The organism is Roseivirga sp. AWQ4_251, assembly GCF_056158225.1.
This window is the reverse complement of sequence record NZ_JBSWSW010000001.1, coordinates 173,015-227,912: the sequence shown is the minus strand read 5'-3', so window position 1 is coordinate 227,912 and position 54,898 is coordinate 173,015. Positions and strand designations below refer to the sequence as shown.

Below are 54,898 nucleotides of genomic sequence, written 5' to 3'. Positions count from 1 at the left end.
AGAACAAATTATGCAGATCGTATGGGAACACGAGCAGCTTTTTATTAAAGACATTGTGGACGAAATGTCTGAACCAAAACCTGCCTACAATACGGTAGGTACGTTTTTGAAAATTCTGGAAACCAAAGGTTTTGTTACCAGAACCAAAATGGGCAACACATTCGCCTACTCAGCAGCAGTGCCTAAAAAAGCCTATACACGAAATTTCATGAATGGATTTTTGAGCAATTATTTCGAGGGCTCGGCCGAAAAGCTTTTCTCATTTATGGTGCAGGAAAAGAAACTAGATATAGAGCAGGTTGAAGATTTGATGAAAAAACTGAAAGACGATGAGTAGCTATTTATTAGAATCCTCGATTTGTCTTGCCGCATTTTACAGCTTTTATTGGCTGTTCTTGCATCGCGAAAAACTGCTCTCCATTAACCGGTTCTATCTTCTCGGTTCTGTATTGGCATCCATTCTCATTCCATTGCTAAACTTCGAAACCAGCTGGACACTATTCTCTTCCGCTCAAACTGAAGCTGGAATGGGCTTAAATAATGGTGGCGAATTGGCTACAGACACTGCCAATCCTGCAGCTTTTCATTTGCCATTAGGAATGATTTACATTGCTGGGCTTACCATTTCCCTTGCTGTATTAGTCTTCAAGCTTGCTTTGGTAAAAAGAAGGTTGGGTAAAAACTTTTCCTTTCAAAAGAAACATATTGAAATTGTAGAAATAGAAGAAAAAGAGGCCTTTAGCTTTTTAAACACCATCTACATTGGCAAAGAACTAGCCTCAGAAAGAGCTCTTCAAGAACAGATTATAGCACACGAACTTGCTCACATTGACGGCAAACACACCATCGACATCATCCTTTTTGAGCTATTGAAATGTGTGTATTGGTTCAATCCTTTTAGTTACTTCTATATCAAATCCGCACAGCTTCAGCATGAATTCATTGCCGACAATTACGCATTAAACAAGTCTGACGCAAAGACTTACCAAAAGTCATTGTTGCTGTTTACGCTCTCAAAAATCAACCCCAGTTTGATTTCTGGTTTTGGCCAGCACCCTATTCACAAAAGATTAAAAATGATACAAACTATAAACTCAAATATCATGAACAAATTAAAACCCCTATTTGCACTGCCCATTTTGGCGGCTTTATTCATTGCTTTTGCTTGTACCGAAGAAATGGAACCAACAATTAAAGACGAAGTTGAGGAAATTGTTTTCGAAGAAGAAGAGCTTGTGATTGACCTAGATGTAGAAATCGAGTCCATTCAAAGTAAGACCTTTTATATGGCTTCAGATTCTCTTACGGTTTCAGAAAATAAATTTGGTGAGCAGGAAATCATCCTAAGTGGAAACCCACAAGTTATAGAAGTTTATGAAACCCCAATTTCCACTGAGCAAAAGGTGGGGGCGAAAAAGCTTTACGAAATAAAGTTAGATGAAAAATCGGCTGACCATAATGGCAAAGATGTGATTCGCGTGGTTGAAGTCCCTATTTCCCGCTCGAATAACTAACATAAAAAGGCCGTTTTAAAAGTTTTAAATTATTCCCAATTGACTCAGAACAACGTTTACTTTTAAAACGGCTTCTTTTTTAAAATTTATCTTGATGAGCCAGTTCTTTCCTGGCTTCTTTTCTTCTCTCCATTTCCTTACTAATCAAAGTCAACTCTCGCCCACTCTGACCTTTAACTGAAGTATTTTCATTTGCTCTTCTAATTAAATAAGGAATTGTAGCTTTGATTGGACCGTATGGCACATACTTGATTACATTATAACCTTCAGCTGCCAAATTGAACGAAATATGATCGCTCATTCCATATAGCTGGCCAAAGTATACTCTGTGATCGTTTCTTGGCAAACCAAATTCTTCTAAATAATGCGTTACTAAGTAGTTACTCTTCTCATTATGTGACCCAGAGAACAAACCAATATCTGTGATATGCTCAATGCAATATTTGGTGGCCAAATCATAATCTCTGTCAGTCGCTTCTTTGCTAGGCTGAATCGGATCTTGATAACCCATTTCTTCGGCTCTCTCACTTTCTTTTTCCATGTAAGCGCCACGAACCAACTTTGCTCCTAACCTATAACCTTTCTCTTTGGATTCAGCATGCATTTCTTTCAAATGCCCTAGCATAGAATGGCAATACATTTGGAAGGTATAGTAAATCAAGGCCTTTTCAGTATTGTACTTGGCCATCATTTCCTTGGTAAGGTCAGTAATCGGCTTTTGAATCCAGGTTTCTTCGGCATCTATCAAAACTGAAACATCCTTTCGCTTTGCCTCAGCGCAAATCATATCTACACGCTTTCTCACCCTTTCAAAAGCTGCTTCCTCCTTTTCGGTTAAGGTTTTGCCTGCATGAATTTTCGCTAGCAAATCGAAATGTGCGAGTCCCGTTACTTTAAAGGCAGAAAAGCGAATAAACTCATATTCACCAGCCCTTTCAATAGTCCGCATAATTTCTTGAGCAGTGCCATCGAAACCCTCTTCAGTTTTTTCGCCCTCCACAGAATAATCGAAAATTGCTCCGATATTAAAGGCGGCCAATTGATTGGTAGCACGCTGACAACCATCTAAGGTTTCTCCTCCACAAAACAGGTTGAAAATCGTTTTTCTGATCAAACCCTTTACTGGCAAACCCATACTTAAAGAAAGTTTGGTAGCAGTAGTTCCCATTTTTACCAACCATGGATATTTCATGGTAGAAAAGATAAAATGAGCGCTTTTCAAATCCTCATCAGTACGCGCTGCAAAGGCATTTGTCAGATTATCGAAATCAACGAATTTTTTTAACTCCATAGGCTTTTAGAAATTGCGCAAATATAGCAACAAACCAATACTCTCCTACCTTTGTTATGGATGAGCCGTAAAGCTTAAGAATCATGACTTTAAAGCATTCTAAAAAAACTTCCCGTCCGCTGATTATTGCTGGCCCATGTAGCGTTGAAAGCCATGATCAGTTCTTTAAAACTTTGGAAGGGCTTAACCTTTCAAAAATAGATTTTATACGAGGGGGAATTTGGAAACCACGAACCAGACCCGGAACCTTTGAAGGCCGCGGCAAAGAAGCCTTTACTTGGATTGAAAAAGCAGTACGGCACTTCAACATTAAATTTGCCACAGAAGTAGCCACAACCGAACATGTAGAAATAGCCTTAAAGCATAATGTAGGAATGTTGTGGATTGGTGCCAGAACTACTGTAAATCCATTTAATGTTCAGGAATTAGCTGAATCACTTCGAGGTGTAAAGATTCCTGTTTTGGTGAAAAACCCTATCAACCCTGATTTATCTTTATGGAAAGGCGCGCTGGAAAGATTGCAAAAATGTGATGTTGAGAATCTCGGGGTAATCCATCGTGGTTTCCAAACCTTTCAAAAGACCAAATTTAGAAATACTCCTCTTTGGCAAATTCCAATGGAGCTAAAAAGTGAATTCCCTGACCTACCTATGATTTGTGACCCAAGCCATATTGGAGGCAACAGAGAAATGATTGCTGAACTTTCTCAACATGCGCTAGATCTCAATTTTGATGGTTTAATGATTGAAACTCACTTTTCTCCAGCAAATGCCTTAAGTGATGCTCAACAACAGGTTACACCCGAAACTTTCAATCAATTGCTTCAAAATTTGGTTTTGAGAGACGGCAGTTTTCAAGACGAATTGTACATCAATCAGTTAGAAACCATCAGGGAGCAAATTGACCAAGCCGACAGAGAAATTCTAGAAGCCATTGCCAGAAGGCTTAGTTTAGTAGAAAAAATTGGCGAGTATAAAAAAGCCAACAACGTAGCCATATTTCAGATTAGCCGCTGGAAAGAAATTTTGCAAAGCCGACCAGAATGGGCCAAGAGCATGCAATTAGACCCCGAATTTATTCGCGATCTTTACCGACAAATTCACCAACAATCCGTTCGTATTCAAAGCAACGTATTTGATAAAACCCAAGAAAACCAACCCAATGACTGAACTAGGACTTTTAGGCCCAGCAAACACATATCATGACATTGCCCGACAAAAGCATATTCCACATTTAAGCCACACCTTCTTCAGTTCTTTCGATGAAATCTTTAATGCTTTAAATAGAGATAAGATTGAAAAGGCGCTAATAGGTGTAAGCAACAATACTTCAGGGCTTGTAAGCAACAACCTAGAACGAATTAAATCTTCTGGCCTCAACATAATCGAGCAATTTGAACTTCCGATTCACCTTTGCTTGGGCAGCCCAAAACCTACTACCCTAGAAAACTTGCGAAAAATCTATTCGCACCCTATGGCCATTAAAGAAACACAAAAGTACTTCTCCAAATTCAGCCACATCACCTTCATCTCGAGCACAAGTACGGCTGGAGCTATTCAAGAACTAAACAACAATAGAGAAAAGAATGCTGGGGTTATTGCCAGTAAAGAAGCTCTTTTGGGAGGTCAGCTTTTAATCATTGCAGAAAACATTGAAGACCATCCTGACAACTCCACCACATTTCTTCTGGTAGAAAAGAAATAAGCCAACATTCTAATTGACAACAACCCAAGACAAACCCGAAAAACATTCGAGAATTTGCAATCGATTGAAAAACATTTTTCAAAATAATGTTTTGTCTTAATTCTGAGATGTCTATGTTTATGCCATGAACATAGCAAAGGCATACTTTTATTACTTTTTTTACTTTAGAACTCGGATGAGGTCGAGCCTGTGCTATCATTAAAAAATGAAAAAAGACATTTAGTAGCCCGGTTCGACAGAGCCGGGCTTTTTTATTGATTTTACTTTATTATGGACATCATCGACATTAAAGACTGGGGCCTCGGATTATCCGAGCATGTGCTTATCGCAGGCCCTTGCAGCGCAGAAAGTCCTCAGCAGATTGAAGCAATCGCTAAGGGACTAAAAGGAAGCCCGGTAGAACTTTTCAGAGCCGGAATTTGGAAACCCCGTACTCGCCCAGGCTCATTTGAAGGCGTTGGTGCCGAAGCCTTAGAATGGCTTCAGGCAGCCAGAGACATCTTGAATGTTCCTGTTACGGTAGAAGTAGCCAAAACAAAACATGTAGAAGCCGCTCTAAAGGCAGGCGTTGAAGTGCTTTGGATTGGAGCAAGAACCACCGTTAACCCTTTTTCGGTACAAGAAATTTGTGAAGCCCTAAAAGGCACGGACGTTCCCGTAATGGTGAAAAACCCTATCAATCCTGATTTACAACTTTGGTTAGGTGCTTTTGAAAGACTTAACAAAGCTGGAATTAAAAAAGTAGCAGCCATTCACAGAGGTTTTTCTGATCCATACGAAAAGAGATACCGCAACAAACCTGAATGGTCTATGCCAATTCACCTTAAGCGTATGATCCCTGGCATTTCTGTAATCTGCGATCCTAGCCACATTTCAGGAACCCGCGAAATTATTGGTGCAGTAAGTCAAAGAGCGATCAACTTCGGTTTGGATGGTTTGATGATTGAAACACACAATGAGCCAGACAAAGCCTGGAGTGATGCCAAACAGCAAATCACGCCTGACACTTTAAAAATCATTTACGAAAGCCTGATTTTTAGAGAAATTGCCGATGAACATCCTGAAGTTTTGAATGAACTTGAAACTTTCCGTCAGAAAATAGACCTATTGGATTCACAAATTTTAGAGCTTCTAGCGGAAAGGTTTAGGGTGATTGAACAGGTGGGGGAGTATAAGCGCGAGCACAACCTGGCCGTCTATCAACCGAGTCGCTGGCAAGAAGTAATGGAAACAAGAATTAACGAAGGCGTTAAGAAAAACATGACTGAGAAGTTCATGAAAAGCTTTTTATTTGCCATCCATGAGGAATCGGTTAAAAAGCAAGAAGCTCAACTAAAAGAAAACCGTCCTGCTGTTAAAGCATGAGTAAAATCGAAATAGATACCATTGAATCAAGCCTTCCTTCTGCATTGGCTTCCATCGGGTTTTCCAAATTGGCAGTTCTTGTCGATGAGAACACAAAAGCCCATTGTTACCCTATTGTAGAAGGACTGCTTCCTGAACATTTACTGATTGAAATTCAGTCGGGCGAAGAGCATAAAAATCTCAGAACCTGCGAACACATTTGGGAACAGCTTACCAGCCATGCTTTCGATAGAAAGGCTTTGCTCATTAATTTGGGCGGAGGCGTAATTGGCGATATGGGTGGCTTCTGTGCGGTCACTTATAAAAGAGGCATCCGATTCATCAACATACCTACCACCCTTTTGGCAGCAGTAGATGCCAACGTGGGTGGTAAGTTGGGTATCGATTTTATGGGTTTTAAAAACCATCTTGGCTTTTTCCAAGAACCTGAAACAGTACTCATCGACTCTGTTTTTCTCAAAACCTTAAGCCAACGCGAATTAAGATCGGGTTTTGCCGAAGTAATCAAACACGGACTTATTGCCGACTCTGATTACTACGAGCAAATCATCGCTTCTGGACTTGACACCGAACATTGGGAGGCGATCATTGCCCATTCGGTTCAAATCAAAAACGAAGTGGTAAAAGCCGACCCTAAAGAAGCTGGACTTAGGAAAATCTTAAACTTTGGCCATTCTGTAGGCCATGGTATAGAAAGCTATTATCTCAGCACCCAAAACAAGCTACTTCATGGCGAAGCCATCGCAATTGGAATGATCTGTGAAGCGTATTTGTCAAAAAAGATGTTGGGGCTTTCTGAAGAAAATCTTGATGAAATTTCTGGTTCCATTCTCAAGATTTATCCCGAAATTAACATTGCAAAAGAGGATTTCACGGGCATTATCAAACTGATGTACCAAGACAAAAAGAACCGCAACAACCTCCTCAATCACTCTCTACTTCAGGCTGTGGGTAAGGCTACTTACGACATTGCTGTAGACGAGAAAGACGTTATCGACTCCTTATTCTATTTCACCAAACTCAAACAATGACTACCGACCAGCTTCACCTGAAACATATCACCAAGTTAAATCAGGTAACCATTCCGCTTCCCGCTTCGAAAAGCGAGAGCAATCGTGCCTTAATCATCAACGCTTTATCGGGAAACCTTTCGAAAATCGAAAACCTTTCAGCAGCTCGCGACACCCAAACGATGATCCGTTTATTGGCAAGCGAAGATGAAACTTTGGACGTATTGGATGCTGGCACAACAATGCGCTTCTTAACAGCTTTTACCGCTGTAAGCGAAACGGCTCGCACCTTAACAGGAACAGCTAGAATGCAACAAAGGCCTATCAAGATTTTGGGAGATGCGCTAAAAACCTTAGGCGCTAAAGTGAAATATCTGGGAGAAGAGGGATTCCCTCCACTAAAAGTTAAGCCAATCACCGAACAAAAGGCCACTCATATTAAAATGAGAGGAGATGTAAGTAGTCAATTTATTTCGGCCATTCTAATGATTGCGCCAAGACTACCAGAAGGCCTTCAACTTGAATTGAAAGGAAAAATTGGCTCAAGGCCTTACATGCAAATGACGCTAGACATGATGCGCCTTTTTGGAGTGCAAGCCAACTGGACCAACAACACCATTGAAATCCAGCCTCAAGAATACAAAACCTACCCATATGTAGTTGAATCTGATTGGTCAGGAGCAAGCTATTGGTACAGTTTTGTAGCTTTGGCCGAAGAAGCCACCGTGAAACTGAAAGGCTTAAGACAAAAATCACTTCAGGGCGATATTGCTATTGTGCATATGATGAACCAATTGGGCGTTATGAGCACTTTTGAAGAAGATGGCGTTGTGCTTCAGAAAATCCCACACACACAAGAGGTAAATTTCGACTTTACCGATTGCCCAGACCTTGCCCAAACTATTGCGGTGGTTTGTGCAGTTAAAAAGATCAAATGCACCATGACAGGCCTTGAAAGCCTTCGCATTAAAGAAACCAACCGTGTGAAAGCCCTCAAAAAGGAGCTCAAAAAATTCAAGGTGAAATTGAAGGAAGTTGAACCAGAGGTATTTGAAGTACGATCTAAATTTGAAACTTCTTCAGAGCCTATTGAGATTCAAACCTACGAAGATCACCGAATGGCCATGGCTTTTGCTCCGCTCTGCACTCAGCAAGAAATCATCATTAAAGACCCTTCAGTAGTGAATAAATCCTACCCAAGTTTCTGGAAAGATGTAGAAGCTGCAACTGGAGAGAAAGTCATTTAAATTACTTTCTCAGAAATGAACTAAGCTGGTTTTAAAGAAGTTGGGCTTTCTGTAGATTTAAACAATCATGGCAAAGAAAAAACTCAACAACATAACCTTTAAGCATGTCTTCAAAACCATAATGTGGCCGAGAAGAGGATTACTAACTATTGGTTTGTTTTTAATTCTAATAAAGAGTGCTTCAAGTTTTGTTATACCATATGCCAGTAAGTACCTACTGGATGATGCAATCCCAAATCAAAATGTAGAGATGCTTAAAAAGCTAATAGGCTTTTCGGTTCTCTCCATTATTGTGCAAGCAACAACCTCATTCTCACTGACCAGGCTCCTCAGTGTACAGGCCCAAAAAATGATTTCTGAACTTCGAGTTAAAGTTCAAAGGAAAGTTCTTTCACTGCCTATCAATTACTTCGACAGTACTAAATCGGGAACTTTGGTATCAAGAATTATGACCGATGTTGAGGGTGTTCGAAATTTGGTAGGGACAGGCTTAGTCCAAATGATTGGAGGACTACTTACTTCCATAGGGGTAATAGTCGTACTAATTAACATTAGCCCCAAATTGACCGCCATTGTGCTATTGCCAGTATTGGTTTTTGGCATAATTCTAATGCGTGCCTTTGGGTACCTAAGACCAATTTTCAGAAAAAGAGGGCAATTAAATGCTGAGGTTACTGGTCGTTTAACAGAAACACTCAATGGGGTGCGCGTAATAAAGGGCTTCGGAGCAGAAGCTCAAGAAATCAAAGTTTTTGGATCAGGAGTTGATGAGCTTTATCAAAATGTAAAAAAGACATTGACAGCAACTGCCCTAGTAACAAGTTCCGCAACCTTTTTATTAGCAGGTGTAGCAAGCTTAGGCATTCTAGGTATAGGTGGCTATTATGTGATTTCAGGAGATTTGAGTATCGGTGACCTCCTCCAATACATCTTTTTACTTGCCATAATGACTGCCCCAATCGTCCAAATGTCAAATATCGGGAGCCAAATTACCGAAGCCTTTGCGGGCTTAGACAGAACGGAGGAAATCATGAAAACCAAAGCGGAAGATGATGATCCTAAACGGACTGTTGAGTTAAAAGAAACAAACGCAAACATTGAGTTCAATGATGTCACTTTTGCTTACGAAGAAGAAGTAGACGTTCTTAAAAAAGTAAGTTTTAGTGCTCCTTCCGGAAGCGTTACAGCTTTGGTGGGCACATCAGGGTCGGGAAAATCTACCATAGCGGGTCTAGCAGCTTCTTTCCTTAACCCAAAATCAGGAACCATAACCGTAGATGGCATCGACCTTTCTACGGTACTCCTAAAAAGCTACCGCCAAAACCTTGGCGTTGTACTACAAGATGACTTCCTTTTTGAAGGAACAATTCGGGAGAACATTCTTTTTCCTCGCCCAAATAGCAGTGAAGAAAAACTTCAAGAAGCAGTTAAAGCGGCTTATGTAAATGAATTCACCGATCGCTTTGAAAAAGGCCTAGACACCGTAATCGGAGAAAGAGGCGTGAAACTTTCCGGTGGTCAAAGACAGCGAATCGCTATTGCAAGGGCTATTTTGGCCAATCCAAAAATCTTAATTTTAGATGAAGCCACATCGAATCTCGATACAGAAAGCGAAACCTTCATCCAACAAAGTTTGGCCGAATTGATGAAAGGTCGAACCACGTTTGTAATTGCCCACAGACTTAGCACTATCCGCAAAGCCGATCAGATTTTAGTGATAGAACAAGGCGAAATAGCAGAAAGGGGAACTCACGAAGAATTGATAGAGAAAGAAGGCCGCTACTATCAATTATATACTTACCAAGCCAGAATTTAATGAACGACAGAATAAAAATCATTGACGAGAAAGTAATTGCAGACCGTTGGTTCACATTAAAAGACATTACGTTCGATTACACTTGGAACAACGGAAAGGTGCAACGACAATCGAGGGTCGTTTATAAGAAAAGTAATTATGCGGGAATTCTGCTTTACAACTCAGAAAAGCAGACCGTTGTATTAACTCGCCAATTCCGGATGCCTTCATTCCTAAACCAAGCTGAAGATGGCTTCTTAATTGAAGCCTGTGCTGGAATGCTTGAAGAAGACAGTCCTGAGGAATGCGTAAAAAGAGAATCTGAAGAAGAAACTGGCTTTAGAGTTAAGCAAGTGAAAAAGGTGTTTGAGGCCTATACCTCTCCTGGCACATTGAGCGAAATGGCTCATTTATATATCGGAGAATATGATGCCAGCATGAAAGTTTCAGAAGGTGGCGGAACGGACATTGATGAAGATATTGAGGTTATGGAAATCTCATTCGCACAAGCTTTGGAAATGGTTCAAAATGGAGAAATCAAGGATGCAAAAACCATTATGCTTCTTCAATATGCTCAAATCAATAAAATTTTAGGCTGATCACTTCAGCTAGCTTAAAAGAAAACTGGCAAATCTTTCTTTCCCTTTTCTACTGATACACGCTGTGCTAATCAGATAACTCTGCAGCCAAAACTTAAAACAACTCTTGCTTCAATAGGCCGTTATTATCTGCTCCACCAAAACGCGAGCAGATCCTATGGACCCAAAAATCAAAATCGTTAAGAAGGAAGTTCTATCAGATAATTGGTACATCCTTAATAAAATCACCTTCGATTACACAAAATCAGACGGTTCTACGCAAAGGCAAGAAAGAGAAGCTTACGATCGTGGCAATGGAGCTACAATCCTTCTTTACAATAAAGAGCAGGGAACCGTTGTGCTCACCCGACAATTCAGAATGCCAACTTTTATCAATGGCAATGAAAACGGAATGCTAATTGAAGCCTGCGCGGGATTGTTGGAAAAAGATAATGCCGAGGACTGCATTCGTAAAGAGACCGAAGAAGAGACTGGCTATAAAATTAAGGGTGTAAAAAAGGTCTATGAAGCTTACATGTCTCCAGGGTCAGTCACTGAAATTCTATATTTCTTTGTTGCGGCATATGAGAAAGACATGAAAGTAAACGATGGCGGTGGAACTGACGAAGAGGAAGATATTCAGGTTTTAGAAATGCCTTTTAACCAAGCGCTAGAGATGATTCGAAATGGAGAAATCAAAGACGCTAAAACCATTATGCTGCTTCAGTATGCCCAAATCAATCAGCTTTTAGAAAGTTAAGCGCTTTCCACTTCTATATTTTTGATTGTATTCCCGTAAGGCTCTGCTTAGATTGAGCCTTCACAATTCTTATAAATATGAAACGCGCTATATTATTCTTCGCACTGGCTTTGTTTGCCATTTCTGTTCAAGCTCAAGATCCATTGAGATTTGCAGAAGAGGTTTCGAAGTTCAAAAACGATCAAGGTTCAGTAAATTCAAACGAGCTCATTTTATTCACAGGAAGTTCAAGTGTTCGCCTTTGGGTTGATTTCAAAAGCTATTTCCCAAATCACAACGTGCTAAACAGAGGTTTTGGCGGTTCTGAAGCCAGCGATTTGGTTTACTATTTAGATGAACTCGTTTTGAAATATAAACCCGAGCAGGTTTTTATCTATGAAGGAGACAATGACCTCAACAGTGGTAAAAAAGCCAAAGCCATTCTAAAAGACATGAAAGCTTTAGTTGAGAAGATACACACTGCTCTTCCTGAAACTGAAATTGTTTTTATTTCTCCCAAACCCAGCATCGCGAGAGCTTCTCTGAAGAAGAAGTACATTTCGTTCAATAAAAAGCTGAAAACACTGACGTCCAAATGGGAGTTTGTATCGTATGTTGATGTATGGTCGACCATGTTCAACGAAGATGGAAGTTTGAAAGAAGACATTTTCATTGAAGACGGTTTGCATATGAACAAAAAGGGCTACGATTTGTGGATTGAAGAAATTCGTCCTTTGTTGAAGTTCTAACCTTAAACCAATTAGTACTGAAAGGTTGATTTCACAACTTGTTTAGCGTGGTTCAAATGCATTGATCAGCATTAGAAATCATTTTATGAATATATGTTGACTTTTTCATAACAAGTCAACATATTGACTTACGTTTCACCTAAACAATATGAAGAGCCTCAGCCTTTCAGTGCTCGTTTTATATACGAGCCTTGTCGGCTTTTTCGGTGTCCCTGACAGCGAGAAACTGACTTCTCCCAATATTCCATTCACGGAGTTTTCTTCTCCTGTGGATTCTTATTCTGAACACGTTTTTTCAGAAGATTCCACCCATAAAAAAGCTTACAACATTTATTTTGAAAATCGATCTGTGGAGAAAATCCAAGTAGCCATTCGATATAAAGAATACAGCGGCAAATGGATTACAGATGGTTTTGAAACCTTAGAGCCTGGACAAAAGAAATTCATGGGCCGCAGCGATGAGCAAACCTACTTTTTCTACGCCAGTACGAATAAAAGAATCAAAAAAAGAGAATGGAAAGGGAAGTATAAATTTGCCCTAAACGAAAGTTCACGCAATAAAGTGGGCTTCGTGAAACAAGATATTTGGGAGTGTTACGATACAAACTCGTGCAACGCTTTCGCTGTGTTTAAGTAACCTCAAGTATGGGAGATTGCTGGGATCTCCCCTTTTTTCAATGCCTTGAAATATCCAGCCGCTTTTAGTAGCCTGCTACCATACCAGCTAAAAATCTCTCCATCCACCAAACGGATATGCGCTTTTGGCAAAACCTTCTTTATTTCATCAATATGCTTGGCTTTGAAAGGATATGGCTCAGAAGAAAGCAAAACAGCTTCTGGATTGAGCTTCTCCAGTTTCTCCAAAGTTAATTCGGGGTATCTATCTTCTGAAATCACATTTTGAAAACCAGCAAGGTTCATCATTTCATGAATAAAAGTTTGCTGGCCTGCTGCCATATAGGGTTTTCTCCAAATTAGATACACAGCAGATTTGAGTTCCTGCTTCTTCAAGCCTTTAAGCTGAAATTCAATTTCGGATACAATGTCCGTAGCTCTTTCTGAAGCTCCCGTGATCTCCCCTACCGACTTCATCATTTGAAATGCATCTTCCAAAGTGAGGATATCGCTCATCCAAACAGGATACTTTTCGGCTAATGCTTCAATTCCTTCTTGGTAATTCTCTTCCTTATTCCCAATAATCAAATCGGGTTCTAATTCAGAAATAACATCAAGCTTAAATTGCTTTGTTCCGCCAATAATGGCCTTCTCCTTTCTCCAATTTTCCGGGTGAACGCAAAACTTTGTAACTCCAATTACACGGTCTCCCAGACCTAAATCGTACAAAAGTTCTGTTTGGGAAGGTACCAGTGAAACGATTCGTTGAGGCATTTCTGGTACCTCAACGAATCTGCCCATTTGGTCTTGAACAATGCTTTTAGACATTAGGCAACTGGTTTTTGATTATTTTAAGTAGCTGAAATCATGATCAGCATCAAGCTGAATCACAAACTGATACATCAGTTCAATTACTTTTTCGATATCCGATTCATGGGCCGTTTCAACGGTAGTATGCATATACTTTAAAGCCAACGAAATCAAAGCAGAAGGCACTCCTTCGTTTGAATAAGCAAAAGCATCTGTATCGGTTCCTGTAGAGCGAGAGCTTGCATGACGCTGGAATTCAATATTATTCTTCTCAGCAACCTCGATCAGCATTTTCAACACATTATTGTGCACCGCTGGCCCATATGCCAAAACGGGCCCTAAGCCACACTTCTGATCACCTTGCAATTGCTTATCATACATGGGTGAAGCCGTATCGTGGCAAACATCAGTAATAATCGCAACGTCAGGTTTAATTCTGGCTGCAATCATTTCCGCACCGCGCAAACCGATCTCTTCTTGAACCGCATTAACAACATAAAGCCCGAAAGGCAACTTAATGCCATTTTCATGAATTCTTCTGGCCACTTCGGCAATCATGAAACCACCAATTCGATTGTCTAGCGCTCTACCTGTCCAGTATTTGTTATTCAGCTTGAAAACTTCATCATCGAAAGTGATCACGGTTCCAACATGAATCCCCATTTTTAGCACTTCATCTTTAGAAGAAGCCCCAACATCGATAAAGATGTTTTTAAGAGAAGGCGATTTTTCTGACTCCTTATCTCTGACGTGAATAGCTGGCCAACCAAATACTCCTTTTACAACACCTTTTTCAGTATGAATATTTACACGCTTAGAAGGTGCAATTTGATGATCGGAACCACCGTTTCGAACCACGTAGATATAGCCACTATCATCAATGTAATTTACAAACCAGCTAATTTCATCGGCATGCGCTTCGATTACCACCTTGTAAGGCGCGTCTGGGTTTATTACCCCTACGGCCGTTCCGTATTTATCGGTAAAATAACTATCGGTGAATGGCTTTATGTAATCCAACCAAATCTGCTGTCCTGAAGACTCAAAACCGGTTGGAGAAGCGTTATTCAAATATTTGACTAAGAACTCTTGACTTTTTTCGTTCATATATTTCTGTATTAATTCTTGAGCTTAATGACTGGAAAATACTTACAACGGAATATTTCCGTGTTTCTTTTTCGGCAAAGTAGCCACCTTGTTTTCCAACATCCTAAAGGCTCTGATAAGTTTCTTTCTAGTGTCTTGAGGTAAAATTACTTCATCCACATAACCTCTTCTTGCAGCACGGTATGGATTTGCGAATTTCTCGGTGTACTCGTCCACTTTCTCCTGAAGCTTAGCTTCTGGATCTTCTGCATTTTTAATTTCCTTCTTGAAAATAATCTCAGCGGCACCTTTGGCTCCCATAACTGCAATTTCCGCAGAAGGCCAAGCGTAGTTCATGTCTGCTCCAATATGTTTGGAGTTCATTACATCGTAGGCACCTCCATAGGCCTTTCTAGTAATCACCGTAATTCTCGGAACGGTAGCCTCCGAAAAAGCGTAAAGCAATTTAGCTCCATTGGTAATAATGGCATTCCATTCCTGATCAGTACCCGGCAAGAACCCTGGTACATCTTCCAAAACAAGCAATGGCACATTGAAGCTATCGCAAAAACGCACAAAACGAGCACCTTTCACACTCGCATCAATATCTAAAACACCTGCTAAAGAAGCCGGCTGATTTCCTACAATCCCAATGCTTCTACCTCCAATTCTGGCAAAGCCCACAACAATATTCTCAGCATAATTTTTATGAACTTCGAAGAACGAATCTTCATCAACTAAACCATCAATCACCTCGCGCATATCATAAGGTTGATTAGGGTTATCTGGAATGATATCGTTCAATTTAGCTCTAATCTCATCATCAGAAGTGTATTCATACACTGGTGCATCTTCTTCGCAGTTTTGCGGAATGTAAGAGAGAAGCTGCTTGATATCGTTGATACATTGTACCTCATTGGCAGAAGCAAAATGAGTTACTCCACTTTTTGTACTATGCGTGCTGGCTCCACCAAGTTCTTCAGAAGTCACCTCTTCTTGCGTTACTGTTTTCACCACATTAGGCCCAGTCACAAACATGTAAGAAGTGTTTTCTACCATAAAGATGAAGTCGGTAATGGCAGGAGAATAAACCGCTCCTCCAGCACATGGCCCCATAATGGCAGAAATTTGTGGCACCACTCCCGAAGCCAAAGTATTGCGATAGAAGATATCGGCATAACCGCCTAAAGAAACTACACCTTCTTGAATTCTAGCTCCGCCAGAATCGTTCAAACCGATTACTGGAGCGCCATTTTTCATGGCCAAATCCATGATTTTGACGATTTTCTCCGCGTGAGTTTCAGAAAGAGAACCTCCGAAAACGGTGAAATCTTGAGAGTAAACATAAACCAATCTTCCGCTGATGGTTCCGTAGCCTGTCACAACGCCATCTCCTAAATAGATTTCGTTTTCCAAGCCAAAATCTGTAGCTCTATGTTCTACAAACTTGCCTATTTCTTCAAAGCTTCCTTCATCTAAAAGAAGTTCTAGCCTCTCTCTCGCGGTTAACTTTCCTCTTTTGTGTTGAGCCTCTATTCGGGACTTTCCTCCTCCGAGAAGTGCCTCTTCATTCTTCCTATTAAGAAGTTCAATTTTTTCAGCCTTGCTAGAAAGCTTTTGAGAAGTGGAATTTTCAGCCATAGATGTGTGTTTTTATAGTGGTCAAAGATATAGAGGCCTTGACAAAAAAAGAACTGAATACGGGGCTAATACCGCAGGCTCAACTATTTATAATTAGTTAGAATCCTGTATATTCGCCCAAATTACAAAGGAGGCATGAAAGAACGAATTGCTGTAATTGACTTGGGTACCAACACCTTCCACTTATTTATTGTGGAAGCAAACCAAGGCGTTCTTAAAACCCTTTACAAAGAAAAAATCGCGGTAAAAATCGGTAAGAATGGCATTAGCAAAGGTGTGATTTCTGCCGAAGCGAAAAAAAGAGCCATCCATACCTTAGAGATTTTCAAGTCTATTCTCACTCAATTTGAAGTAGAAAAAGTTAAGGGTGTAGCCACAAGCGCTATCCGATCTGCAAAAAATGGAAGAGAATTATTGGACGAAGTTTTTGAAAAAACGGGAATCGAAATTGAGATTATCAGTGGAGATAAGGAAGCTGAATTAATTTTCAACGGTGTAAAAGCAGCCATGAAACTTCCCGAAGCACCTCAATTGGTAATGGATATTGGTGGTGGAAGTGTAGAATTTATCATTGGTAATTCTGAGGAAATTTTATGGAAGCAAAGCTTCGAAATTGGCGCTCAGCGATTATTGGATAAGTTTCACCACATCGACCCTATGCCTACGGAAAACATAAGGGAGATGAACGAATGGTTGAAAACTTCATTAGCTGATCTTTTATCAGCCATTCAAAAATACAAACCTAAAGGCCTAATTGGCTGTTCTGGCACTTTCGATACCCTTACCGAAATATATTTACACGAAAATAATTTAGAAAGAGATCCTTCCGCCTTAGTTCATTTGCTGCCTGCTGACGCTAATCTGGGTATTCACGAAGAACTAATTACGAAAAACAAGCAACAGAGGCTTCAAATACCGGGCATGGTAACCATGCGAGTAGATATGATTGTGGTAGCGAGTTGTTTAATCCAATTTGTATTGCAACACGTAAAAACGAACCATATCACGGCTTGCGCTTATGCCCTAAAAGAAGGTTTACTCTACAGCTCTTTCAAAGAAATACTTATTCCGGAAGAAATTTCTTCCAACTCATAACCTCATCCTTTATGTCAAATTATTCCTATCAGGAGTTATTTCAGTTTGCCAATTCAGTTTTCAAAAAAATGGGCTGCCCAGAAAATGAAGCGGAACAGGCCACCACTACTTTACTTTCTGCCGACTTAAGAGGCATTGACTCTCACGGTGTTGCCAGGCTGGTGGGGTATGTAAGGCTTTGGGAAAAGGGAAGAATCAATGCTACTCCGGAAATAAAAATAGTTCACGAAACCCCGAGCACAGCAGTTATTGATGGCGATGCAGGTTTGGGGTTAGTAGTAGCTCCTTTTGCCATGAAAGTAGCCATGGAAAAAGCTGAGAATGTCGGTACAGGATGGGTTTCAGTTAAAAACTCTAACCATTATGGCATTGCTGGCTTTCATTCCATGATGGCTTTGGAAAAAGATATGATTGGCATTTCAATGACCAACGCCAGCCCTCTGGTTTCTCCTACTTTTTCTAAAGAAAGATTGTTAGGAACAAACCCCATTGCGGTTGCCATTCCAGCGGACAAGGAACCTCCTTTTGTGGGCGATTTTGCCACCACCACTGCAGCTAATGGAAAATTGGAAATTCTTCAAAGAAAAGGAGAGCCAGTACCTTTGGGCTGGGTTCAAAATAAAGAAGGTGAAGAAACCACAGACGCGTTTGGCGTAAAAGAAGGAGGAGCGCTTAGACCTTTAGGCGGAAGTAGAATTCATGGCAGCCACAAAGGCTATATTCTCGGTTCCGTAGTAGACATTTTCTCTGCTGTACTTTCTGGAGCCAATTACGGCCCATGGGCGCCTCCATTTGTAAGCTTTATGGATCCGGTTAGCGATCCTGTTGGTGAAGGTTTGGGGCATTTCTTTGGTGCTATGCGAGTTGATGCTTTCAGGCCAGCTGATGAATTCAAACAGCATATGGACACATGGATTCAACGTTTCAGAAATTCCAATCCTATTGATCAATCCCAACCTGTTTTGATTCCTGGTGACCCAGAAAGGCAAATGGAGAAGGAGAGGATGGAATCCGGAATTCCATTGTTAGCGCCAGTGGTGAAGGATTTGAAAGGCTTGGCAGAAAAGTTTGACTTGAATTTCTAGAGTGTAAACCCGCCCCTAATCACTAACGGACTGTTGTATGGCGACTTAATATCATCATACAACAGATTGTAGAGTACGGTAATGTTTATACCACCTCGTCCAAAAATCGGCTGAAATACACCTGCACCAATAAACAAGCTTGGCACCCATTCTTGATCGGTATAATTATAATCGGGGGCTTGTAACACGTTTACATTCAAAGCTTCAAATTCTAAATGCGCGAAGTAATTTTCAAAAACGTTATGACGAAGAAAAGTCCTGCCTCCGTATACACTGCTGTTTACCTTAAATGTATTTCCCGAAGGATAAAGCTCATATTCACGAGACAAATACATGTAGGTGGCTCCTAACCCCACAGAAAAATCATTGGTAACCATATAACCAGCTAAGGGAGAAACATCGATATAGGTGAAATTTCTAGAAATAGAGAAGGAGAAGTTGCCTCCAAAATACATTCTATCTTTCAAACTCTTCTCGTCAGTACTTTCTGCATTCTGTGAATCCTTCTCTTCATAGTATACCTGAGCGTCAACCATTTGAATTGAAGCGATCAAAAATGCTGTGAGCCATATTTTTTTCATAAACCCTATAACGCAAAAGTCCTCTTTCGAGGACTTAAAATTGAAATTATTTTTCTTGGTTTTATTCTTCTACAATTACGAATAAATCTTCCGAAGGCTTCTTCATCAAATATTTTTCCCTGGCAAACTTTTCAAGCAACTCTTGATTGGTTGTCAACTCTTCCTTATTCTGAAGAACCTCAACTTTCTTTTCGATATAATACTCCTTTTGTTTTTCTAAACTACTGAGTTTAGAAGCGAGCCTAATTTGACTGATAAAATCATTTGAATCGACAAACAGCATCCAAATCAAAAAGAAACAGCCAAAAACGAAGTAGAAGTTTCTAGCAAAACGAGGCACCTTTGGCAAAGCTTTCATATTACAAAAGTAACTCATTTTTCTGCATAAAATCAAAATCAGCCTTTATCCGCATATTTAGAATATCGTTTCACACAAAAAAGGAGAGTCAAATTATCGACTCCCCCTTTCACTCACCTCTACTTTAAACACCAGATATTTTTAGTTGTTTGGCGCACCAGCATCAACCCAAGCAACAATAGTTGCAATTTGGTTACTACTCAAAGCTGTAGAACCAGATGGCGGCATGGTTTGAGCGGCAACCCTAGTTTTGATTGATTGTGCTCTAGCTTGCACATCGGAATATCCAGTAATGGCAAACGGAGCAGAACCACCATTCACATGACAACCGGAAGTTGCACAGCGGGTCTCCATAATGGGCATTACATCATTGGCAAATGAAGGTGTGGTTTGAGCTCCGCCATCTTCTGAAATTGTCAAACTGAGAGTTGCGGTACAGCCTTCGCTATCTTTAGCTGTGATGGTATAATTACCGGCTGCAAGGCTTGAGAACGATCCCGAAGCTTGAAAAGAACCACTGCCTATTTTGAATTGCATTCCACCATTTCCTCCAGAAGCAGTTACCGTTACGCTTCCATCTGACTGTCCATTAGAAGCATTTTGTTGGCTGCTGATGGAAATGGTGATGGTTTTTGCACACGGATCAGGTGTTGGGTCTTCTCCATCTCCACAAGAAGAAATCACAAGAGCCAGGATCAAATTAAAGTAAAGCCATTTTTTCATAAGTATCATGTTTAAGATTAATGCTGAGCACACAAACTCTCATTCCCTTACATCAATACTTACACCTTTTGCAAATGGCTGCGTGGGCATAAAAAAAAGCCCAACTCAAAGAGCTGGGCTTCCATTAAAATATTGTTTCGCTTAATAAGCTTTTCTGAAATTCTTACCAGGAAATTTAGCCACTTCAGCCAATTGTTCTTCAATACGAAGCAATTGGTTGTATTTAGCCATTCTATCCGATCTACTTGCAGAACCAGTTTTAATTTGACCAGTATTTAATGCTACCGCTAAATCAGCGATAGTATTATCTTCAGTTTCACCAGATCTGTGAGACATTACTGCAGTATAGCCATTTCTGTTAGCTAAGCTTACCGCTGCAATAGTTTCTGTTAAAGTACCAATTTGGTTTACTTTAATAAGAATTGAGTTGGCAATACCATTGTCAATTCCTCTTTGAAGACGCGTTACGTTAGTTACGAAAAGGTCATCACCAACAAGCTGAACTTTATCTCCGATCTTCTCAGTCAAAGCTTTCCAGCCTTCCCAATCGTCTTCGAACATTCCGTCTTCGATTGACCAGATTGGATATTTCTCTGCCAAAGAAGCCAAGTAATCAGCCATTTCTACTGGAGTCATTTTTTTACCAGTTGAATCTTTGAAGTAGTAAACTTTTTCGTCTTCTAAGTAGAATTCTGAAGAAGCTACATCAAGGGCATAAACGAAGTCTTCGCCAACCTTATAACCTGCATTTTCAACAGCTTCAGAAATCACTTGAAGTGCCTCATCGTCTGAACCTAAGTTTGGAGCGAAACCACCTTCATCGCCTACGTTTGTTGCCAAACCGCGAGAAGAAAGCACTTTTTTCAAGTGATGGAATACTTCAGCACCCATTCTGATCGCTTCTGAGAATGAAGAAGCACCTACAGGCATGATCATAAATTCTTGGAAGTCGATAGAGTTATCGGCATGAGAACCTCCGTTGATAATGTTCATCATAGGAACAGGAAGTGTATTAGCGCTAACTCCACCAATATATCTATACAAAGGCAAGCCTAGTTCTGCAGCAGCAGCCTTAGCTACCGCTAAAGAAACACCCAAAATAGCGTTTGCACCCAATTTACTCTTATTCTCAGTTCCGTCTAGCTCGATCATAATCTTGTCGATCAAGTTTTGTTCGAAAACTGGGAAACCAATAAGTTCAGCGGCCAGAATATCGTTTACGTTTTCTATGGCTTTGGTTACTCCTTTACCTAGATATTTACTTTTATCTCCATCTCTCAATTCAACGGCCTCGTGTGCACCTGTAGAAGCACCTGACGGCACTGCAGCTCTACCCATTACTCCGTTTTCAGTAATTACATCTACCTCGATGGTAGGGTTTCCTCGTGAATCGAGGATTTGTCTGGCATGAATACTTTCAATTAAACTCATAGGTTTTATGATTTGAATAAGTTGATAAATTGATCGAACAAATAACGCGAATCATGTGGGCCTGGAGAAGACTCTGGATGATATTGTACGGAAAACGTTTTCTTACCCTTTATTTGGATTCCAGCGCAGGTTTCGTCATTCAAATTGATGTGCGTAAGCTCTACCAAATCAGATTTTTCTACCTCTTCTCTACTCACAGAAAAACCATGGTTTTGAGAAGTAACTTCGCTCTTGCCAGACACTAAATTTTTCACAGGGTGATTAAGTCCTCTGTGGCCATTGTGCATTTTAAAAGTTGAAATACCGTTGGCCAAAGCTATAATTTGGTGACCAAGGCAAATTCCGAATAAAGGCTTATCTACCGCAATGATTTCTTTAGCAGTTTGAATCGCATATTCCATTGCTGAAGGATCACCAGGTCCGTTAGACAAAAAGTATCCATCAGGATTCCAAGCTTCCATTTCGGCAAATGAAGTTTTAGCGTTGAAAACCTTTAGGTAAGTACCTCTGCTTGCCAAATGATTCAAGATGCTGGTTTTTACGCCAAGGTCGAGAACAGCAACTTTGTAAGGAGCATTTTCATCTCCAACAAAGTAAGGCTCCTTTGTACTCACAAATGAAGAAAGTTCAAGGCCATTCATCGAAGGTATTTCAGCTAACTTTCTCCCTAATTCCTCATCAGAGATATCTTCTGAACAAATAATTGCGTTCATAGCTCCTTTGCTTCTGATGTGGCGCACCAACAATCGCGTATCTAAATCCGAAATACCTACAATGTTATTTGCATCCAAATAATCTTGAAGTGAGCCATTGGCCGTTTTTCTACTGAAATCTTTAGAGAAATCATTTACTACCAATCCTCTGATTTTTGGTTTGTCAGATTCCTGCTCATCATCTTCTACTCCATAGTTTCCGATGTGCGATGTAGTGTTCACCACAATTTGACCGTAGTATGAAGGATCTGTATAAATCTCTTGATACCCCGTCATTCCGGTATTGAAGCAGATTTCTCCGCCTGCAATTCCAATTTTACCAATGGCGGTTCCCTCAAAACGAGAACCATCTTCTAGCAATAAAACCGCTTTTCCTTTGTTTGTGATATTATAATTTGTCGACATATCTATAGTTTGGCGAGGCTCATTTTCGGTTGAGCCGTACAAAATTACACAAAAAAGGGATTGAACAAATTGCCCAATCCCTTATGCTATATTTCTAAGAAAGTTGAATGTTATCAGTCTTTCTTTTCATCTTCTTTTGCTTCGTCAGCTGAAGCTTCTGGAGCCTCATCTGTTTTTGCTGCAACTTCTTCTTCAGTAGCTTCAACAGTTTCTACAACCTCTGCTTTTGGTGCTTCTTCAACTGCCACTTCAGCCTGAGCTTCTGTAGCTTTCTTACCACCTCTTCTGCTTCTTCTGCTAGAAGATTTCTTAGCAGGAGCAGCTTCTTGAAGCAACAATTCGTTGTAGTCTACCAATTCGATGATACACATATCGGCGTTATCTCCTAGTCTGTTTCCAGTTTTGATAATTCTGGTGTATCCGCCTGGTCTGTCAGCAACCTTCTCAGCAATTTCTCCAAAAAGAGTTGTTACTGATTCCTTATTCTGAAGATAAGAGAACACTATCCTTCTAGAGTGAGTTGTGTCATTCTTAGCTTTAGTAATCAAAGGCTCAACATATTTTCTAAGCTCCTTTGCTTTCGCTACAGTAGTTGATATTCTCTTATGTGCGATCAAAGAAGAAGCCATGTTAGAAAGCATTGCTTTTCTATGCGATGCTGTTCTACTCAAGTGATTAAATTTCTTCCCGTGTCTCATCTTACTTATTCCTCATCAAGTTTATACTTAGATAAGTCCATACCAAAAGTAAGGTTCTTATCTGCTATCAATTGCTCTAATTCAGCCAATGACTTCTTACCAAAGTTTCTGAACTTCATCATGTCAGAAATCTCAAGTTTAGCCAAATCTCCCAAAGTTCTTACATCTGCAGCTTTCAAGCAGTTATAAGCTCTTACAGAAAGATCAAGATCGTTCAATTGAGTTTTCAACAACTTGCGCATGTGAAGCATCTCTTCGTCTACTTGCTCTGGCTCATCCAATGATCCTGTTTCCAAAATCATGTTTTGGTCAGAGAATAGCATGAAGTGTTGAATTAGAATGTGAGCGGCACCCTTCAATGCATTTTCAGGGTGGATTGATCCATCAGTTTGGATATCCAATACCAACATTTCATAGTCAGTCTTCTGCTCAACCCTTGTGTTCTCTACGCTAAATTTAACGTTCTTGATTGGTGTGTAAATAGCGTCAATCGGAATGTAACCGAATACTTGCTCAGAAGGTCTATTTTCTTCAGCAGGAACGTATCCTCTACCTTTATCGATTGAAAGTTCTATTTCAAATTTCACGTCAGTATCCAAGTGGCATACCACTTCTTCAGGATTAAGGATTTCGAAAGCACTGGTGAATTTTCCAATATCACCAGCGGCAAACTTATCCTGACCTTCAATAACTACAGTGATTTTATTATCAACAGTATCTGAAATCTTCTTGAAACGAACCTTTTTAAGGTTAAGAATGATTTCCGCCACGTCTTCAACAACACCCTCAATCGTTGAAAATTCATGCAGTACACCTGGAATTTTAATACCAGTGATGGCATAACCTTCTAATGAAGAAAGAAGGATCCTTCTTAATGCATTACCGATTGTAACCCCGTATCCTTTTTCAAGTGGTTTAAATGTAAACAGACCGTGAAAGTCGTCTGCCTTCTCCATCACCACTTTCTCTGGGATCTGAAATGCGAGTATTGACATATGATTAGATCGTTTTAAGTTATTAAATTGATTATTTAGAGTAAAGCTCGACAATAAGCTGCTCCTTGATATTCTCAGGAATTTCGTCCCTTACTGGAAGGGCGATCAGCTTACCGTTCATATCAGCTTTGTTCCACTCTAACCATGGATACTTTTGAGCTGAATTTGAAGCCAAACTCTCAGTGATAGCTTCTAGCGACTTAGATTTTTCTCTAACGCCTACAACATCACCAGGTTGCAAAGTGTATGATGGAATGTTTACCAATTCACCATTCACTGTTATATGTTTGTGAGAAACAAGTTGTCTAGCTGCTCTACGGGTTGGGGCAATTCCCATTCTGTAAACAGTATTATCTAAACGAGCTTCTAACAATTGAAGCAGGATTTCACCTGTAATACCAGATTTTCTTTGAGCTTTGTCGAAGATGTTAGCGAACTGACGCTCCAATACACCGTAAGTGTATTTAGCTTTTTGCTTCTCCATTAACTGGATTGCATATTCAGATTGCTTTCTTCTTCTACCTCTACCGTGTTGTCCAGGAGGGTAGCTCTTTTTCTGCAATGCCTTACTATGACCAAAAATAGGGTCATTGAATCTTCTCGCAATTTTGGCCTTAGGACCTGTATATCTTGCCATTACTTCTAAAATTCTAAGGATTAAACTCTTCTACGTTTTGGAGGACGACATCCGTTGTGAGGTAGCGGAGTAACATCTTTAATAATGGTTACTTCAATACCCGTGTTCTGGATCGTTCTGATAGCAAACTCTCTACCTGAACCTGGACCTTTAACAAATACCTCAACTTTTCTCAAACCCAAGTCGTAGGCAGTTTGAGCGCAATTTTGAGCAGCCATTTGAGCGGCATAAGGAGTGTTCTTTTTAGAACCTTTGAAACCCATTTTACCAGCAGACGCCCAAGAAATCACCTGACCCTGTTGGTTGGTGATAGAGATGATGATGTTATTGAAAGAAGCCTTGATATGGGCTTGTCCAATAGCATCAACCTGAACTACTCTCTTCTTAGCTTTATCTTTTCTTTTTTGAGCCATTCTTCAAATATTTTCAGACCTGAAGGCCGTTAATTCTTATTACTTAGTTGCTTTTTTCTTGTTAGCAACTGTCTTTCTCTTACCTTTTCGGGTACGTGAGTTGTTCTTAGTGTGCTGACCACGTACAGGAAGACCTTTTCTGTGTCTCAATCCTCTGTAGCAACCGATATCCATCAAACGCTTGATGCTCATCTGTACTTCAGACTTCAATACACCCTCTACTTTGAACTCTTCACTGATGATAGTACGGATAGCTTTTTGCTCTTCATCGTCCAAATCACCAATTTTCTTGTTCACATCGATTCCAGCCTTTCCTAAAATGTAGTTGGCGGAACTACGACCAATTCCGAAAATATAGGTCAAACCAATTTCAGACCTTTTGTGATCCGGAATATCTACTCCTGAAATTCTAGCCATAATTATCCTTGTCTTTGTTTGAATCTAGGATTCTTTTTGTTTATCACGTATAATTTCCCTTTCCTACGGATTACCTTACAATCAGCACTGCGCTTCTTGATAGATGCTTTCACTTTCATGATTCCTTATTTATATCTGTAAGTAATTCTTGCTTTGGTTAGGTCATAAGGAGACATTTCCATCTTTACCTTATCACCTGGCAAAATCCTGATATAGTGCATTCGCATTTTACCAGAGATGTGTGCCGTAACTGTATGCCCATTATCAAGCTCCACTCTAAACATTGCATTTGGCAATGCCTCTAGAATAGTTCCATCTTGCTCAATAGATCCTTGTTTTGCCATACTAAAATTTATATACTTCTTCTATGTATTTATGAGTTGTTAAAACCTCTGTTCTGTCTTTATAAATAGCCACCGTATGCTCAAAGTGTGCAGATGGTTTTCTATCCTTTGTTCTGATAGTCCATCCATCATTTTCTTGCACTATGTTTCTAGCTCCCAAATTAACCATGGGCTCTATGGCTATTACCAAACCTTCTTGAAGTTTCACACCTCTACCACGCTTTCCATAATTTGGAACTTCTGGTGACTCATGTAGATTTCTTCCTAAACCGTGTCCTACAAGTTCTCTAACTACTGTGTAGCCTAGATCTTCCACGTATTTCTGAATAGAAAAACCTACATCGCCCATTCGAGCTCCATGTTTGGCGTGTTCAATACCTACATACAACAACTCTTTCGTTGCTTTAAGAAGTGATAATGTCTCTGGGGAAACTTCTCCTACGGGGTAAGTGTAAGCGGAATCGCTGTGAAAACCTTTGTAGAAGACTCCACAATCTATAGAGATTATATCACCGTCTTTCAATTCATATTCACTCGGAAAACCGTGAACTACATTTTCATTCACAGAAATACAGAGTGTATAAGGAAATCCATTGTAACCTTTAAATGATGCTTTAGCGTTATGATCGAGAATAAACTCTTCTGCGATCTTGTCTAGTGCTTTGGTTGTTACACCAACTTTAACTGCTTTAGCAACTTCTCCATGAGCCCTACCTAATAAATCGGCACTCTCGCGGATACACTGAATTTCCTCTTCAGTTTTGTAATTTATCATATTAAGCAACAGCTACATTCTGAGAGCGGCCACGCATCTTGCCTGACTTCATCATTCCTTCGTAGTGTCGCATCAACAAATAACTTTCTATTTGTTGTAAAGTATCTAAAATAACTCCAACCATAATCAATAGAGATGTTCCGCCATAGAAATAGGCAAACTGATCTCCAACTCCAGCACTTCTTGCAAAAGTAGGAAGTACTGCGATTAGTGCCAAAAATACAGCACCTGGAAGAGTGATTCTATCTAAAACATTTCCAATGAACTCAGAAGTTGGTTTTCCTGGTTTTACACCTGGAATAAATCCACCACTTCTTTTTAAATCATCAGCCATGTTTGATGGGTTAACTGTAATTGCAGTATAGAAGAAGGTAAAAGCAATAATCATAATTGCAAATACCAAATTGTACTGCCAGCTATATGGATTGCTAAACGCTACGGTTACGCTTTGAGCCAAATCAAACTCTTCTCTCCAAATACCACCAATCAAAGTTGGTAAGATCATCAAAGCTTGAGCAAAGATAATTGGCATTACACCTGAAGCATTAACCTTTAAAGGAATAAACTGACGTTGACCTCCATATACTTTTCCTCCAACTACTTGCTTAGCATATTGAACTGGAATTCTTCTTGTGGCTTGTACCAAAGCAACGGTAACCAACACAACAAAGAACAATATGATAATTTCAACTACGCTGAATAGCGCTTTTGCTAAACCATTGTTTTCAACAAACTCATACCAAGCAGCTCCTGGAAGACTAGAAATAATACCGATCATGATCAGCATTGAAATTCCATTTCCAATACCCTTGTCAGTAATTTTCTCACCTAACCACATACAGAACATTGTTCCAGCAGTAAGTAAGATCATTGAACTAACTGTAAAAAGCGTACTGTTAATCATTATGGCCTCTGAAGGAATAGTCACTTTTAAGTAACCGATACTTTGTGCCAAAGTCACCAAAATGGTAAGTACACGTGTAATTTGATTCAATTTCTTTCTACCAGATTCTCCTTCCTTTTGCATTTTTTGGAAGCTAGGAACGGCTACTGTCATCAATTGAATTACAATTGAAGCAGAGATATAAGGCATAATACCTAAACCGAAAACTGATGCTCTGCTGAAAGAACCTCCTAGGAGGGTGTTAAGAATTCCCAAAATTCCCCCATCTGTTTCTACTAATTGAGTAGGATCAACACCTGGAAGAACAACAAAGGAGCCAAGTCTGAAAATGACAAGGAATCCCAGCGTAGCTAGGATTCTATTTCTTAACTCCTCAATAGAGAATATATTCTTTATGGTAGTTATGAATTTTTTCATCGGATTAAAGCTTTGTAACAGTACCGCCTGCTTTTTCAATAGCCGCTACTGCGGATGCAGAAAATTTGTGGGCCGTTACATCAACTTTAGAAGTTAAAGCACCTCTACCTAAGATTTTCACTAAGTCATTCTTCTGAGCCATACCGTTGTCAATCAATACTTGAGTATCAATTACTTCAACGCCAAGCTTTTCAGCTAACTCTTGTACAGCATCAAGGTTAATAGCCTTGTACTCTACTCTGTTAGGATTAGTGAAACCGAACTTAGGTACACGTCTCTGTAAAGGCATCTGTCCACCTTCGAAACCCTCTTTACGAGAGTAACCAGATCTAGACTTAGCTCCTTTATGACCTCTGGTAGAAGTTCCGCCTTTTCCAGAACCAGTTCCTCTACCTATTCTTTTACTATTCTTTGTAGAACCTTCAGCAGGTTTTAAAGTATTCAATTTCATCTTACAGCTCCTTTACAGATACTAAATGATTTACTTTATTGATCATTCCAGCAATAGAAGGAGTAAGTTCTACTTCTACAGTTCTGTTGATCTTACCAAGGCCTAATGCTTGGATAGTTCGCTTTTGTCTTTCAGGTCTGTCGATTGTACTCTTAACCTGTGTAATTTGAACCTTTGCCATTCTTATTACCCGTTAAAAACTTTAGACAATTCAATTCCTCTTTGCTCAGCCACAGTGTAAGCATCTCTCATACTCAATAACGCATCGAAAGTTGCCTTTACTACGTTGTGAGGGTTAGAAGATCCTTTAGACTTAGCAAGTACGTTGTGGATACCAGCGCTTTCAAACACTGCACGCATCGCACCACCAGCAATTACTCCGGTACCTTCAGCTGCAGGTTTCACCAAAACGAAACCACCACCAAATTTACCAAGTGACTCGTGAGGAACTGTACCCTTAAGTACAGGAACTTTCACAAGATTCTTTTTAGCATCATCTATACCTTTAGTAATTGCATCAGTTACCTCATTGGCTTTACCCAAACCGTAACCTACAACACCATTTCCGTCACCAACTACTACGATAGCTGAGAAGCTGAATCTTCTACCACCTTTAACTACTTTAGCCACACGCTTGATTGCAACTACCTTTTCTTTAAGGTCAATCTCGCTTGCTTTTACTGCTTTTATATTCTTTTGTGACATCTTGATTAAAATTTAAGACCGCCTTCTCTAGCTCCGTCTGCCAATGCTTTCACTTTACCATGGTATACATAACCATTTCTATCGAAAACCACTTCGGTTATACCTTCAGCGATTGCTTTTTCAGCCAATTTTTTACCTACCTCTTTAGAAAGGTCGATGTTCGTATTCTTCTTGTCAGATAGTTCTACTGAGGAAGCTGAAACTATTGTATGTCCTTTCAAATCATCAATGATCTGAGCTGAGATACGGGTATTGCTTTTGAAAACCGAAATTCTTGGTCTTTCAGCAGTTCCAGAAATTTTATTTCTGATACCTCTTTTAATTCTAAGTCTACTCTTACTAATAGCCATGATTCCTCTTATTTAGAAGCAGTTTTACCAGCTTTTCTTCTGATTTGCTCACCAACAAACTTAATACCTTTACCTTTGTAAGGCTCAGTTTTTCTAAGTGATCTAATCTTAGCTGCTACCTGACCGATTAATTCTTTGTCAATTCCTTCAAGTGTCACAGTTGGGTTTTTACCTTTCAACATTTCAGCTGTTGCAGTAATTTCTGCAGGAACTGCTAAATAAATGTTGTGAGAATACCCAAGGTTAAGCTCAAGCACGTTGTCAGCAACTGCCGCTTTATAACCTACCCCTACAAGTTCAAGATTCTTCTTGTAACCTTCACTAACCCCCACAACCATGTTGCTGATTAATGAACGATACAAACCGTGTAGTGATTTGTGTCTTTTTTGATCAGTAGGTCTTTCTACTAATACAACACCATCTTCAACGGTCACTTTCATGTCAGGATTTACTGCCTGCTTCAGTTCTCCCTTAGGCCCTTTAACAATAACCACATTATCAGCAGTTACGTCTACAGACACACCTTGAGGAAGATCAACTGGTTTCTTACCAATTCGTGACATTTCTCTCTTATTCTAGTATACGTGACACAAAATTTCACCACCGATATGGAGATTACGTGCCTCCTTGTCGGTCATAATTCCTTTTGATGTAGAAATAATTGCAATACCCAAGCCATTCAAAACTCTTGGCAATTCTTCTGCACCAGCATATTTCCTTAAACCTGGTTTACTAATTCTAACCAGTTTTTCGATTGCTGCTTTTCTTGTAGCTCTGTTGTATTTCAAAGCTATTTTGATATTGCCCTGAGGACCATCTTCTTCGAATCTATAATTCAAGATGTAACCCTTATCGTGCAATACCTTAGTGATTTCCTTCTTCAAGTTAGAAGCAGGAATGTCTACTACTCTGTGATTCGCTTTGATTGCGTTTCGTAGTCGAGTTAAGTAATCTGCTATTGGATCAGTCATTTTTATAAATTTAATGCGACAAGATTAAGTGCCGCGTTTTCCATTCTGGCGATATCACCCAGAAATGGCAGTATCATTTAAAATCAAATACCTTCCGACCTGGAATCGGCCTGCAAAGGTATTGAAAATTTTTAATTAGTAAAAGAAAAAGTAATTACCAGCTTGCTTTTGTTACTCCTGGTATTTTACCGGCAGAAGCCATCTCTCTGAAAGTAACACGAGAAATACCGAATTTTCTCATATAACCTTTAGGACGACCAGTAAGCTTACATCTGTTGTGAAGACGAACTGGAGAAGAATTTCTTGGCAATGCGTCAAGACCTTCCCAATCACCTTCTGCCTTCAAAGCAGCTCTTTTAGCAGCATACTTAGCAACAAGACGTTCTCTTTTTCTTTCTCTAGCTTTTATAGATTCTCTAGCCATAATATCTTATTTTTTAGCAGACGCGAAAGGCATTCCAAATGCTTTCAATAGCTCGTATGCTTCTTCGTCAGAGTTTGCAGTAGTTACAAAAGTGATATCCATACCAGTGATTTTATTCACTTTATCGATAGATATTTCAGGAAAAATAATTTGCTCTTTGATACCCAAAGTATAGTTACCACGGCCATCAAAACCTTTATCCTTCACACCTCTGAAGTCACGTACCCTTGGAAGAGCAATGTTCAAAAGTCTGTCTAAGAATTCGTACATTTTTTCACCACGAAGCGTTACTCTAGCACCGATTGGCATTCCTTCTCTAAGTTTGAAGTTAGAGATAGAATTTTTTGCCTTGGTAGGTACCGCCTTCTGACCAGTGATTGTAGTTAATTCTTCTACTCCTACGTCAACTAATTTTTTATCTGCTACAGCAGCTCCAATACCCTTGTTTACTACAATTTTTGTAACCTTAGGCACTTGCATTACTGAAGTGTACTCGAACTTCTTCTGAAGAGCAGGTACAATATCGTTGATATAACTATCTTTTAATCTCGGATTAGCCATTTCAATTAGTTTGACTTAGTCTTAAAATACCTTTCTAACTTACCCTCGCTGTTCAATTTTCTTCCTGTTCTAGCAAATTCTCCTGAAGCAGGATCCTTTACCATTAGGTTAGAAATATGAATTGAAGCCTCGGTTTTCTCAATGCCACCGTTAGGATTAGAAGCTGAAGGTTTGATGTGTTTAGAAACGATGTTCACACCTTCAACGATTGCTCTTTGCTTAGCAGCAAACACCTCTAGTACTTTACCTTCTTTACCCTTAGAGTTTCCAGAAAGTACCTTTACGGTATCACCTTTTCTTATGTGCAACTTCTGTTGCTTGTTACTCTTTCTTTCCATTGCTTACAATACTTCTGGGGCCAATGAAACAATTTTCATGAATTGCTTTTCACGCAACTCTCTAGCCACAGGACCAAACATACGAGTACCTCTTGGCTCGTCATTGTTGTTCAACAATACTGCAGCGTTATCTTCAAATCTGATATAAGAACCATCTTTTCTTCTAACAGCTTTCTTGGTTCTTACAATTACTGCTTTTGAAACAGTACCTTTTTTCAAATTGCTTGAAGAGTGGGCAGATTTAACGGAGACCACAATTTTATCACCAACAGTAGCAAATTTCTTCTTTGTACCGCCCAATACACGGATACAAAGAACCTCTTTCGCGCCACTGTTATCTGCAACATTCAATCTTGATTCTTGCCTGATCATGATTACTTAGCTCTTTCAATAATTTCAACTAATCTCCAACGCTTATTCTTACTCAGCGGACGAGTCTCCATGATTTTTACAGTATCACCGATACCGCAATCATTATTTTCGTCATGAGCAGAAAATTTGGTAGTTTTCTTAACAAACTTACCATAGATCGGGTGCTTCTCTTTTCGTTGAACAGCAACAGTGATGGTTTTTTCCATTTTATTGCTGGTAACGATCCCGATTCTTTCTTTTCTAAGATTTCTGGTCTCCATGCGTATCTTAATTTGCGAGTTCTTTGGCTCTCAACTCAGTTTTCAATCTTGCGAGTGTTTTTCTTGCCTCTCTGATTTTCATCGGATTCTCGATTGGAGAAATCGCCTGAGCGAATTTCAGTTTACCAAGGTTGTCCTGCTCGGCTTTGATCTTTTCTGCTAATTCCTCAACAGAAAGTCCTTTGATCTCTGAATTTTTCATAACTATCCAACGTAATCTCTACGTACAACAAACTTTGTAGAAATTGGAAGCTTTTGAGCAGCCAATCTCAACGATTCTTTTGCCAATTCTTGGCTAACTCCAGCGGATTCAAAAAGGATTGTTCCTGGCTTGATGGTAGCTACCCAATATGAAGGAGCTCCCTTACCTTTACCCATCCTTACCTCTGCAGGCTTACTTGTAATTGGTTTGTCCGGAAAAATTCTGATCCAAACCTGACCTTCCCTTTTCATAGCTCTGGTCATCGCGATACGAGCAGCCTCAATCTGACGGGCTGTAATCCAACCCGGCTCTAATGCTTTTATACCAAATGTTCCAAAAGCCAAACTGTGACCACGACCCGCAAGTCCCTTCACACGGCCTTTTTGCATTTTTCTAAACTTGGTTCTCTTTGGTTGTAACATCGTTCTAAACTTTTACGAGTGATGTGATTAACGTCTTCTTCCGGCTGGTGCGCCACCTCTGTTGCCACCTTGTCTTCGGTTACGTCCTCCAGAGTTGTTACCTCCTCTTTCTGACTGACCACCTCCTATGTTAGGAGAAAGGTCTCTTTTACCGAATACTTCACCTTTGAAAATCCATACCTTGATACCGATTTTTCCATAAACAGTGTCTGCCTCAGAAATAGCGTAATCAATATCCGCTCTTAGGGTGTGCAAAGGAATTCTACCCTCCTTGTACATTTCAGTTCTAGCCATCTCGGCTCCACCCAAACGTCCAGAACATTTTACTTTGATACCTTGAGCTCCTACTCTCATAGCTGAAGCGATTGCTTGCTTCATTGCTCTTCTGTAAGAAATTCTGGCTGCCAATTGCTGAGCTATTGATTCACCTACTAGTTTGGCATCAAGTTCAGGTCTTTTTATTTCGAAAATATTGATCTGAACATCTTTACCAGTAAGCTTTTTCAGCTCTTCTTTGATTCGATCCACTTCTTGACCACCCTTACCGATTACAACGCCTGGACGGGCAGTGTGAACTGTAATAGTGATTCTTTTGAGGGTTCTTTCAATAATGATTTTGGAAATACCACCTTTTGGAATACGGGCATTAACATACTTTCTGATCTCCTGATCTTCAACCAGTTTATTAGAAAAGTCTTTGCCACCGTACCAGTTGGAATCCCAACCTCTTACGATACCCAATCTGAGACCTACAGGATTTACTTTTTGTCCCATCTGTATTAATTATCAGTTTCGTTAGTAACTACTTCCTCATCAGCGGTAACGCTCGCTTGCTGATTCTTAGAATCAACAATGATGGTTACGTGATTGGATCTTTTTCTTATTCTGTGTGCTCTTCCTTGAGGAGCTGGTCTCAGCCTCTTAAGGATTCTGCCGCCATCAACTCTGATTTCTTTGATATAAAGATCTGCATCTTCTAATCTCTCATCTTCGTTTTTAGCAATCCAGTTTGAAATAGCAGATCTCAAAAGTTTTTCAAGACGTGCTGCACCTTCTTTAGGTTCAAACTTTAGAAGGTTAAGTGCGTTATCTACACGCTGGCCTCTGATTAGGTCAGCTACCATTCTCATTTTACGAGGAGACGTAGGTACGTTATTAAGTTTAGCTACTGCTTCCATTATCTCTTACCTTTATCTTTTTTAGCAATGTGACCACGGAAATTTCTTGTTGGTGCGAATTCACCAAGTTTATGACCTACCATGTTTTCAGTTACAAACACAGGGATAAACTTATTTCCGTTGTGAACAGCGAAGGTGTGCCCAATAAAATCTGGGGCAATCATTGATCTTCTGGACCAAGTCTTAATTACAGACTTTTTGCCAGATTCCTCCATAGCTACTACTTTATTAGCTAATCGGAAGTCGATATAAGGTCCTTTTTTTAGCGAACGTGCCATGTCTTATTTCTTCTTTTTACCAATGATCAAACGATTCGAATACTTCTTAGGAGTTCTGGTTTTTTGACCTTTAGCCTTAATACCATTCCTCGATCTTGGGTGACCTCCGGTAGCTCTACCTTCACCACCACCCATTGGGTGATCAACTGGGTTCATTACTACACCTCTTACTCTTGGTCTTCTACCTAACCATCTGTTTCTACCAGCTTTACCTAGCACTACGTTCATGTGCTCAGCGTTACCAACAGAACCGATAGTAGCGATACAAGCTGAAAGTACGTTTCTCATTTCGCCTGAAGGCAATTTCAAAGTAGCATACTTACCTTCACGTGCTACGATTTGAGCATATGATCCAGCACTTCTCGCCATTGCAGCTCCTTTACCAGGCTTCAACTCGATGTTGTGGATGATAGTACCCATAGGAATCTTAGACAATGGAAGTGCATTTCCTACTTCAGGAGCTACACCTTCGCCTGAGATTACTTGCTGGCCAACTTCCAAACCTTTTGGAGCAATGATATATCTCTTTTCTCCATCAGCGTAATACAACAAGGCAATTCTTGCTGAACGTGTTGGATCGTATTCAACTGATTTTACAGTAGCAGGGATGTCGAACTTCTCTCTTTTGAAGTCAACGATTCTGATTTTTTGTTTGTGACCACCACCTAAGTAGCGCATGGTCATCTTACCCGTATTATTACGACCTCCGGATCTTTTTGAAGGAACGGTCAATGATTTTTCTGGAGTACTTTTCTTAACAGTAACGTCAGCAAAATCAGGAGCCATTCTGAATCTGGTTCCCGGGGTCATTGGTCTAAACTTCTTAACGCCCATTTTTCTTTATTTAAATGCCGCTATAAAAATCAATAATATCTCCTTCAGCAACCGTTACAATTGCCTTCTTGAAAGAGCTGGTACTTCCCTGAACCACGCGCGACTTAGTGTAACGCGATTTGGTTTTACCACTGTATCTCATTGTGTTCACGTCTTCAACCGTAACACCATACATTTGCTCAACAGCCTTCTTGATTTCTACTTTGTTGGCTTTGTTGTCTACAATAAATCCGTACTTGCCTTTTTCGTTCAAGGCTGATACTTTCTCTGTAACTAATGGTTTCTTTAGAATGCTCATCACTATGTTACCTCAGTAAGTTTTCAATTTTTTCAACAGAGCTCTCACTCAAAAGCAAGCTTTCGGCATTCAATACATCGTAAGTATTCAAAGCATCAGCTGTTGTAATTTTAGTGTTGTGCAAGTTTCTACCTGACAAGAACACGTTCTTATCATCACTACCTAACACCAAAAGGGTTTTCTTTCCAGAAAGAGAAAGACTTTCCAATACCTTTTTGTACTCTTTAGTTTTAGGAGCATCAAAAGATAGATCCTCAAGAATTAAAAGGTTGTTTTCTTTCACTTTGTAAGCTAAAGCTGACTTACGAGCCAATACTTTAAGCTTCTTGTTAAGCTTGAAGCTGTAATCTCTTGGCTCAGGACCGAATACTCTACCCCCACCTCTGAAAACAGGAGACTTAATGCTACCAGCTCTTGCGGTACCAGTTCCCTTTTGCTTCTTTATTTTTTTGGTAGAACCAGCAATCTCTGCTCTCTGCTTAGATTTGTGAGTACCCTGTCTTTGATTAGCAAGATATTGTTTCACATCTAAATAGATAGCGTGATCGTTAGGCTCAATACCGAAGATGTCAGCTGAAAGCTCTACTTTCCTTCCAGTGTCTTCACCACTATTTTTTAGTACTGCTATCTCCATCTTCTTATTTCTCTAAAATTACGGTTGAATTTTTTGCACCAGGAATAGAACCACTTACTACGATAAGATTCTTCTCTGCTACAACTTTCATCACACGAAGGTTAATAACGGTAACCCTATCACCACCTGTTCTACCCGCCATACGAGTACCTTTGAACACTCTAGCAGGATAAGAAGCACCACCGATAGAACCAGGAGCTCTCAATCTGTTGTGCTGACCGTGAGTTTGCTGGCCTACACCACCAAATCCGTGTCTTTTTACAACACCTTGGAAACCTTTTCCTTTTGAAGTACCTACGGCATCAACGAAATCACCTTCTTTGAACACATCGCCCACTTTGATTTCATTACCTAAAGCCACTTGGCCTTCAAACTCCTCGCGGAAATTTCGGAACTCAACAACCTCTTTTTTCGGAGTGGTATTCGCTTTAGCGAAGTGACCTTTCAAAGCTTTAGGAGTATTTTTCTCCTTACGCTCTCCGAATGCAAGTTGTACTGCTGTATATCCGTCTGTTTCCTCATTTTTTACTTGCGTTACTACGCAAGGACCAGCCTCTATCACCGTGCATGCGACATTACGTCCATCGGCACTGTAAATGCTAGTCATTCCGATTTTTTTTCCGATTATTCCAGACATCTTTTTAATTCATTTAGAACCCAACAAACACAGGGCTCCCGTGAAACGGACTGCAAAGATAGAGAATTAATTATTCAGAACAAGGGGGAGTCTCAAAAAATCAGTAAGTATTTTCTGAGGATCAGTGAGATAGGAATAGGATCAAATATGGGCAGAAAAAAATAGCGATCAAATAGTTCTAAGAGTTCTTGTAAAGAATATTTCCACTACTGAATCCCTCCTTAAAAAGCTTATCTAGACCTAAGCAAAGGACTTCACCCACAACAACCTCAGAATCAATAGATAAAACCTACAGGCTTTCTGAGACTGCTTAAAATGAAAAAAGGCTTGAGATATCTCAAGCCTTTTAAAGAATATTCTTCAGTTTGAATAAATCAAACCTTGATTTCTACGTCAACTCCACTTGGAAGCTCAAGCTTCATAAGCGCATCAACAGTTTTTGCACTGCTAGAGTAGATATCTACCAATCTCTTGTAAGTGCAAAGCTGGAATTGCTCACGTGCTTTTTTGTTTACGTGTGGAGATTTCAATACTGTAAATTTCTCTTTCACTGTTGGTAACGGAATAGGACCGCTAACGATAGCTCCAGTAGTCTTCACAGCTCTAACGATCTTTTCTGATGACTTATCCACCAAATTGTGATCGTATGACTTCAATTTAATTCTTATCTTCTGTGTCATTATTCTACAATTTACAGATTATTCCCCTTTAGCTTTTTTAATTACGGTATCAGCTATGTTCTGAGGTACGTAGTCGTAGTGAGAGAAGGTCAAAGAAGCCGTTGCACGACCAGATGACATTGTTCTCAAATCAGTAACATAACCAAAGAGCTCAGAAAGTGGAACACTTGCTTTTACTACTGTTGCAGTACCTTTAGTGTCCATACCTTTCATAATACCTCTTCTTCTGTTCAAGTCACCAGTAATTGATCCAGTATACTCATCAGGAGTAACTACATCTACTGACATAATAGGCTCCATCAATTTTGGACCTGCTTGCTTACCAGCAGTTTTGAATCCAATACGAGCAGCCAACTCGAAAGAAAGAGAGTCAAAGTCCACATCGTGGAACGAACCGTGGAATAATCTTACTTTCATGTCTTCAACAGGATAACCTGCCAAAGGACCGTTATTCATTGCTGAAGCAAAACCTTTTTCGATAGCTGGAATGAATTCTTTTGGAATCACACCACCAACGATTTGGTTCACAAATTGAAGACCCTCTCCTTCAAAATCTTCGTCTTTAGGACCAATTTCGAATGAGATATCGGCAAATTTACCTTTACCACCTGACTGCTTCTTGTAAACCTCTTTGTGCTCAATAGACTTAGTAAGCGCTTCTTTGTACGCTACCTGAGGAGCACCTTGGTTAACTTCAACTTTAAATTCTCTTTTCAAACGATCCATGATGATGTCTAGGTGAAGCTCACCCATACCTCTAAGAATAGTCTGTCCAGTTTCTTCATCGGTATTTACCGTCAAAGTAGGATCTTCTTCTACCAATTTAGCGATAGCCATACCCAACTTATCAACGTCTGCTTGAGTTTTAGGCTCAATAGCATAACCAATTACAGGTTCAGGGAATACCATTGATTCAAGAACAATCTTATGTTTCTCGTCACAAAGGGTATCTCCAGTTTTGATATCTTTAAAACCAACCACAGCAGCGATATCTCCAGCATGAAGCTTTTCAATCGCATTTTGCTTGTTCGCGTGCATTTGGAAGATTCTTGAGATACGCTCTTTCTTGTTAGTTCTTGTGTTGAACACATAAGAACCAGAATCAAGCATACCCGAGTATGATCTCACGAAACACAAACGACCTACAAATGGGTCAGTAGCAATTTTAAATGCAAGTGCAGCAAAAGGATCTTCAGGAGATGGTTTTCTCGAGATAGAAGTTTCAGTATCAGGATTAGTTCCAACGATATTGTCTCTATCAAGCGGAGAAGGCAATAGCTCCATTACATAGTTCAGCATAGACTGAACACCTTTGTTTTTGAAAGCAGAACCACAAAGCATTGGAACAAAGTCCAAATTGATGGTTGCTTTTCTCAAAGCTGTAAGGATTTCCTCTTTAGTGATTGAATCTGGATCTTCGAAGAATTTCTCCATCAAAGTATCATCGTACTCAGCAATTGCTTCAAGCAAATACTCTCTGTACTCATTTACTTCATCAACCATGTCAGCAGGAATCTCGATCTCTTCGTAGGTCATTCCTTGATCTTCCTCGTTCCAAACAATTGCTTTGTTTTCAACAAGGTCAACCACTCCTTTGAAGGTATCTTCAGCTCCGATAGGCAACTGCAAAGGAACGGCTTTAGTACCTAACATTTCTTTCACTTGCTTACACACGTTCAAGAAGTCAGCACCAGCACGGTCCATTTTGTTAACGAAACCAAGACGAGCAACTTTATAGTTATCTGCAAGTCTCCAGTTGGTTTCTGATTGCGGTTCAACACCATCTACCGCAGAGAAAAGGAATACCAAACCATCCAATACACGCAATGATCTGTTTACTTCTACAGTAAAGTCAACGTGACCAGGAGTATCGATAATGTTGATGTGGTATTGCTCATCTTTATAATTCCAGAATACTGTGGTAGCAGCAGAAGTAATAGTAATACCTCTTTCTTGTTCCTGCTCCATCCAGTCCATGGTAGCTGCTCCATCGTGTACCTCACCAATTTTGTGAGAAACACCAGTATAGTAAAGAATACGCTCAGTAGTCGTAGTCTTACCTGCATCGATGTGGGCAGCGATACCAATATTCCTTGTTAATCTTAAGTCTCTTGCCATTGTAGTTTAGGGATTAAAATCTAAAGTGTGAAAATGCTTTGTTTGCATCAGCCATTCTATGGGTATCATCCTTCTTCTTCACAGCAGCTCCCTCACCTTTAGATGCAGCAACAATCTCTGCAGCCAAACGGTCTACCATTGTTTTCTCACCTCTTTTTCTGGCAAAGGAAATCATCCACTTGATACCCAGTGAAGTTTTTCTTGAAGGCCTAACTTCTGTAGGTACCTGGAATGTTGCACCTCCTACTCTACGGCTCTTCACTTCGACTGACGGCATGATATTACTCAATGCTTTCTTCCAAGTCTCAAGACCATTCTCACCAGTCTTCTTCTCAACGATTTCAATCGCATCGTAGAAGATGTTGTAGGCAATACTCTTCTTTCCATCGACCATTAGGTAGTTCACAAACTTTGTTACCAAAGTATCATGGAACTTCGGATCGGGAAGAATATATCTCTTCTTTGGTTTAGCTTTTCTCATTACTTATAATATTCTGTTATTTTTTAGCTTTTGGTCGCTTAGCACCATATTTTGATCTTCTTTGCAGACGACCATTTACACCGGCAGTATCCAGCGCACCACGGATGATGTGATATCTCACACCCGGAAGATCTTTTACTCTTCCTCCTCTGATCAACACAATTGAGTGTTCTTGTAGATTGTGTCCTTCACCTGGGATGTACGCGTTCACTTCCTTACCGTTAGTCAACCTAACCCTTGCTACTTTTCTCATAGCTGAGTTTGGCTTTTTAGGCGTGGTAGTGTAAACCCTTGTACAAACCCCTCTTCTTTGCGGGCAGCTGTCCAGTGCAGGAGATTTTGACTTAGAAGTCAATTTCTTTCTACCCTTTCTTACTAGTTGTTGTATAGTAGGCATTTACAGTTTTTTAGATTTTATTTCCCTATGTACAAATTTAGGACTGCAAAGGTAGTAAAAGAACTTTTTAGAACAAACACATTAATTTAAATAAAATCCTATGCCCAACTCGCTCATTTTAATAGGGATAGCATCACATTTCAGCCTCGCAAAGCTAAGCAAAACAAGGGTATTTTAAGGCCTTAAATAACCGTATAAAGCTAATTCTTCTTTATCCTGAAAGGGCTTAACAGCACCATTCAACATCATCAAATATCTATCGCTACAGGCCAAAATAAACTCATAATTATGGTCTGTAATCAAAATCCCTTTTTTAAAATTTGTATTAGAAAGAAGCTCAACCACCTTTTCTATCATAATTGGAGATAGCCCAGAAAAAGGTTCATCCATTAACAAGAACCTTGCTTTTGAATTAAGCAGTAAAAAAATCTCTAAGACACGAATCTGACCGTGAGACAAATCACTCACTCGCCTATCTTTCTCCGATGGTTGAATAAGATGGAGAATTTCTTCTTGTGCCTTAGGCTCAATTTCCAAAAGGTTAAAGACACTTGATACCTTTAAATTTTTTGGCAGGAAGCCAGTCTGAGGTAAGTATTTAACAAGCTTCAAAAAGCTAGATCTGCTTTTAAAAGGTACTCCATCCAACTTCACATGCCCATATTTCTGTTTCTTAATTCCAAAAACACCTTCCATCAAAGTGGATTTTCCGCAGCCATTTCTCCCAAACAAGCCGACAGTCTCATTCTCTGTTAAAGAGAATGAGCAACCTGATAAAATCTGCTTCTCTCCCGACTCAAAATATATGCTGTCTACTTCCAGAATCATATTAAAGCATATTGATTAAACCAACGAGTAGAAGACTTATTATCATATCGAAAGAAAGTGCCTGGATAAGGAATGAGTGAATTGGCAAACCAATATTTAAATAGAAAATAAGTTTACGCTTATTCAGAAAGAAAAAGAATCCATAAACGACACTACATTGGATGACCTTAAGGAAGAAAAAATGGATTGGGAAAACACCAGCAGGATCAGTATTCTGAAAATAAAAAGTGGCTACGTATCCTATCAAAAATATCCCGAAGTTGGATTTATAAAAATGGAAGATGGCTCGAAAAATAGTAGTCAAAGCAATTCTATAAAAGAATAACTTTCCACAAAAAGTAAACCAAACAAAAACCCCGACCAAGATTGATCGGGGTTTCACATTTATTTTTGATAAGTATTATGCCTCTCCAATAGTGCCTCCAAAATTCATGGGGAATTTTGGAGCTTCCTCTGAAGGTTTTATCGGGCCAAAGTGACTTTCGAACTTATCGATATTATCCTTTAGTGCCATCAGTAGCCTTTTAGCATGTTCTGGCGTTATAATAATTCTCGACTTCACTTTAGCCTTAGGCACTCCTGGCATCATTTTGATAAAATCAATCACAAACTCACTGTTCGAATGAGCTATCATGGCCAAGTTCACATATTGACCTTCAGCAGTTTCTTCTGAAAGTTCAATATTGATTTGGTTCTGATTCTTTTGATTTTGATCGTCAGCCATAAGATTAATACTCTACTTCTTCTGATTCTGAACTGTAAGCTTCTTTAGCAGCTTGCATTCTTTCGTAAGCTTCTCTATTTCCTACAATAAGGTTATCATAATCTCTGATACCTGTACCTGCTGGAATCAAGTGACCTACAATTACGTTCTCTTTCAATCCGTTCAACACATCGGCTTTACCTCTGATAGAAGCTTCGCTCAATACTTTAGTTGTTTCCTGGAATGAAGCCGCAGAAATAAAGCTTTCAGTACCCAAAGATGCTTGAGTAATACCTTGAAGTTTTGGTTGAGAAACCGCAGGTTGTGCGTCTCTAACTTCAACCAATTTCAAATCTTTTCTTCTCAAGCTAGAGTTTTCATCTCTCAACTGACGAGGAGTTACGATTTGACCTGGCTTCAAGTTATTAGAATCACCAGCTTCGGTAACTACCTTCATATCAAGCATAGCATCGTTTTCTTCTCTGAAAACAAACTTATCTACAACCTGACCAGGAAGGAAGCTAGTATCACCAGCATCGATGATTTCTACTTTTTGCATCATTTGCTTAACGATTACTTCGATGTGCTTATCGTTGATTTTCACACCTTGTAGTCGGTAAACTTCCTGAATTTCATTCACCAAGTATTCTTGTACTGCAGTTGGACCTTGAATGTTCAAGATATCGTTTGGAGTAATTGCTCCATCAGAAAGTGAGTAACCTGCTCTTACAAAGTCATTGTCTTGAACAAGAATGTGCTTAGACAATGGCACCATGTATTTCTTCTTCACACCGTCTTTAGACTCGATGAAGATTTCTCGGTTACCTCTCTTGATACCTCCGTAGGTTACAACACCATCAATTTCAGAAACTACTGCTGGGTTAGATGGGTTTCTCGCCTCGAATAATTCAGTTACCCTTGGAAGACCCCCGGTAATATCTCTCGATTTACCCATTGTTCTTGGAATCTTAGCCAATGGTTGACCAACCTTAACTTTATCACCTACTTCAACAGCAAGGTGAGCTCCCACAGGAATGTTGTAAGCTTTAGAATCGTTCTTCGCATTTACAACTACTGCTGGGTTCTTGGTTTTATCTTTAGTATCGGTAATTACTTTTTCTCTGTGTCCGGTTTGCTCATCGAACTCTTCTTTATAAGTAATACCTTCTTCAATAGCATCAAATTCAATAGTACCGTCAAACTCGGAAAGAATTACCGCGTTATATGGATCCCACTTACAGATTTGCTGTCCTTTTTCAACTTTGTCGCCTTCCTTAACTTCAAGGATTGCTCCGTAAGGAACGTGGTTAGAAATTAAAACTTTGTTAGTTTTTGGATCAACGATCAGGATTTCACCTGTTCTACCCATTACCACTTCAATTTTGTTTCCATCGTTATCGGTAGTTGGCAATGATCTCAATTCTTCGAACTGAATAACACCGTCAAACTTCGCTTTAACTGTTGCATCTACCGCAATGTTAGATGCAGTACCACCCACGTGGAAGGTTCTAAGAGTAAGCTGCGTACCTGGTTCACCGATAGACTGAGCTGCGATTACACCAACTGCTTCTCCTTTTTGTACCATGCGAGCAGTAGTAAGGTTTCTACCATAACACTTCGCACAAATTCCGCGCTTGGTTTCGCAAGTAAGTACCGATCTGATTTCTACTTCTTCGATTGAAGTTTCTTCGATTCTAGCTGAAATCTCTTCTGTAAATTCTTCACCCGCTTGAATGATCAATTCGTCAGAAATTGGATCGTAGATATCGTGAACAGAAACTCTACCTAGAATTCTTTCTGAAAGTGCTTCTACAATATCCTCATTGTCTTTCAATGCAGATACAGTAAGACCTCTAAGCGTACCGCAATCTTCTTCGTTTACTACAGCATCTTGGGCAACATCCACAAGACGTCTAGTTAAGTAACCCGCATCGGCAGTTTTCAAGGCAGTATCTGCCAAACCTTTACGAGCACCGTGAGTAGAAATAAAGTACTCAAGTACGTCAAGACCTTCTTTAAAGTTCGAAAGAATTGGGTTTTCAATAATAGCGCCTACAGAACCAGCCAAGTTTTTCTGTGGCTTAGCCATCAGACCTCTCATTCCACCTAGCTGACGAATCTGCTCTCTAGAACCCCTAGCTCCAGAGTGCATCATCATAAAGATAGAGTTGAAACCTTGGTTATCTTCTTCCATCTGGTTCATCAAATCATTGGTCAAACGAGTGTTAACCCTTGTCCAAATATCGATAACCTGATTGTAACGCTCATTATCGGTAATAAGACCCATCAAGTAGTTTTGCCATACAGCATCTACTTCTTCTTTAGCTCCTGCTACAAGGTCTTCTTTGTGATCTGGAATGTGGATATCATTCAATCCCATTGACAAACCACCTTTATATGCCATTTGGAAACCTAGTTCTTTGATATCATCAAGGAACTGAGCCGTTCTGGCCACACCAGAGATAGCAAATACTCTAGCGATAATTTTCTGAAGTTTCTTTTTAGTAAGAAGCTCGTCTACGAAACCTACTTCTTCAGGAACAGTTTGGTTGAACAATACTCTACCTGCTACAGTTTCGATAACTTTCTCTACTAATTCTTCACCTTCACGCACCGTAGTTTTCACGAAAATGTAAGCGTGCTTAGAAAGTTTACCTTCGTTAACAGCGATGATAACTTCTTCAGCGCTGTAGAAACGCATTCCTTCGCCATCTACTTTGAAATCTTCAGTAGATCTTCTACCCTTGGTTACGTAGTAAAGTCCCAATACCATGTCTTGAGAAGGTACGGTAATAGGAGCTCCGTTTGCAGGGTTAAGAATGTTGTGAGAAGAAAGCATCAACATTGAAGCTTCCAAAACAGCCTCATGCCCAAGAGGCACGTGAACGGCCATCTGGTCACCGTCAAAGTCAGCGTTGAATGCAGTACATACTAATGGGTGCAACTGAATCGCTTTACCTTCGATTAGTTTAGGCTGGAATGCCTGAATACCTAATCTGTGAAGCGTAGGAGCACGGTTAAGCAATACTGGGTGTCCTTTCAATACGTTTTCAAGAATATCCCAAACCACAGGATCTTTGCGGTCTACAATTTTCTTGGCAGACTTCACAGTCTTAACAATACCTCTTTCAATCAGCTTTCTGATGATGAATGGTTTGAAAAGCTCTGCCGCCATGTTTTTAGGCAAACCACATTCGTGTAGTTTCAATTCAGGACCTACTACAATTACAGAACGACCTGAATAGTCAACCCTTTTACCTAACAAGTTCTGACGGAAACGACCTTGCTTACCTTTAAGCATATCACTCAAAGATTTAAGAGCACGGTTACCGTCTGAACGAACAGCATTTACTTTTCTTGAGTTATCGAAAAGTGAGTCTACTGCCTCTTGAAGCATCCTCTTCTCGTTACGAAGAATTACTTCAGGAGCTTTAATATCTATCAATCTCTTCAAACGGTTATTTCTGATGATAACCCTTCTGTAAAGATCATTCAAATCTGATGTTGCAAAACGTCCACCATCCAAAGGAACCAATGGTCTCAATTCCGGTGGAATAACTGGCACCATCTTGATAATCATCCACTCAGGACGGTTCTCAATTCTGGTTCTTGCATCACGGAAAGCTTCTACTACTTTCAATCTTTTCAAAGCTTCCGCTTTTCTTTGTTGAGAAGTATCTGTAGCCGCTTGGTGTCTTAAAGCATAAGAAAGGTCGTCTAGCTCAATTCTAGCCAACAACATTTCAAGGGCTTCAGCACCCATTTTAGCGATGAATTTCTGTGGATCGTCATCATCTAACATTTGATTCTCACGAGGAAGTTTATCTAGAATATCTAGATACTCATCTTCAGTTAAGAAATCCATGTAAGCGATTCCTTCTTCTTCCTTAATACCTGGCTGGATTACCACGTAACGCTCGTAATAGATAATCTGATCGAGCTTTTTAGTTGGAAGACCTAAAAGGTAACCGATTTTGTTAGGCAATGATTTGAAGTACCAGATGTGAGCTACAGGCACTACCAATTCAATGTGACCCATGCGCTCTCTTCTAACCTTTTTCTCGGTTACTTCAACACCACATCTGTCGCAGATAATACCTTTATATCTGATTCTTTTATACTTACCACAATGACATTCCCAATCCTTAACAGGTCCGAAGATTCTTTCACAGAATAAACCACCCATTTCAGGCTTGTAGGTTCTATAGTTTATCGTTTCCGGTTGGGTAACCTCACCATGAGAACTCTCAAGGATAGATTCCGGAGAAGCTAAGCTAATAGTGACTTTGTCGAAGTCAGTGTTAAGTTTTCTATTCTTTTTAAATGCCATAGCTTTTTTGAATTCTGATTAATTGGCCGTAGCCTGTTTAAGAATTAGTCAAGTGTAATTTCCAGTGCCAAACCTCTAAGTTCGTGAACCAATACGTTGAATGATTCAGGAATATTTGGCTTAGGAATATTCTCGCCCTTAACGATTGCCTCATAGGCTTTCGCTCTACCGATAACGTCATCGGACTTCACTGTCAGGATTTCCTGAAGTACGTGCGATGCACCGAAGGCCTCAAGTGCCCAAACCTCCATCTCACCAAAACGCTGACCACCAAATTGAGCTTTACCACCCAATGGTTGTTGCGTAATCAACGAGTATGGTCCGATTGAACGCGCGTGCATTTTATCATCAACCAAGTGACCTAGTTTCAGCATGTAGGCAATACCTACAGTAACAGGTTGGTCAAATCTAACACCGCTCAAACCATCGTATAGGTACGCTCTACCAGCATCTGGCAAATCAGCTTTGGCTAATTCCGCTTGAACTTCTTCCATGGTAGCACCATCGAAAATAGGAGTAGCGTATTTGTTGCCAAGCTCAAGACCAGCCCAAGCCAATACAGTTTCGTAAATCTGCCCGATGTTCATCCTTGAAGGTACACCTAGTGGATTCAATACAATATCCATTGGAGTTCCATTTTCCAAGAACGGCATGTCTTCTTCCCTTACGATTCTCGCAACCACACCTTTATTTCCGTGACGACCGGCCATCTTATCACCTACTTTAAGCTTACGTTTTTTAGCGATGTACACTTTGGCCAATTGAACGATACCTGTTGGTAATTCATCACCCACTTCAATAGTGAAGCGTTTTCTCTTGAATTCACCAGCAATCTCGTTTCTTTTCAGATTATAGTTTTTAACCATTCTAACGATCAACTGGTTAGTTTTCTCGTCAGTAGTCCAGTTGTCAAGGTTAAGATCTGAGATCAAGTTAACCTCTTCCTGAACGTTATAGTTACTTTCATCTCTATAGATGTTTTTCTCTGGGAACAAGTTCTCGGTAATGTTGGTCTTGTTGAACTTTACTCCTTTAGAGATCACTTCATCACCAAACTTATGCTTAACACCTTGAGAAGTTTTTCCTTGAAGAAGTGTGAACATTTTGTCGATCATAGCATTTCTTACCACAGTAAGGTCTTTGCTATACTGAGCTTTCAAAATCTCAACTTCCTTCTTAGATTTTGCTCTCAAATCTTTATCCTTCTTAGGTCTTGAGAACAATTTAGTATCGATAACAACTCCGCTTAATGATGGAGAAGCTTTCAATGAAGCATCTTTCACATCACCAGCTTTATCACCGAAGATTGCTCTTAGAAGCTTCTCTTCTGGAGTTGGATCAGTTTCACCTTTAGGAGTAATTTTACCGATCAAGATATCGCCTTCTTTGATTTCTGCTCCAACTCTGATGATACCATTCTCATCAAGGTTTTTCACAGCTTCTTCACTTACGTTCGGAATCTCAGAAGTCAATTCTTCTTCACCTCTCTTAGTATCTCTAACTTCAAGTTCGTACTCATCGATGTGGATAGAAGTGAACACGTCATCTCTTACCACTCTCTCTGAAATTACAATCGCATCCTCAAAGTTGTAACCTTGCCATGGCATGTAAGCCACTCTCAAGTTTTTACCAAGAGCCAATTCTCCATTTTCAGTAGAATAACCTTGACACAATACCTGGCCTTTAGTCACTTTTTGTCCTTTAAGAACAATTGGAGTAAGGTTGATAGAAGTATCTTGGTTGGTTCTTCTGAACTTAATCAGTTTATATGTTTTGTATTCGTTGTCAAAGTTTACAAGCTCATCTTCTTCAGTTTGCTCGTATTTCACAACGATTTTGGTTGCATCTACATAATCAACAACTCCATCCTCTTCAGCAATAATCAAAGTTCTAAAGTCTCTAGCTGCTCTACCTTCCAAACCAGTACCCACAATTGGAGCTTCCGGTTTCAACAAAGGCACCGCCTGACGCTGCATGTTCGATCCCATCAAAGCACGGTTCGCATCATCATGCTCCAAGAAAGGAATCAATGAAGCCGCAACCGATACAATTTGGTTAGGAGCAACGTCCATGTAAGTCAACTCTTTAGGTTCAACTACAGGGAAGTCACCTTCGAATCTTGCTTTAACTCTTTCATTCTCAAAGTTTCCGTCATCATGCAACGGAGCATTTGCCTGAGCGATGTTATGAGTATCTTCTTCTTCAGCAGTCAAGTAAACCACGTCTTCAGACATGTTTACTTTTCCTTCAACTACCTTTCTATATGGAGTCTCGATGAATCCCATGCTGTTCACTTTAGCGTGAACACATAGAGAAGAAATCAAACCAATGTTTGGACCTTCAGGAGTTTCAATGGTACAAAGACGACCATAGTGAGTATAGTGAACGTCACGAACCTCGAAACCAGCTCTTTCTCTAGAAAGACCACCAGGTCCTAAGGCAGACATTCTTCTTTTGTGAGTAATCTCAGCCAATGGGTTCGTTTGATCCATGAACTGAGAAAGTTGGTTAGTACCGAAGAATGAATTAATTACAGAAGAAAGCGTTCTAGCATTGATCAAATCAACTGGTTTGAAATCTTCGTTATCTCTAACGTTCATTCTTTCTTTGATTGTTCTGGCCATACGAGCCAAACCAACACCGAACTGAGCGTAAAGCTGCTCTCCTACTGTTCTTACCCTTCTGTTAGAAAGGTGGTCAATATCATCCACTACAGCTTTTGAATTGATAAGCCCGATCAAGTACTTAACAATGCAAATAATATCTTCAGTAGTTAATACTCTCTTATCAAAGTCGATATCTAGACCTAGTTTTTTGTTGATTCTGTAACGACCAACTTCACCTAAATCATAACGCTTATCTGAGAAGAACAAGCTTTGAATGATATCACGTGCTGTTTGTTCATCTGGAGCCTCAGTGTTTCTCAACTGACGGTAGATTTGCTCAACAGCTTCTTTCTCTGAGTTAGAGTTATCTTTAGAAAGCGTGTTATATATAATAGTGTAATCAGCAATGTTGATATCTTCTCTGTGAAGAATGATTGAATCAACACCTAAGTCAAGGATCATTTCTACATCCTCTTCACTCAAAACTAAGTCACGCTCTAACAATACTTCGTTTCTATCGATAGATACTACTTCTCCAGTATCTTCATCCACGAAGTCTTCAATCCAAGTTCTAAGAACTCTTGCCGCCAATTTTCTACCCGTTGCTTTTTTCAACTGGGCTTTATTGGCTTTAACCTCTTCAGAAAGTCCGAACAGGTCTAAAATATCTTTATCAGTACCGTAACCGATAGCTCTTAAAAGCGTGGTTACAGGGAACTTCTTTTTACGGTCAATATAGGCGTACATAACGCTGTTAACGTCAGTCGCAAATTCAATCCAAGAACCTTTGAAAGGAATAATTCTTGCAGAATACAAAGTAGTACCGTTAGTGTGCTTGCTTTGCGCAAAGAACACACCAGGAGAACGGTGCAATTGAGAAACAACAACTCTTTCAGCTCCATTCACAACGAACGAACCTTTAACAGTCATATAAGGAATGTTTCCTAAGAAAACTTCCTGCTCAATAGTTTCGAAATCTTCGTTGTCTTCGTCATTACATGACAAGCGAAGTTTTGCCTTGAGGGGAACTGAGTAGGTAAGACCTCTATCGATACACTCTTCAACAGAGTATTTTGGGGGGTCCACCAAGTAATCGATGAACTCTAGAACAAAGTTTTCGCGCGAATCAGAAATTGGGAAGTTCTCTGAGAAAACTTTGAAAAGGCCATCTTGAGTCCTTTTATCGGCTGGGGTCTCCAGCTGAAAAAAGTCTTCGAAAGACTTCACTTGTATGTCAAGAAAATCAGGATAATCAAGAACTGACTTAATTGAAGAAAAACTTATTCTTTCTGTTTGAATTGCGTTAGCCAAGGCCGTAATATTTTAGTTTAAACCAAGAATAATTTTGCACTTAAAGCGTGCAAAGGCTTGTGAGGGCTAGCCTCTTTAATGTGTACAAACAGGAAAAGACCCGTGATTCCGATCCCGATAAAATCGGGAGTGGGACCAGGGCCTGTTCCTTCGCCATAGTTAGCTATGGCCAGTCAAATTATTTAAGCTCTACTTCAGCGCCAGCTTCTTCAAGCTGCTTTTTCAACGCTTCTGCTTCGTCTTTTGCTACTCCTTCTTTGATAGCTTTAGGAGCGCTATCTACGATTTCTTTAGCTTCTTTCAATCCTAAACCTGTCAATTCTTTAACAAGCTTAACAACAGCTAGTTTAGATGAACCAGCAGAAGTCAATACTACGTCAAATGAAGACTTCTCTTCAGCAGCAGCTTCGCCATCACCACCAGCAGGACCAGCAGCTACAGCTACAGCAGCAGCTGCAGGCTCAATACCATATTCGTTTTTAAGGATATCAGCTAATTCGTTAACTTCCTTTACAGTCAAGTTTACTAACTGCTCTGCGAAATCTTTTAAATCTGCCATTTTAATTTTTAGTTAATAAATTCTAAATCTTGATTAATAATTAATTTTCACGCTCAGACAAAGTCTTGAGAATTCCTGCCAATTTGCCGCCCGCTCCTTTAAGACCAGATACAACATTTTTAGCTGGTGATTGTAACAATCCGATAACTTCACCGATAAGTTCAGCCTTAGACTTAAGACTGCTTAACATATCTAAATTCTCTTCTCCAATGAAAAGATCTGTGTCGATGGAAGCGCCTTTCAACAATGGAGAACTAATGCCTGATTTTTTTCTGAACTCTTTGATCAATTTTGCTGGTGTATTAGCATCCTCACCTGAGAACATAATACCTGAAAAACCTTTCAGTACGCTTTCGTCAAATGGAGTGTAATCAGTGTCCATTTTTTCTAAAGCCTTAGCGATCAAACTATTCTTAAACACTTTGTACTCTATGCCTTTCTCAAAGCATAGTCTTCTAAGTGAGTTGGTCTGTGCAACCGACATTCCGGAAGCATCAGTAATGTAGAAATTGTTATTGTCAGTAAATTTCTGAACCAACTCTTCAATTAATACGCCTTTTTCTTCTCTAGTCATGATTATAATCCGGATATCGAGTTTTTATCAATTTTAATACCTGGACTTTGGGTAGAAGAAAGGTTAATACTCTTAAAGTATGTCCCCTTTGCAGAAGCAGGCTTCAATTTTGAAAGCACTTGGATTACTTCAGCAGCATTTTCAACGATTTTCTCAGGAGAGAAAGACGCTTTTCCAATGCTAGTATGAACGATACCAAATTTATCTACTTTAAAATCGATTTTACCACCTTTTACTTCTTGAACAGCTTTCCCAACTTCCAAAGTAACTGTACCTGATTTCGGGTTAGGCATCAAACCTCTTGGACCAAGAACACGACCTAAACGACCTACTTTAGCCATAACAGTTGGCATTGTGATGATTACATCAACATCTGTCCAACCGCCTTCAATTTTAGCTATATAGTCATCTAAACCTACGTAGTCAGCACCAGCATCTTTTGCTTCCTGCTCTTTGTCAGGAGAACACAACACCAATACTTTTACTTCTTTTCCTGTACCATGAGGCAATGCAACTACGCCACGAACCATCTGGTCTGCCTTGCGTGGATCCACTCCTAAACGAACATCAATATCTACTGAAGCATCGAACTTTGCATTGGAAATTTCCTTTACAATTGATGCAGCCTCAGTTAGAGGATAGTTCTTTTGTGGATCGTATTTACTTAAAGCCTCTTTTTGCTTTTTTGTCAACTTTGCCATTTCAACAAATCTTTAGTTTTCCCAAGGTGCTTTTCCGGTCACTTTTAAGCCCATGCTTCTCGCAGTACCAGCTACCATTTTCATAGCAGACTCTACTGTGAATGCATTGAGATCCGGCATTTTAACTTCAGCAATCTCTTTAACTTGATCCCAAGAAACCGAACCAACTTTAAGTCGGTTTGGCTCAGAAGAACCTTTCTTAACTTTAGAAGCTTCCATTAACATAACCGGTGCAGGTGGGGTTTTGATAACAAAGTCAAAAGACTTGTCAGAATAAATGGTAATTAATACAGGAAGAACCTGTCCCATTTTATCTTGACTACGTCCGTTGAATTGCTTGCAAAACTCCATAATGTTAAGTCCTTTAGAACCTAAAGCAGGACCAACCGGAGGGGAAGGGTTTGCTTGACCTCCCTTTACTTGCAACTTCAGATAACCAGATATTTCCTTAGCCATCTTAATCTTGTTTTTCGACTTGCATGTAACTTAATTCAACTGGGGTATTTCGTCCGAAAATCTTAACCATAACGTTAAGTTTTCTTCTCTCTTCAAATACCTCCTCAATAGTACCCGTAAATCCACTGAAGGGTCCGTCCATTACTTTTACAGACTCTCCAACTATATATGGTGTATCAGTGTGTTCGTCAAATTCATCAATTTCCTCGACCTTACCTAAAATACGATCGACTTCACCTTGACGTAATGGAACTGGCGGTGTAGTGGAAGCATCACCCCCCTTTTGACCTAAAAACCCAATGATACCAGGGATATTTTTAATCATATGGAGAACTTCACCATTGGTGATATCTGCCTGAACCATTACATAACCAGGAAACATGTTACGATCACGAGAACGCTTTTTGCCGTTTCTCATTTCGTAAACCTTTTCTGAAGGAATTAAAACTTGGGGAATAAAATCCTGGAATTTCTCCTGAACGATCTCATTCTCCAAATACTCCTTAGCTTTTCTTTCCTGACCAGAAACGGCCCGAACCATATACCACTTAAGCTCTGCCATTATATGATTTATCTTCTAATTGTGTAAAACCATTCCATGATATTGTCGAAGCCTAGATCGATCACCCCTATGAAAAGCGCGAAGATCAAAGACGCAACCAATACCAATACCGAGCTGCTCTGAAGTTCAGAGTATTTTGGCCAGCTCACCTTATGCCTCATTTCGATGTACAACTCGGCAATAAAAGTTTTTAATTTGCTCATCGGTTTTACTTTACTTTCAGCACGGGTGGTAAGATTCGAACTCACGACCTTTGGTTTTGGAGACCACTGCTCTACCAACTGAGCTACACCCGTGTATATTTAATAATAACTTTTAATTCCGTTCAGAAGCACTCAAAGAACTAATTCACTAAAATAAAAGTCAGTGTTTTACAACTTGCGAACCTAAAACGGGCTGCAAATGTAGATAAAAATACTATATGAAACAAACGCGTTTCCGAAAAATCGAAAACGCGTTTGATATATTCTTAAAACTTTTGAAAGTCTTAGTCTAGAATTTCAGTTACCTGACCGGCACCTACAGTTCTACCACCTTCTCTGATCGCGAATCTCAAACCTTTTTCAAGGGCTACAGCGTTCAACAATTGAACTTCGATAGTCACGTTATCACCAGGCATTACCATTTCGATGTCAGCAGGAAGCTTGATCTCACCAGTAACGTCAGTAGTTCTCAAGTAGAACTGAGGACGGTATTTGTTGAAGAATGGAGTGTGACGTCCACCTTCTTCTTTAGAAAGAACGTAAACCTCAGCTTTGAAGTGAGCGTGTGGCTTCACAGAACCAGGCTTACAGATGATCATACCTCTTTTGATTTGAGTTTTCTCAATACCTCTCAAAAGTAGACCAACGTTGTCACCAGCTTCACCTCTATCCAAGATTTTACGGAACATTTCAACACCAGTAATGGTAGACTTCAAGCCTTCAGCACCCATACCGATGATATCTACAGGATCTCCAGTGTTAACAACACCTCTTTCGATTCTACCAGTAGCAACAGTACCACGACCAGTGATCGAGAATACGTCTTCAACAGGCATCAAGAAATCTTTGTCAGTCAAACGCTCAGGAAGTGGAATATACTCATCCACAGCAGCCATTAACTCTTCGATTTTACCTACCCACTTGTCATCACCATTCAATCCACCCAAAGCAGAACCTTGGATTACAGGAATGTCATCACCAGGGAATTCGTAGAAAGAAAGAAGCTCTCTAATTTCCATCTCAACTAGCTCAAGAAGCTCTTCATCATCAACCAAGTCAACTTTGTTCATGAAAACTACAAGAGCAGGTACACCTACCTGACGAGCCAAAAGGATGTGCTCTCTAGTTTGAGGCATAGGACCGTCAGTAGCAGCCACTACTAGGATTGCACCGTCCATCTGGGCAGCACCAGTAACCATGTTCTTAACGTAGTCAGCGTGACCTGGACAGTCAACGTGAGCGTAGTGACGGTTAGCAGTTTGGTACTCAACGTGAGAGGTGTTGATAGTAATACCTCTTTCTTTCTCTTCAGGAGCGTTGTCGATAGAAGAGAAGTCTC

Annotated in this window: 68 protein-coding genes and 1 tRNA gene (2 of these 69 cut by a window edge); 15 read left to right on the top strand and 54 right to left on the bottom strand. The window is 39.9% G+C overall.

From position 1 onward, the window contains the following. A protein-coding gene (locus tag ACXACJ_RS01155; protein WP_475132422.1) for a BlaI/MecI/CopY family transcriptional regulator crosses the window boundary here: on the top strand, positions 1–337 show its 3' portion. Its footprint begins 23 nt before the window's first position; 337 of the gene's 360 nt are visible here — the last part of the coding sequence; the start codon falls outside the window, past its left edge; it ends in the stop codon at positions 335–337. Continuing rightward, positions 330–1,514: a M56 family metallopeptidase gene (locus ACXACJ_RS01150; RefSeq protein ID WP_475132421.1), complete on the top strand. Its 1,185-nt coding sequence runs from the start codon at positions 330–332 to the stop codon at positions 1,512–1,514. The genes ACXACJ_RS01155 and ACXACJ_RS01150 overlap by 8 nt, the downstream gene beginning before the upstream one ends. 79 nt (positions 1,515–1,593) lie before the next feature. Here the strand turns inward: ACXACJ_RS01150 and ACXACJ_RS01145 are convergent, their stop codons facing one another. After that, positions 1,594–2,805: a proline dehydrogenase family protein gene (locus tag ACXACJ_RS01145; RefSeq protein ID WP_475132420.1), complete on the bottom strand. Its 1,212-nt coding sequence runs from the start codon at positions 2,803–2,805 to the stop codon at positions 1,594–1,596. A gap of 83 nt (positions 2,806–2,888) precedes the next feature. Between ACXACJ_RS01145 and ACXACJ_RS01140 the strand changes: the two genes are divergently transcribed. From ACXACJ_RS01140 to ACXACJ_RS01095, 10 genes are all read left to right on the top strand, one after another. Continuing rightward, complete coding sequence (locus ACXACJ_RS01140; protein ID WP_475132419.1) at positions 2,889–3,974, top strand: chorismate mutase; 1,086 nt, start codon at positions 2,889–2,891, stop codon at positions 3,972–3,974. Then, entirely contained in the window at positions 3,967–4,509 is a 543-nt protein-coding gene (locus ACXACJ_RS01135; RefSeq protein WP_475132418.1) for a prephenate dehydratase domain-containing protein, read from the top strand. Before ACXACJ_RS01140 ends, ACXACJ_RS01135 begins: the two co-directional genes overlap by 8 nt. A gap of 267 nt (positions 4,510–4,776) precedes the next feature. Further along, positions 4,777–5,874 carry a chorismate mutase gene (locus ACXACJ_RS01130; RefSeq protein ID WP_475135061.1) on the top strand — a complete coding sequence of 366 codons (1,098 nt, stop codon included), beginning with the start codon at positions 4,777–4,779 and terminating at the stop codon, positions 5,872–5,874. After that, on the top strand, positions 5,871–6,905 hold the full coding sequence (aroB, locus tag ACXACJ_RS01125) for a 3-dehydroquinate synthase (protein WP_475132417.1): 1,035 nt from the start codon (positions 5,871–5,873) through the stop codon (positions 6,903–6,905). Before ACXACJ_RS01130 ends, aroB begins: the two co-directional genes overlap by 4 nt. After that, complete coding sequence (locus ACXACJ_RS01120; RefSeq protein ID WP_475132416.1) at positions 6,902–8,131, top strand: 3-phosphoshikimate 1-carboxyvinyltransferase; 1,230 nt, start codon at positions 6,902–6,904, stop codon at positions 8,129–8,131. The genes aroB and ACXACJ_RS01120 overlap by 4 nt, the downstream gene beginning before the upstream one ends. Positions 8,132–8,198: 67 nt before the next feature. After that, on the top strand, positions 8,199–9,947 hold the full coding sequence (locus ACXACJ_RS01115; RefSeq protein ID WP_475132415.1) for an ABC transporter ATP-binding protein: 1,749 nt from the start codon (positions 8,199–8,201) through the stop codon (positions 9,945–9,947). Then, a complete protein-coding gene (locus ACXACJ_RS01110) occupies positions 9,947–10,525 on the top strand; it encodes an NUDIX domain-containing protein (RefSeq protein ID WP_475132414.1) in 579 nt (192 codons plus the stop codon). The genes ACXACJ_RS01115 and ACXACJ_RS01110 overlap by 1 nt, the downstream gene beginning before the upstream one ends. A 157-nt stretch (positions 10,526–10,682) precedes the next feature. Beyond that, positions 10,683–11,264: a GDP-mannose pyrophosphatase NudK gene (gene nudK / locus ACXACJ_RS01105; protein ID WP_475132413.1), complete on the top strand. Its 582-nt coding sequence runs from the start codon at positions 10,683–10,685 to the stop codon at positions 11,262–11,264. A gap of 77 nt (positions 11,265–11,341) precedes the next feature. Further along, entirely contained in the window at positions 11,342–11,992 is a 651-nt protein-coding gene (locus ACXACJ_RS01100; protein WP_475132412.1) for an SGNH/GDSL hydrolase family protein, read from the top strand. Between the two features lie 148 nt (positions 11,993–12,140). Continuing rightward, positions 12,141–12,629: a DUF1036 domain-containing protein gene (locus tag ACXACJ_RS01095; RefSeq protein ID WP_475132411.1), complete on the top strand. Its 489-nt coding sequence runs from the start codon at positions 12,141–12,143 to the stop codon at positions 12,627–12,629. 2 nt (positions 12,630–12,631) lie between these two features. Here ACXACJ_RS01095 and ACXACJ_RS01090 read toward each other — a convergent pair whose 3' ends face one another. Genes ACXACJ_RS01090 through ACXACJ_RS01080 form a run of 3 tightly spaced genes read right to left on the bottom strand, consistent with a single transcriptional unit; the run spans position 12,632 to position 16,144 of the window. Beyond that, positions 12,632–13,435 (bottom strand): ABC transporter substrate-binding protein, encoded by an 804-nt coding sequence (locus ACXACJ_RS01090; protein WP_475132410.1) that lies wholly within the window; start codon positions 13,433–13,435, stop codon positions 12,632–12,634. Positions 13,436–13,453: 18 nt separating this feature from the next. Further along, positions 13,454–14,524, bottom strand: a complete 1,071-nt coding sequence (locus ACXACJ_RS01085; RefSeq protein WP_475132409.1) for a M42 family metallopeptidase — start codon at positions 14,522–14,524, stop codon at positions 13,454–13,456. Between the two features lie 42 nt (positions 14,525–14,566). Further along, positions 14,567–16,144, bottom strand: coding sequence for an acyl-CoA carboxylase subunit beta (locus ACXACJ_RS01080; RefSeq protein ID WP_475132408.1), 1,578 nt, complete (start codon positions 16,142–16,144; stop codon positions 14,567–14,569). A 135-nt stretch (positions 16,145–16,279) separates the two neighbouring features. Between ACXACJ_RS01080 and ACXACJ_RS01075 the strand changes: the two genes are divergently transcribed. Then, the gene (locus ACXACJ_RS01075; protein WP_475132407.1) at positions 16,280–17,239 is read left to right on the top strand and encodes a Ppx/GppA phosphatase family protein; all 960 of its coding nucleotides are present in this window, start codon (positions 16,280–16,282) and stop codon (positions 17,237–17,239) included. 11 nt (positions 17,240–17,250) lie between these two features. Further along, a complete protein-coding gene (locus ACXACJ_RS01070) occupies positions 17,251–18,324 on the top strand; it encodes an Ldh family oxidoreductase (RefSeq protein WP_475132406.1) in 1,074 nt (357 codons plus the stop codon). Here the strand turns inward: ACXACJ_RS01070 and ACXACJ_RS01065 are convergent. The 39 genes from ACXACJ_RS01065 to ACXACJ_RS00875 form a co-directional block, all read right to left on the bottom strand. Continuing rightward, the gene (locus ACXACJ_RS01065; protein WP_475132405.1) at positions 18,321–18,905 is read right to left on the bottom strand and encodes a hypothetical protein; all 585 of its coding nucleotides are present in this window, start codon (positions 18,903–18,905) and stop codon (positions 18,321–18,323) included. The two genes, ACXACJ_RS01070 and ACXACJ_RS01065, sit on opposite strands and share 4 nt — an antisense overlap. Before the next feature lie 61 nt (positions 18,906–18,966). Continuing rightward, positions 18,967–19,281, bottom strand: a complete 315-nt coding sequence (locus ACXACJ_RS01060; protein WP_475132404.1) for an FtsB family cell division protein — start codon at positions 19,279–19,281, stop codon at positions 18,967–18,969. Positions 19,282–19,404: 123 nt separating this feature from the next. Beyond that, positions 19,405–19,986: a hypothetical protein gene (locus tag ACXACJ_RS01055; RefSeq protein ID WP_475132403.1), complete on the bottom strand. Its 582-nt coding sequence runs from the start codon at positions 19,984–19,986 to the stop codon at positions 19,405–19,407. Positions 19,987–20,127: 141 nt separating this feature from the next. Next, on the bottom strand, positions 20,128–21,417 hold the full coding sequence (gene eno / locus ACXACJ_RS01050; RefSeq protein ID WP_475132402.1) for a phosphopyruvate hydratase: 1,290 nt from the start codon (positions 21,415–21,417) through the stop codon (positions 20,128–20,130). Positions 21,418–21,422: 5 nt separating this feature from the next. Beyond that, on the bottom strand, positions 21,423–22,535 hold the full coding sequence (gene carA, locus ACXACJ_RS01045) for a glutamine-hydrolyzing carbamoyl-phosphate synthase small subunit (protein ID WP_475132401.1): 1,113 nt from the start codon (positions 22,533–22,535) through the stop codon (positions 21,423–21,425). 113 nt (positions 22,536–22,648) lie between these two features. After that, positions 22,649–23,233: a 50S ribosomal protein L17 gene (gene rplQ / locus ACXACJ_RS01040; RefSeq protein ID WP_475132400.1), complete on the bottom strand. Its 585-nt coding sequence runs from the start codon at positions 23,231–23,233 to the stop codon at positions 22,649–22,651. A gap of 5 nt (positions 23,234–23,238) precedes the next feature. Then, the gene (locus ACXACJ_RS01035; protein ID WP_475132399.1) at positions 23,239–24,228 is read right to left on the bottom strand and encodes a DNA-directed RNA polymerase subunit alpha; all 990 of its coding nucleotides are present in this window, start codon (positions 24,226–24,228) and stop codon (positions 23,239–23,241) included. A 31-nt stretch (positions 24,229–24,259) separates the two neighbouring features. Further along, positions 24,260–24,865, bottom strand: coding sequence for a 30S ribosomal protein S4 (rpsD, locus tag ACXACJ_RS01030; RefSeq protein ID WP_475132398.1), 606 nt, complete (start codon positions 24,863–24,865; stop codon positions 24,260–24,262). A 20-nt stretch (positions 24,866–24,885) separates the two neighbouring features. Beyond that, complete coding sequence (rpsK, locus tag ACXACJ_RS01025) at positions 24,886–25,278, bottom strand: 30S ribosomal protein S11 (protein WP_475132397.1); 393 nt, start codon at positions 25,276–25,278, stop codon at positions 24,886–24,888. A 39-nt stretch (positions 25,279–25,317) separates the two neighbouring features. Beyond that, positions 25,318–25,695 (bottom strand): 30S ribosomal protein S13, encoded by a 378-nt coding sequence (rpsM, locus tag ACXACJ_RS01020; protein ID WP_475132396.1) that lies wholly within the window; start codon positions 25,693–25,695, stop codon positions 25,318–25,320. Positions 25,696–25,697: 2 nt separating this feature from the next. After that, positions 25,698–25,814 carry a type B 50S ribosomal protein L36 gene (gene ykgO, locus ACXACJ_RS01015; RefSeq protein ID WP_028981563.1) on the bottom strand — a complete coding sequence of 39 codons (117 nt, stop codon included), beginning with the start codon at positions 25,812–25,814 and terminating at the stop codon, positions 25,698–25,700. Between the two features lie 6 nt (positions 25,815–25,820). After that, positions 25,821–26,039 (bottom strand): translation initiation factor IF-1, encoded by a 219-nt coding sequence (gene infA / locus ACXACJ_RS01010; protein WP_339606415.1) that lies wholly within the window; start codon positions 26,037–26,039, stop codon positions 25,821–25,823. A gap of 1 nt (position 26,040) precedes the next feature. Further along, complete coding sequence (gene map, locus ACXACJ_RS01005; RefSeq protein WP_475132395.1) at positions 26,041–26,814, bottom strand: type I methionyl aminopeptidase; 774 nt, start codon at positions 26,812–26,814, stop codon at positions 26,041–26,043. A gap of 1 nt (position 26,815) precedes the next feature. Further along, entirely contained in the window at positions 26,816–28,135 is a 1,320-nt protein-coding gene (secY, locus tag ACXACJ_RS01000; RefSeq protein WP_475132394.1) for a preprotein translocase subunit SecY, read from the bottom strand. A gap of 4 nt (positions 28,136–28,139) precedes the next feature. After that, positions 28,140–28,586, bottom strand: a complete 447-nt coding sequence (gene rplO, locus ACXACJ_RS00995) for a 50S ribosomal protein L15 (protein ID WP_475132393.1) — start codon at positions 28,584–28,586, stop codon at positions 28,140–28,142. 1 nt (position 28,587) lies between these two features. Beyond that, the gene (gene rpmD / locus ACXACJ_RS00990; RefSeq protein WP_475132392.1) at positions 28,588–28,767 is read right to left on the bottom strand and encodes a 50S ribosomal protein L30; all 180 of its coding nucleotides are present in this window, start codon (positions 28,765–28,767) and stop codon (positions 28,588–28,590) included. Positions 28,768–28,772: 5 nt separating this feature from the next. Next, positions 28,773–29,291: a 30S ribosomal protein S5 gene (gene rpsE / locus ACXACJ_RS00985; RefSeq protein WP_475132391.1), complete on the bottom strand. Its 519-nt coding sequence runs from the start codon at positions 29,289–29,291 to the stop codon at positions 28,773–28,775. A gap of 5 nt (positions 29,292–29,296) precedes the next feature. After that, a complete protein-coding gene (gene rplR / locus ACXACJ_RS00980) occupies positions 29,297–29,641 on the bottom strand; it encodes a 50S ribosomal protein L18 (protein WP_475132390.1) in 345 nt (114 codons plus the stop codon). Positions 29,642–29,649: 8 nt separating this feature from the next. Continuing rightward, positions 29,650–30,204 carry a 50S ribosomal protein L6 gene (gene rplF, locus ACXACJ_RS00975; protein WP_475132389.1) on the bottom strand — a complete coding sequence of 185 codons (555 nt, stop codon included), beginning with the start codon at positions 30,202–30,204 and terminating at the stop codon, positions 29,650–29,652. A 12-nt stretch (positions 30,205–30,216) separates the two neighbouring features. Further along, positions 30,217–30,612 carry a 30S ribosomal protein S8 gene (rpsH, locus tag ACXACJ_RS00970; RefSeq protein WP_475132388.1) on the bottom strand — a complete coding sequence of 132 codons (396 nt, stop codon included), beginning with the start codon at positions 30,610–30,612 and terminating at the stop codon, positions 30,217–30,219. 154 nt (positions 30,613–30,766) lie between these two features. Next, on the bottom strand, positions 30,767–31,036 hold the full coding sequence (gene rpsN / locus ACXACJ_RS00965) for a 30S ribosomal protein S14 (protein WP_475132387.1): 270 nt from the start codon (positions 31,034–31,036) through the stop codon (positions 30,767–30,769). 6 nt (positions 31,037–31,042) lie between these two features. Further along, the gene (gene rplE, locus ACXACJ_RS00960) at positions 31,043–31,597 is read right to left on the bottom strand and encodes a 50S ribosomal protein L5 (RefSeq protein ID WP_475132386.1); all 555 of its coding nucleotides are present in this window, start codon (positions 31,595–31,597) and stop codon (positions 31,043–31,045) included. A 5-nt stretch (positions 31,598–31,602) separates the two neighbouring features. Further along, complete coding sequence (rplX, locus tag ACXACJ_RS00955) at positions 31,603–31,935, bottom strand: 50S ribosomal protein L24 (protein WP_475132385.1); 333 nt, start codon at positions 31,933–31,935, stop codon at positions 31,603–31,605. A gap of 3 nt (positions 31,936–31,938) precedes the next feature. Continuing rightward, positions 31,939–32,307, bottom strand: a complete 369-nt coding sequence (rplN, locus tag ACXACJ_RS00950; protein ID WP_475132384.1) for a 50S ribosomal protein L14 — start codon at positions 32,305–32,307, stop codon at positions 31,939–31,941. A 2-nt stretch (positions 32,308–32,309) separates the two neighbouring features. After that, positions 32,310–32,567, bottom strand: coding sequence for a 30S ribosomal protein S17 (rpsQ, locus tag ACXACJ_RS00945; RefSeq protein WP_475132383.1), 258 nt, complete (start codon positions 32,565–32,567; stop codon positions 32,310–32,312). 7 nt (positions 32,568–32,574) lie between these two features. Continuing rightward, positions 32,575–32,769 (bottom strand): 50S ribosomal protein L29, encoded by a 195-nt coding sequence (gene rpmC, locus ACXACJ_RS00940; protein ID WP_475132382.1) that lies wholly within the window; start codon positions 32,767–32,769, stop codon positions 32,575–32,577. Between the two features lie 2 nt (positions 32,770–32,771). Next, the gene (rplP, locus tag ACXACJ_RS00935) at positions 32,772–33,191 is read right to left on the bottom strand and encodes a 50S ribosomal protein L16 (RefSeq protein ID WP_475132381.1); all 420 of its coding nucleotides are present in this window, start codon (positions 33,189–33,191) and stop codon (positions 32,772–32,774) included. 27 nt (positions 33,192–33,218) lie between these two features. Further along, on the bottom strand, positions 33,219–33,965 hold the full coding sequence (gene rpsC, locus ACXACJ_RS00930) for a 30S ribosomal protein S3 (RefSeq protein ID WP_475132380.1): 747 nt from the start codon (positions 33,963–33,965) through the stop codon (positions 33,219–33,221). 5 nt (positions 33,966–33,970) lie between these two features. After that, positions 33,971–34,369: a 50S ribosomal protein L22 gene (gene rplV / locus ACXACJ_RS00925; protein WP_475132379.1), complete on the bottom strand. Its 399-nt coding sequence runs from the start codon at positions 34,367–34,369 to the stop codon at positions 33,971–33,973. Continuing rightward, complete coding sequence (gene rpsS, locus ACXACJ_RS00920) at positions 34,369–34,647, bottom strand: 30S ribosomal protein S19 (RefSeq protein WP_475132378.1); 279 nt, start codon at positions 34,645–34,647, stop codon at positions 34,369–34,371. Before rpsS ends, rplV begins: the two co-directional genes overlap by 1 nt. Positions 34,648–34,650: 3 nt before the next feature. Next, positions 34,651–35,481 (bottom strand): 50S ribosomal protein L2, encoded by an 831-nt coding sequence (rplB, locus tag ACXACJ_RS00915; protein ID WP_475132377.1) that lies wholly within the window; start codon positions 35,479–35,481, stop codon positions 34,651–34,653. A 10-nt stretch (positions 35,482–35,491) separates the two neighbouring features. Beyond that, positions 35,492–35,779, bottom strand: coding sequence for a 50S ribosomal protein L23 (rplW, locus tag ACXACJ_RS00910; protein WP_475132376.1), 288 nt, complete (start codon positions 35,777–35,779; stop codon positions 35,492–35,494). 7 nt (positions 35,780–35,786) lie between these two features. After that, entirely contained in the window at positions 35,787–36,413 is a 627-nt protein-coding gene (rplD, locus tag ACXACJ_RS00905) for a 50S ribosomal protein L4 (RefSeq protein ID WP_475132375.1), read from the bottom strand. 4 nt (positions 36,414–36,417) lie between these two features. Next, positions 36,418–37,050 carry a 50S ribosomal protein L3 gene (gene rplC / locus ACXACJ_RS00900; RefSeq protein WP_475132374.1) on the bottom strand — a complete coding sequence of 211 codons (633 nt, stop codon included), beginning with the start codon at positions 37,048–37,050 and terminating at the stop codon, positions 36,418–36,420. Positions 37,051–37,424: 374 nt separating this feature from the next. Continuing rightward, entirely contained in the window at positions 37,425–37,730 is a 306-nt protein-coding gene (rpsJ, locus tag ACXACJ_RS00895; protein ID WP_053222934.1) for a 30S ribosomal protein S10, read from the bottom strand. Between the two features lie 18 nt (positions 37,731–37,748). After that, positions 37,749–39,848 carry an elongation factor G gene (gene fusA, locus ACXACJ_RS00890; protein ID WP_475132373.1) on the bottom strand — a complete coding sequence of 700 codons (2,100 nt, stop codon included), beginning with the start codon at positions 39,846–39,848 and terminating at the stop codon, positions 37,749–37,751. 13 nt (positions 39,849–39,861) lie between these two features. Next, positions 39,862–40,329: a 30S ribosomal protein S7 gene (gene rpsG, locus ACXACJ_RS00885; RefSeq protein WP_475132372.1), complete on the bottom strand. Its 468-nt coding sequence runs from the start codon at positions 40,327–40,329 to the stop codon at positions 39,862–39,864. A gap of 16 nt (positions 40,330–40,345) precedes the next feature. After that, the gene (gene rpsL / locus ACXACJ_RS00880) at positions 40,346–40,726 is read right to left on the bottom strand and encodes a 30S ribosomal protein S12 (RefSeq protein WP_475132371.1); all 381 of its coding nucleotides are present in this window, start codon (positions 40,724–40,726) and stop codon (positions 40,346–40,348) included. A 174-nt stretch (positions 40,727–40,900) separates the two neighbouring features. After that, positions 40,901–41,554 (bottom strand): ATP-binding cassette domain-containing protein, encoded by a 654-nt coding sequence (locus ACXACJ_RS00875; protein WP_475132370.1) that lies wholly within the window; start codon positions 41,552–41,554, stop codon positions 40,901–40,903. Positions 41,555–41,711: 157 nt separating this feature from the next. Here ACXACJ_RS00875 and ACXACJ_RS00870 point away from each other — a divergent pair, with 157 nt between their 5' ends. After that, positions 41,712–41,879, top strand: a complete 168-nt coding sequence (locus tag ACXACJ_RS00870; RefSeq protein ID WP_475132369.1) for a hypothetical protein — start codon at positions 41,712–41,714, stop codon at positions 41,877–41,879. A gap of 75 nt (positions 41,880–41,954) precedes the next feature. Here the strand turns inward: ACXACJ_RS00870 and ACXACJ_RS00865 are convergent, their stop codons facing one another. From ACXACJ_RS00865 to tuf, 11 genes are all read right to left on the bottom strand, one after another. Beyond that, positions 41,955–42,278 carry a DUF3467 domain-containing protein gene (locus tag ACXACJ_RS00865; protein WP_475132368.1) on the bottom strand — a complete coding sequence of 108 codons (324 nt, stop codon included), beginning with the start codon at positions 42,276–42,278 and terminating at the stop codon, positions 41,955–41,957. A 4-nt stretch (positions 42,279–42,282) separates the two neighbouring features. Continuing rightward, the gene (gene rpoC / locus ACXACJ_RS00860; RefSeq protein WP_475132367.1) at positions 42,283–46,587 is read right to left on the bottom strand and encodes a DNA-directed RNA polymerase subunit beta'; all 4,305 of its coding nucleotides are present in this window, start codon (positions 46,585–46,587) and stop codon (positions 42,283–42,285) included. Positions 46,588–46,631: 44 nt separating this feature from the next. Further along, the gene (gene rpoB, locus ACXACJ_RS00855; RefSeq protein WP_475132366.1) at positions 46,632–50,504 is read right to left on the bottom strand and encodes a DNA-directed RNA polymerase subunit beta; all 3,873 of its coding nucleotides are present in this window, start codon (positions 50,502–50,504) and stop codon (positions 46,632–46,634) included. Between the two features lie 178 nt (positions 50,505–50,682). Further along, complete coding sequence (gene rplL, locus ACXACJ_RS00850) at positions 50,683–51,063, bottom strand: 50S ribosomal protein L7/L12 (RefSeq protein WP_475132365.1); 381 nt, start codon at positions 51,061–51,063, stop codon at positions 50,683–50,685. 40 nt (positions 51,064–51,103) lie between these two features. Further along, positions 51,104–51,637, bottom strand: a complete 534-nt coding sequence (rplJ, locus tag ACXACJ_RS00845) for a 50S ribosomal protein L10 (RefSeq protein ID WP_475132364.1) — start codon at positions 51,635–51,637, stop codon at positions 51,104–51,106. A gap of 2 nt (positions 51,638–51,639) precedes the next feature. Further along, positions 51,640–52,338 carry a 50S ribosomal protein L1 gene (gene rplA / locus ACXACJ_RS00840; RefSeq protein WP_475132363.1) on the bottom strand — a complete coding sequence of 233 codons (699 nt, stop codon included), beginning with the start codon at positions 52,336–52,338 and terminating at the stop codon, positions 51,640–51,642. Between the two features lie 12 nt (positions 52,339–52,350). Beyond that, on the bottom strand, positions 52,351–52,794 hold the full coding sequence (gene rplK / locus ACXACJ_RS00835; RefSeq protein ID WP_475132362.1) for a 50S ribosomal protein L11: 444 nt from the start codon (positions 52,792–52,794) through the stop codon (positions 52,351–52,353). A gap of 1 nt (position 52,795) precedes the next feature. After that, the gene (nusG, locus tag ACXACJ_RS00830) at positions 52,796–53,356 is read right to left on the bottom strand and encodes a transcription termination/antitermination protein NusG (RefSeq protein ID WP_475132361.1); all 561 of its coding nucleotides are present in this window, start codon (positions 53,354–53,356) and stop codon (positions 52,796–52,798) included. 8 nt (positions 53,357–53,364) lie between these two features. After that, complete coding sequence (secE, locus tag ACXACJ_RS00825; protein WP_475132360.1) at positions 53,365–53,604, bottom strand: preprotein translocase subunit SecE; 240 nt, start codon at positions 53,602–53,604, stop codon at positions 53,365–53,367. After that, positions 53,580–53,652 (bottom strand) — tRNA-Trp (locus tag ACXACJ_RS00820). Before ACXACJ_RS00820 ends, secE begins: the two co-directional genes overlap by 25 nt. A gap of 191 nt (positions 53,653–53,843) precedes the next feature. After that, positions 53,844–54,898, bottom strand: the 3' portion of a protein-coding gene (gene tuf / locus ACXACJ_RS00815; protein WP_475132359.1) for an elongation factor Tu. 133 nt of this gene lie beyond the right edge of the window; the window shows 1,055 of its 1,188 coding nt (coding positions 134–1,188); its start codon lies beyond the right edge, outside the window — the gene reads right to left on this strand; the stop codon is at positions 53,844–53,846.

What these genes read in the sequence shown, in the direction of transcription:
- ACXACJ_RS01150 (WP_475132421.1), top strand. Translation starts at nt 330, where the DNA reads ATGAGTAGCTATTTATTAGAATCCTCGATTTGTCTTGCCGCATTTTAC.
- ACXACJ_RS01145 (WP_475132420.1), bottom strand. Translation starts at nt 2,805, where the DNA reads ATGGAGTTAAAAAAATTCGTTGATTTCGATAATCTGACAAATGCCTTT.
- ACXACJ_RS01140 (WP_475132419.1), top strand. Translation starts at nt 2,889, where the DNA reads ATGACTTTAAAGCATTCTAAAAAAACTTCCCGTCCGCTGATTATTGCT.
- ACXACJ_RS01135 (WP_475132418.1), top strand. Translation starts at nt 3,967, where the DNA reads ATGACTGAACTAGGACTTTTAGGCCCAGCAAACACATATCATGACATT.
- aroB (WP_475132417.1), top strand. Translation starts at nt 5,871, where the DNA reads ATGAGTAAAATCGAAATAGATACCATTGAATCAAGCCTTCCTTCTGCA.
- ACXACJ_RS01120 (WP_475132416.1), top strand. Translation starts at nt 6,902, where the DNA reads ATGACTACCGACCAGCTTCACCTGAAACATATCACCAAGTTAAATCAG.
- ACXACJ_RS01115 (WP_475132415.1), top strand. Translation starts at nt 8,199, where the DNA reads ATGGCAAAGAAAAAACTCAACAACATAACCTTTAAGCATGTCTTCAAA.
- ACXACJ_RS01110 (WP_475132414.1), top strand. Translation starts at nt 9,947, where the DNA reads ATGAACGACAGAATAAAAATCATTGACGAGAAAGTAATTGCAGACCGT.
- nudK (WP_475132413.1), top strand. Translation starts at nt 10,683, where the DNA reads ATGGACCCAAAAATCAAAATCGTTAAGAAGGAAGTTCTATCAGATAAT.
- ACXACJ_RS01100 (WP_475132412.1), top strand. Translation starts at nt 11,342, where the DNA reads ATGAAACGCGCTATATTATTCTTCGCACTGGCTTTGTTTGCCATTTCT.
- ACXACJ_RS01095 (WP_475132411.1), top strand. Translation starts at nt 12,141, where the DNA reads ATGAAGAGCCTCAGCCTTTCAGTGCTCGTTTTATATACGAGCCTTGTC.
- ACXACJ_RS01090 (WP_475132410.1), bottom strand. Translation starts at nt 13,435, where the DNA reads ATGTCTAAAAGCATTGTTCAAGACCAAATGGGCAGATTCGTTGAGGTA.
- ACXACJ_RS01085 (WP_475132409.1), bottom strand. Translation starts at nt 14,524, where the DNA reads ATGAACGAAAAAAGTCAAGAGTTCTTAGTCAAATATTTGAATAACGCT.
- ACXACJ_RS01080 (WP_475132408.1), bottom strand. Translation starts at nt 16,144, where the DNA reads ATGGCTGAAAATTCCACTTCTCAAAAGCTTTCTAGCAAGGCTGAAAAA.
- ACXACJ_RS01075 (WP_475132407.1), top strand. Translation starts at nt 16,280, where the DNA reads ATGAAAGAACGAATTGCTGTAATTGACTTGGGTACCAACACCTTCCAC.
- ACXACJ_RS01070 (WP_475132406.1), top strand. Translation starts at nt 17,251, where the DNA reads ATGTCAAATTATTCCTATCAGGAGTTATTTCAGTTTGCCAATTCAGTT.
- ACXACJ_RS01065 (WP_475132405.1), bottom strand. Translation starts at nt 18,905, where the DNA reads ATGAAAAAAATATGGCTCACAGCATTTTTGATCGCTTCAATTCAAATG.
- ACXACJ_RS01060 (WP_475132404.1), bottom strand. Translation starts at nt 19,281, where the DNA reads ATGAGTTACTTTTGTAATATGAAAGCTTTGCCAAAGGTGCCTCGTTTT.
- ACXACJ_RS01055 (WP_475132403.1), bottom strand. Translation starts at nt 19,986, where the DNA reads ATGAAAAAATGGCTTTACTTTAATTTGATCCTGGCTCTTGTGATTTCT.
- eno (WP_475132402.1), bottom strand. Translation starts at nt 21,417, where the DNA reads ATGAGTTTAATTGAAAGTATTCATGCCAGACAAATCCTCGATTCACGA.
- carA (WP_475132401.1), bottom strand. Translation starts at nt 22,535, where the DNA reads ATGTCGACAAATTATAATATCACAAACAAAGGAAAAGCGGTTTTATTG.
- rplQ (WP_475132400.1), bottom strand. Translation starts at nt 23,233, where the DNA reads ATGAGACACGGGAAGAAATTTAATCACTTGAGTAGAACAGCATCGCAT.
- ACXACJ_RS01035 (WP_475132399.1), bottom strand. Translation starts at nt 24,228, where the DNA reads ATGTCAATACTCGCATTTCAGATCCCAGAGAAAGTGGTGATGGAGAAG.
- rpsD (WP_475132398.1), bottom strand. Translation starts at nt 24,865, where the DNA reads ATGGCAAGATATACAGGTCCTAAGGCCAAAATTGCGAGAAGATTCAAT.
- rpsK (WP_475132397.1), bottom strand. Translation starts at nt 25,278, where the DNA reads ATGGCTCAAAAAAGAAAAGATAAAGCTAAGAAGAGAGTAGTTCAGGTT.
- rpsM (WP_475132396.1), bottom strand. Translation starts at nt 25,695, where the DNA reads ATGGCTAGAATTTCAGGAGTAGATATTCCGGATCACAAAAGGTCTGAA.
- ykgO (WP_028981563.1), bottom strand. Translation starts at nt 25,814, where the DNA reads ATGAAAGTGAAAGCATCTATCAAGAAGCGCAGTGCTGATTGTAAGGTA.
- infA (WP_339606415.1), bottom strand. Translation starts at nt 26,039, where the DNA reads ATGGCAAAACAAGGATCTATTGAGCAAGATGGAACTATTCTAGAGGCA.
- map (WP_475132395.1), bottom strand. Translation starts at nt 26,814, where the DNA reads ATGATAAATTACAAAACTGAAGAGGAAATTCAGTGTATCCGCGAGAGT.
- secY (WP_475132394.1), bottom strand. Translation starts at nt 28,135, where the DNA reads ATGAAAAAATTCATAACTACCATAAAGAATATATTCTCTATTGAGGAG.
- rplO (WP_475132393.1), bottom strand. Translation starts at nt 28,586, where the DNA reads ATGAAATTGAATACTTTAAAACCTGCTGAAGGTTCTACAAAGAATAGT.
- rpmD (WP_475132392.1), bottom strand. Translation starts at nt 28,767, where the DNA reads ATGGCAAAGGTTCAAATTACACAGGTTAAGAGTACAATCGACAGACCT.
- rpsE (WP_475132391.1), bottom strand. Translation starts at nt 29,291, where the DNA reads ATGTCACAAAAGAATATAAAAGCAGTAAAAGCAAGCGAGATTGACCTT.
- rplR (WP_475132390.1), bottom strand. Translation starts at nt 29,641, where the DNA reads ATGGCTATTAGTAAGAGTAGACTTAGAATTAAAAGAGGTATCAGAAAT.
- rplF (WP_475132389.1), bottom strand. Translation starts at nt 30,204, where the DNA reads ATGTCACGAATTGGTAAGAAACCAGTTGATCTTCCTCAAGGTGTGTCT.
- rpsH (WP_475132388.1), bottom strand. Translation starts at nt 30,612, where the DNA reads ATGACTGATCCAATAGCAGATTACTTAACTCGACTACGAAACGCAATC.
- rpsN (WP_475132387.1), bottom strand. Translation starts at nt 31,036, where the DNA reads ATGGCTAGAGAATCTATAAAAGCTAGAGAAAGAAAAAGAGAACGTCTT.
- rplE (WP_475132386.1), bottom strand. Translation starts at nt 31,597, where the DNA reads ATGGCTAATCCGAGATTAAAAGATAGTTATATCAACGATATTGTACCT.
- rplX (WP_475132385.1), bottom strand. Translation starts at nt 31,935, where the DNA reads ATGGAAAGAAAGAGTAACAAGCAACAGAAGTTGCACATAAGAAAAGGT.
- rplN (WP_475132384.1), bottom strand. Translation starts at nt 32,307, where the DNA reads ATGATCAGGCAAGAATCAAGATTGAATGTTGCAGATAACAGTGGCGCG.
- rpsQ (WP_475132383.1), bottom strand. Translation starts at nt 32,567, where the DNA reads ATGGAGACCAGAAATCTTAGAAAAGAAAGAATCGGGATCGTTACCAGC.
- rpmC (WP_475132382.1), bottom strand. Translation starts at nt 32,769, where the DNA reads ATGAAAAATTCAGAGATCAAAGGACTTTCTGTTGAGGAATTAGCAGAA.
- rplP (WP_475132381.1), bottom strand. Translation starts at nt 33,191, where the DNA reads ATGTTACAACCAAAGAGAACCAAGTTTAGAAAAATGCAAAAAGGCCGT.
- rpsC (WP_475132380.1), bottom strand. Translation starts at nt 33,965, where the DNA reads ATGGGACAAAAAGTAAATCCTGTAGGTCTCAGATTGGGTATCGTAAGA.
- rplV (WP_475132379.1), bottom strand. Translation starts at nt 34,369, where the DNA reads ATGGAAGCAGTAGCTAAACTTAATAACGTACCTACGTCTCCTCGTAAA.
- rpsS (WP_475132378.1), bottom strand. Translation starts at nt 34,647, where the DNA reads ATGGCACGTTCGCTAAAAAAAGGACCTTATATCGACTTCCGATTAGCT.
- rplB (WP_475132377.1), bottom strand. Translation starts at nt 35,481, where the DNA reads ATGGGCGTTAAGAAGTTTAGACCAATGACCCCGGGAACCAGATTCAGA.
- rplW (WP_475132376.1), bottom strand. Translation starts at nt 35,779, where the DNA reads ATGAGCATTCTAAAGAAACCATTAGTTACAGAGAAAGTATCAGCCTTG.
- rplD (WP_475132375.1), bottom strand. Translation starts at nt 36,413, where the DNA reads ATGGAGATAGCAGTACTAAAAAATAGTGGTGAAGACACTGGAAGGAAA.
- rplC (WP_475132374.1), bottom strand. Translation starts at nt 37,050, where the DNA reads ATGTCTGGAATAATCGGAAAAAAAATCGGAATGACTAGCATTTACAGT.
- rpsJ (WP_053222934.1), bottom strand. Translation starts at nt 37,730, where the DNA reads ATGACACAGAAGATAAGAATTAAATTGAAGTCATACGATCACAATTTG.
- fusA (WP_475132373.1), bottom strand. Translation starts at nt 39,848, where the DNA reads ATGGCAAGAGACTTAAGATTAACAAGGAATATTGGTATCGCTGCCCAC.
- rpsG (WP_475132372.1), bottom strand. Translation starts at nt 40,329, where the DNA reads ATGAGAAAAGCTAAACCAAAGAAGAGATATATTCTTCCCGATCCGAAG.
- rpsL (WP_475132371.1), bottom strand. Translation starts at nt 40,726, where the DNA reads ATGCCTACTATACAACAACTAGTAAGAAAGGGTAGAAAGAAATTGACT.
- ACXACJ_RS00875 (WP_475132370.1), bottom strand. Translation starts at nt 41,554, where the DNA reads ATGATTCTGGAAGTAGACAGCATATATTTTGAGTCGGGAGAGAAGCAG.
- ACXACJ_RS00865 (WP_475132368.1), bottom strand. Translation starts at nt 42,278, where the DNA reads ATGGCTGACGATCAAAATCAAAAGAATCAGAACCAAATCAATATTGAA.
- rpoC (WP_475132367.1), bottom strand. Translation starts at nt 46,587, where the DNA reads ATGGCATTTAAAAAGAATAGAAAACTTAACACTGACTTCGACAAAGTC.
- rplL (WP_475132365.1), bottom strand. Translation starts at nt 51,063, where the DNA reads ATGGCAGATTTAAAAGATTTCGCAGAGCAGTTAGTAAACTTGACTGTA.
- rplJ (WP_475132364.1), bottom strand. Translation starts at nt 51,637, where the DNA reads ATGACTAGAGAAGAAAAAGGCGTATTAATTGAAGAGTTGGTTCAGAAA.
- rplA (WP_475132363.1), bottom strand. Translation starts at nt 52,338, where the DNA reads ATGGCAAAGTTGACAAAAAAGCAAAAAGAGGCTTTAAGTAAATACGAT.
- rplK (WP_475132362.1), bottom strand. Translation starts at nt 52,794, where the DNA reads ATGGCTAAGGAAATATCTGGTTATCTGAAGTTGCAAGTAAAGGGAGGT.
- nusG (WP_475132361.1), bottom strand. Translation starts at nt 53,356, where the DNA reads ATGGCAGAGCTTAAGTGGTATATGGTTCGGGCCGTTTCTGGTCAGGAA.